This window comes from Bradyrhizobium sp. USDA 4506, from assembly GCF_054058795.1.
This window is the reverse complement of record NZ_JBSSBM010000002.1, coordinates 633,349-687,463: the sequence shown is the minus strand read 5'-3', so window position 1 is coordinate 687,463 and position 54,115 is coordinate 633,349. Positions and strand designations below refer to the sequence as shown.

Genomic DNA, 54,115 nt, shown 5'->3' with positions numbered 1-54,115 from the left:
CCGCGCTCGAATGGTACGACTTCTTCCTGTACGGCACCGCCGCCGCGCTGGTGTTCGGCGAATTGTTCTTTCCGAAGAGCGATCCGGTGGTCGGCACGCTGTTGTCGTTCCTGACCTTCGGCGTCGGCTTCGTGGTGCGGCCGTTCGGCGGCCTTTTGTTCGGCATCCTCGGCGATCGCTATGGCCGCAAGCCGGTGCTGGTCTCCACGCTCCTGATGATCGGCATCGGCACCACCGCGATCGGCTTCCTGCCGACTTATGGGCAGATCGGGATCTGGGCGCCGATCCTCCTGGTCGCGATGCGCGTCATCCAGGGCCTTGGCGCCGGCGCCGAATATGGCGGCGCGGTGATCTATCTGGTCGAGAACGCACCGCCGAAGCATCGCGGCTTCTGGGGCGGCTTCGCGCCGCTCGGCGTCTCCGTCGGCAACCTGCTTGCGGCCGGCGCCTTCGCGCTGGTGACCATGCTGCCGCGCGAGGATTTGATGAGCTGGGGCTGGCGCCTGCCCTTCCTGGCGAGCTTCCTCCTGATCGTGGTCGGCATCTTCGTCCGCATGCGCATCACCGAGACGCCGGTCTACACCGAGGCGGTGGTCGCGCGCGGCAAGGTCGAGAGCAATCCGGCGATGGAAGCGTTGCGCCGACACCCGCGCAACTTCTTCGTCGTGCTCGGCGCCCGCATGGCCGAGAACGGGCTCGGCTATTTCTTCCCGGTGTTTGGGCTGAGCTACGTGATCACCACGCTCGGCGTGCCGAAAGCCGAGGCGCTCAGCGCGCTGATGCTGGCATTCACGGTCGAACTGTTTGCGATCCTCGGCTTTGCGGCATTGTCGGACCGGATCGGGCGGCGGCCGGTCTACATGTTCGGCGCGCTGGCCGGCGTGGCGCTCGCCTTCCCGTTCTTCTGGATGGTCGGCACCAAGGAGTGGATCATGATCGCGCTCGCCTTCATCCTGGCGCGCGCCGTGGTAACGGCGGCGATGTTCGGGCCGCAGGCGGCGTATTTCGCCGAGCTGTTCCCGCCGCAACGCCGCTTCGCGGGCTTTGCCTTCGCCCGCGAGCTCGGCTCGCTGCTGTCGGGCGGCCCGGCACCGTTCGTCGCCACCGCACTGGTCGCGGCCTACGGCACCTGGTGGCCGGTCGCCTGCTACGCGATGTTCCTGTCGGCCTGCACCGTCGTTGCGATCTGGATCGGGCCCGAGACCTACCAGGAGAACATCGCCGCCGACGAAGGCGAACAGGCCGAGCTGCCCACGGCGATCCCGGCGCGGGCCTGACCGGTGGCGCAGCAACTGCGCGTCCTGCAGTCGCTCTGGGCGATGGAGCGACGGCTGGCCGATGAGGGCGAATGGCCGCTGCAAACCCAGCTCGCGATGATCCGCGATGCCGGGTTTGACGGCGCCGGCGTGCGCTTCATCGATCCTGTCTTTGCGCGCGAGGCGACGAGCTTCCTTCGCGCGCATGGCATGATCTGGCAGGCGCAATGCTACCCGAAGAGCGTCGACGACCTGAAGCCGGTGCTCGAGCTGGTCGCCCGGCTCGGCACCGATCATGTCAACCTGCAGCCGGACGTTCGGCCGCGCCGGCTCGCGGATTGCATTCCGCTGCTCGAAGGCTGGCGGCGGCTTGCCGCCGAGGCCGGCGTCGCCGTGCATGTCGAGACCCATCGCGACCGCATGACGACCGACCTGTTCTTCATGCTCGACCTGCTCGACTGCTTTCCCGATCTGCGGCTCACCGCCGATCTCTCGCATTATCTGGTCGGCCGCGAATTCGCCTGGCCGGTCGACGACGTCAACCACGCGATGATCCATCGCATCCTCGACAATGCCTGGGGCATCCATGGCCGCATCGCGAGCCGCGAGCAGGTGCAGATCTCGCTCGGCTTTCCGCAGCACCAGGGCTGGGTGTCGCTGTTCATGGGCTGGTGGGACTACGGCATCCGCTCCTGGCGGAAACGCGCCGGTCCCGACGCGACCCTGACCTTCCTGTGCGAACTCGGTCCCCCGCCCTATGCCATCACCGGGCCCGACGGCAGGGAATTGTCCGACCGATGGCAGGATGCGCTGGTCATGAAGGACATGATCCGCGCGCTGTGGGATCGTATCGCGAACGAGCCGCAGGGCCCGCTCCCGCATTGATTCAAACAGGCCGCGGCGGCATCCTGAACGCCCACAATCCGGAACGCCGCGAGGACCCGTGCGCGACCGCTGGGCTTATCCGCTTCGATGCCTCGTCGCCGTCTCGGCCGTGGCAACCTTCGCGCATACGAAGGCGGCCACGGCAGAGCTTGCCCTGAATGTCGCGACCCTGCCGCGCGTCGCGACCATCGACCCGCGCTTTCAGTCCTACAACATCGAGATGGTTGAGGTGACCGGCGGAAGGTTCTGGAAGCCTTATGCAACCGCCGCCACGCGTCGGCGTGCAGAGACAGAGCGGTTCGCAGCTCGCGCTCCGATCGACCTGCACGATGGCAGGCTTCGCAAGCTCGCCGCAGCCCTCTCACCCGTCTATCTGCGCGTCAGCGGCACCTGGGCCAACAGCACGTTCTTTGCGGATTCCGAGACGCCACCGGCTGCACCGCCGGCCGGCTTCAACGGCGTGCTGACGCGACGGCAGTGGCGGGACGTGATCGAGTTCTCGCGCGCCGTCGACGCTCCGATCGTCACGTCCTTTGCGATCAGCGCGGGCGCGCGTGACGCCGCGGGGCAATGGAGCCCCGAGCAGGCCCGGCAACTTCTCGCTTTCACGCGATCCGCAGGCGGGCGTATCGCCGCAGCCGAGTTCATGAATGAGCCCGATCTGCCGGCCATCGGCAGCGCCCCTGACCGCTACGATGCTGCGGCCTACGGCCGGGATTTTGCAGCGTTCCGCGCCTTCATGAAGGACACCGCGCCCGACGTGACGATCCTCGGCCCCGGCACGATGGGCACCGGCGCTGAGGCCCAAGCGCTTTTCGCCGCATCGGCAGCCGGCGTCGACGCGGTCTCTTATCATCATTATGGCGCGCTGTCGGCGCGATGCGGCGGTGATCGCAGGGCAAGGCATGCATTGTCGGACGAATGGCTGGCGCGAACCGGCGAGAGCCTCGCCCTCTACGAGACGCTGCGCGACCAGCTTGCGCCGGGCAAGCCGATCTGGCTGACCGAGACGGCCGAGACCGCATGCGGCGGCAATCGCCTGGCCGCAACCTTCACCGACACGTTCCGTTACCTCGATCAACTCGGACGGCTGGCCAAGGCCGGCGTCCAGGTGGTGATGCACAACACGCTTGCGGCGAGCGACTACGGGCTGCTGGACGAGCGAACTCATCTGCCGCGGCCGAACTATTGGGCTGCGCTGCTGTGGCGGCGGTTGATGGGCACCACCGTGCTCGATGCCGGTATCGCGGAGCGTCACGGCTTCCATGTCTATGCGCATTGCGCGCGCGACATGCCCGATGGAATAGCCATACTCGTCATCAACAACGACCGGCGGATGCGGCACAAGCTCACGCTCTCAGCCGCCTCGCAACGTTACACGCTCGCGAGCGAAAAGCCTGCCGACGGCAACGTTCAGCTCAATGGCGCGACGCTCTTGCTCGGGACCTCTGACAGTATCCCCGCTCTCAACAGCGTAGCGGCTGTCGCCGGAACGATCGTCTTTGCACCCAGAACGATCACGTTCCTGATCGTCGCCGACGCCGGCAACGCCAATTGCCGGTAGCGGCCCGACGTCGCCTTACGCCGCGTCGCGGCCGGCGTCGGAGGATTCCGGCGGGCGCGCCACCAGATGGCCGAGCATGATGGCAGTCATCAGCCGCTCCATCTCGAGCCGCGCGGTGACATGCGACATGGTCGGCCGGCTACCGAGTGCGAGCTGGCTGACGTCGTCGATCGCCGTCAGTCCGCGCGGGTAGAATTCGCGGAAGATCACGCGTTCGGCCAGGCCATCGACCAGACGGAAATTCAGCGTCTTGGACAATTCGCTCAAGGCTTCGCCGACCAAGCGCTTGTTGCGTGACCCGAGCGTGGAGAGGCGGTTGCGCAGCACCACCCACTCGAATGCCGGCTGATCGTGTGCGCTGCGCTGGCGCCGCGCCTCCTCCACCATCTTCGAATAGTGGCTGATGCCGGTCACCTTGAACTCGTTCGGATCGACGGTGCCGAGCACGTCGAAATCGAGGAAGCTGTCGTTGAGCGGCGTGATCAACGTGTTCGCCAGCGAATGCGTGAACGTCGTCAGATAGGTGTCATGGCCGGGACAGTCGATGACGACGAAATCGTGCGACCGGCCGAGCCGCTCGACGATCTCGGCAAGCGCGCTGCGCCCGAGCGTCTCGACCTCGCTGCTCCTGCCGCTCACCGTCTCGAAGCACATATGCGCGGGAACGCCGAGATCCAGCGAGGTTTCCCGCGCCCAATCCCGCCGGTTCTCGACGTAGTGCGTCAGCGACTTCTGCTTGTTATCGAGATCGATGGTGGCGACGCGCTGACCCGCCTTGATCAGCGCGATGGCGACGTGCATGGCAATTGTCGACTTGCCCGAGCCGCCCTTGTTATTTCCGACAACTATTACTCGTGCGTTTGTCATGGGAATCCATACCGGACGCTTGAGTGAAAGCAGGACGAAACAGAATTTAATGAATGGATCGAATCTCCCTGATTCGATGAATCTCGACAAGAGTCGCTGCTCCATTGCCGTGATCGAAATCAAGAAGCTGCGACATCATTGTCACAGCTTCTTCGAGCACGTATCGTGAACGCAACTAGTGGCTCGTCACAGTGATTTTGACGGTTTGATACCGAGCCAGCTTAGGATCGGCAAGCTCTCTGGCGGCACGAGGATTTCGATGCTTCTGGGGATATCGGCTCGACGGCGAATGAGGCCGTTACGTTCGAGCGTGACGATCATCTGATGGACTGAGGGCGGGCTAACACCGAAGTGACGCTGCATGTCGGCTTCGGCGGGGGGCCGTCCGAACATGTGCGAGTAGGTATAGATGAAAGCCAGATAATGGCCCTGCTTCTCGGTAAAGCGTGCGCCTGATTTTTGACTCATGGATCGATTCGTCCGGAGCCTCCGACAGGGAGGCGAACGATGAATGTACGGTACCGGGTTGAATTGAGCCAAGCCGAGCGAGAGGAACTGACGGCGATGCTGAGCGGCGGCAAGCATGCCGCTCGCAAACTCAAGCGGGCCCAGATTTTGCTGGCGGCCGACATCGGCAGCCGCGACGAGGAGATTGTCCGGACCGTCAGAGTAAGCGCCTCCACCGTCTATCGGACCAAACGCCGCTTGGTGGAAGGCAATCTCGATCGGGCCTTGAGTGAGGAGCCGCGTCCCGGTGCGGAGCGCAAGCTGACCGGCAAGGAGGAAGCCCTGCTGGTGGCGACCGCATGCGCCAAGCCGCCCGCTGGCCGGAGGCGCTGGACGCTGGCGCTGCTGGCCGACGTGATGGTCAAGCTCACCGATCATGACAGCCTGTCGGGCGAGACCGTGCGCCGCCGGCTGGCCGATAATGACCTCAAGCCGTGGCGCAGGGACATGTGGTGCATTCCCCATGTCGATGGCGAATACGTCGCCCGCATGGAAGATGTGCTCGATCTCTACGCTGAAGCGCCTGATCCCGAGCGGCCGCTGGTCTGCTTCGACGAAACCCCCGTCCAGCTCATCGGCGAAGTGCGCCAGCCGATCCCACCCGAGCCGGGAAAGCGCGAGCGTTACGATTACGAGTACCGCCGCAACGGCACCGTCAATCTCTTTGTCGCCCTCGATCCGCATCGGGCCTGGCGTAACGTCAAAGTCACCGAACGGCGCACCGCCGTGGATTATGCTCACTGCATGCGCGAACTCGTCGATGTCCATTACCCCAAGGCCGCCTGCATCCGTGTCGTGCAGGACAATCTGTCGATCCATGCCCCCGGCGCCCTCTACCAGGCCTTTGCCCCCGCCGAGGCCCGCCGCATCCTGCGCCGCCTCGAGTTCCACTACACCCCGAAACACGCCAGTTGGCTCAATATGGTCGAGATCGAGATCGGCGTGCTCCAAGGGCAGTGTCTCGGCCGCCGGATCGACGATCCAAAACGCCTTAGAAACGAGATCGCAGCATGGGAGCGGCAGCGAAACAAAACTCGCGCCCGTATCAACTGGATGTTCACAACGGACAAAGCTCGCACCAAACTGGGGCGCGCCTATCCAGGCATACCCAAAGAGTCAAAATCACTGTGACGAGCTACTAGCGTCCTTGAAACACAGCGGCGCGGCGCTCCACGAAGGACTTGATGCCCTCGGCCGCATCTGATGTGTTGAGCACGCGTTCGCGGATCTGCGGGATGATCGCAATTGCCGCCTGCTCGCCGGCTTCGATGAACTTGCGGCCCGCCTCCTTGGTCACCTGGATTCCAAGCGGCGCATTGCGCGCGATGATCTCCGCGAGCGCCATTGCACGTTCGACCTGCTGGCCCGCCGGCACGACTTCCTGCACGAGACCGATCCGATGCGCCTCGGCGGCGGTGAACTCGTCGCACAGCAACAGGTGATACATCGCATCGCCCCACCCGGCGCGGCTGATATAGCGGAAATGCGCGCCCGCCAGCGGCGCGATGCCGCGCTTGGCTTCCATCTGGCAGAAGCGGCTGTCGTCCGCGGCGATCACGATATCGCCGGCCAGCATCATCTCGATGCCGACGGTGAACACGATACCCTGCACCGCCGTGACGATCGGCTTTCGGCAGCGCTTCGACAATCCGAACGGGTCGACGTTGCCCTCCGGCAGCGGCTTGCGCGTCGCCGTCGGACCGAAGAATTTCGGCATGTCGAGACCCGCGGTGAAACTGCCGCCGGCGGCGCAGAGCACCCCGACCCAGAGGCCGTCGTCATTGTCGAGCAGCGTCAGCGCGTCGGAAAGCTCAGCCATCATCTCCGGACTGAAGGCATTCTTCTTCGCGGGATTGTCGATGATGATCTTGAGGATATGGTCGTGCCGCTCGTGGCGGACCCGCCCTTCGCTCGCGCTGCCGGACATCAGTTCCTCCCTGCTTTGTGACTGGATAATTTCTGGATGATGGTTGTCATCCAGATGCATGATGGTCATAATCCAGAAAGAGAGTCAAACAGGGGCCAGGCGAGATGGGCCATTCCCAGGCCGACAAGGCCAGGAGCCGTGAGCGTATTCTGAACGAGGCTGCAACGCAGATCCGCGACAAGGGCCTTGAGGCGCTCAGCATCGGCGGCCTGATGCAGCAGGTGAAGCTGACCCATGGCGGTTTCTATGGGCACTTCGCCTCGCGTTCCGACCTGATCGCCGCGGCACTGGAACAGGCGCTGAATGCAGGCGAAGGATCGGCTCACGCGGCGCGCGGTCCCGACAAGCCGGTCAACATCAACGCACTGGCGCGGAGCTATCTGAGCCGCGCCCATCGCGACTCGCCCAAGTCGGGCTGCGCGATCGGCGCGCTGATCTCGGATGTCGGCCGCGCCGATGCGCAGTGCCGCGCGGTGATGGAGCCGCACATCGAATCCTTCATCGCCAAGGTCGCCGAGACGTTCGGCGACGAAGACGACGGCAACGCGATCCTCGCGGTGAGTGCGATGGTCGGGGCGCTGGCGATCTCGCGCGTCCTCACCGACCAGAAGCGGTCCGATGCCGTCCTGCGCACCGTGCGCGACAGCATCGTCGCGATGGCGTCCGACGAATGATTTCGCCCGCGCCGCGGGCACCTTGATGGAGCAAGCCATGAACGACCGATCCGCCCTCGAGCCGACCGCCGTACAAGGAAGCGTGCTGATTGCCGGCGTCGGCGCGTCGAACGGCCTCGGCGCCGCGATTGCGCGTCGCTTTGCCGCCGGCGGCTATCCCGTCGCGATCGCCGGCCGCAACGCCGACAAGCTCGCCGCGACAGCGGCCGAGCTGGCCGCAAGCGGCGCGACGGTCACGCATGTGGTCGGCGACGCCTCCACGGCGGCCGATGTTGCGCGCTTCGTCGCGGCGGCCGAGCGGCTCGCACCGCTCGCGATGGCCGTGCACAATGCAGGCTCCAACCGGCCGGCACCGTTTCTAAAGGTCAGTGAGCAGCGCTTCGAGGAGCACTGGCGCGAACACGCGCTCGGCGGCTTCCAGCTGGCACAGGCCGCGATCCCCGCTCTGCTTGCGCGCGGCGGCGGCACGCTGGTGTTCACCGGCGCCAGCGGTTCGCTACGCGGCAAGGCCAACTACTCACCGTTCGCCGCCGCCAAGGCCGCGCTGCGCGCGCTGGCGCAGAGCGTGGCGCGGGAATTCGGGCCGCAGGGCATCCATGTCGGCCATGTCGTGGTCGATGGCGGTATCGAAGGCGACCGCCTGCTGAGCATGCGTCCGCAATTGAAGGATGAGCGCGGGCCGGACGGCATGCTCAACATCGCGGCCATCGCCGACGCCTATTGGGTGCTGCATCACCAGCATCGCAGCGCCTGGACGCTGGAGCTCGACCTGCGGCCGTGGGCGGAGCAGTTCTGAACGCGCTGCGCCGCCCTCCCGCCCGTGAATATAGGTTGCGATCGGCCGGAATCTTGTCAGCTTATGCGGCAAGGTCCGTCGAGATCGCACCCTGTCCCGGGAGAAGGCCATGTCGCAGCCCACGCCGATCCTGCACCATTTCGATCAATCGCCGTTCTCCGAGAAGATCCGCATCATCTTCGGATTCAAGAAGCTCGCCTGGAGCTCGGTGCGGATCTCGCGGATCATGCCGCGGCCCGACCTGATGCCGATGACCGGCGGCTATCGCCGCACGCCGACGATGCAGATCGGCGCCGACATCTATTGTGACACCCAGATCATCATCCGCGAGCTGGAGCGGCGCTACCCGACGCCGACGCTGTTTCCGGCAGGCAACGCCGGCATGCCCTGGGCGCTCGGCATGTGGACCGACCGGCCGTTCTTCCAGAACACGGTCAACCTCGTGTTCGGCTTCATCGGCGACAGGGTCCCGCGGGATTTCATCGAGGATCGCGAGAAGCTGCGCGGCGGCAAGTTCGACGTCGCCGCCATGACCGCGGCGCTGCCGCAGATGCGCGACCAGTTCCGCGCCAATATCGACTGGATCGAGGCGCAACTCGGCGACGGCCGGCCGTGGCTGTTCGGCGAGTTCAGCCTCGCGGACGTCAGCGCCTACATGAACGTGTGGTACGCGCGACAGAGCCTCGCCATGATGGACGAGATCATGACGTCCTTTCCGCGCGTTGCGGCATGGGAGGAGCGCGTCCGCGCCATCGGCCACGGCACGCGCACCGAGATGTCGTCGGCCGACGCGCTCGAGATCGCGGCGAAGGCGCGGCCGGAGTCGCCCGTGTTCGGCGACCCCACGGACCCGAACGGTCGCAAGCCCGGCGACGTCGTTGCCGTGATGCCGGATGACTACGGCAAGATCCCGGTGCGTGGCGAGATCGTCTCGCTGTCGGCGCAACACATCGCGATCCGCCGGTCGGATGAGCGCGTCGGCGAGGTGGTGGTGCATTTCCCGCGCGCCGGCTTCCTGGTGGTCCCGGGTTGATTGCCGCGGGCTGCTCGACATCGGGCCTGGAAACGCTGCGTTTCGCGGCGTGACCTTGCCGGCCCGCTGAATCGGCAATAGCTCCCGGTTATCTCCAACCCAAGGCTCCACAGCGCAGGCTTGCGGATCGATCCGCAGCAACCCGACCTTTCGGCCTGCGTGCGATGGGTGGCCCGTGGCGGATGCTCCGCCACGCCGACAACCGGACTGACCATGACGACCTCCGTCGAATTCGGGCTTGATACGTTTGGCGACGTCACCAACGACGCCGCCGGCACGCCGCTGCCCCATGCCCAGGTGATCCGCAACGTCGTCGACGAAGCGGTGCTGGCCGACGAGCTCGGGATCGATTTCATCGGGCTCGGCGAGCACCACCGCGCCGATTTTGCGATCTCCACGCCCGAGACCGTGCTGGCGGCAATCGCCGCACGCACCCAAAACATCCGCCTCGGCTCGGCGGTGACCGTGCTGAGCTCGGACGATCCGATCCGCGTCTTCCAGCGTTTCGCCACGGTCGACGCGGTCTCGAACGGCCGCGCCGAGGTGATCCTCGGCCGCGCCTCCTTCACCGAGTCGTTCCCGCTGTTCGGCTTCGACCTCAGGCAATACAACGAGCTATTCGAGGAGAAGCTCGATCTGTTCACCGAACTGCTCAAGCAGGAGCCGGTGACCTGGCAGGGCAAGCTGCGGCCACCGCTCAAGAGCCAGTCGGTCTATCCGCCGGTCGAGCACGGCCGGCTGAAGACCTGGATCGGCGTCGGCGGCAGTCCCGAGTCGGTGGTCCGCGCGGCGCATTACGATCTGCCGCTGATGCTTGCCATCATCGGCGGCGATCCCAAGCGTTTTGCGCCCTATGTCGACCTGCACCAGCGGGCCTGCCAGCAGTTCGGCCGCGAACCGAAGCCGATCGGCGTGCACTCGCCGGGCTATGTCGCCGAGACCGACGCCCAGGCACGCGAGGAGCTGTGGCCGGACTACAAGGTCATGCGCGACCGTATCGGCAAGGAGCGCGGCTGGCCGCCGATGGGCCGCGACGAGTTCGTGGCCGAGGCCGAGCAGGGCTCGCTCTATGTCGGCGCGCCGGAAACCGTTGCCCGCAAGATCGCGGCGACCGTCAAGGCGCTCGGCGCGGCGCGCTTCCAGCTGAAATACTCGGCGGGCCCGCTGCCGCACGACAAGCTGATGAAGAGCATCGAGCTCTATGGCAGCAAGGTGGTGCCGATGGTGCGCGAGCTGCTCGCCGCGTGATGAGCCAGAACCGGCATGACAAAGCAAAACCCCCGGCGCTTTCGCGCCGGGGGCTCTGTTAGATCGCAATCAGATCAACCGGTATTACCAGTTGCGCTGAGCGCGGAGCAGCATGGTGTAGGTGTTCTGGTCCTTCAGCTCGTAGATCGCGCCGGGCTTGCCGATCGTCGGGCTGCCGGGGAAAGCGACCGTACCAGAGAAGCCCTGGTCCAGACGGGTGTAGGTGAAGTCGGCCGAGAAGGTCAGGTTCTTCACCGGAGTCCACTGGGTCTGCGTGCCGAGCTGCGCGATGCTGTAGTCGGGGTTGCAGGACGTCAGAGCCGAACCAGCACCGAAGAAGTTGCTCAGCGAGCCGCCTACGCCGTTGCCGGCCGGACCGCAGATGTAACCCTTGGACGTGCTGTTGTAGTTAACCTGGGCCCAGGCACCGTAGATGCTGGTGTTCCAGTTCGGGTTCCAGTTATGCACGTAGGCACCGCGGAAGCCGTAGGTCGTGATCAGCTGCTGCTGACCGCCCGTCACGAAGATCGAGTCCGGCGCGATGCCGAAGCCGATGCTCTGATAGGCGCCCGGAACGTTGGTTCCGCCGAAGATGGTGTTGCCACCAGCCGAACCGGCGAGGTCCTGGATGTTATAGCGGGTTGCACCGTTGGTGTAGACACCCTGCAAGTTGATGGTGTCGCCAGGTCCGGTCGGGATGTTCTTGATCGACAAGGCCAACGAACCAGCCCAGCCCCACTTGTCGTCCGGATGACCGGTCAACTCGGTGCCGCCGTAGTAGGCCACGTGGTTGTTATGCGCGGCGAACGATGCCTGGAACAGACCCCAGGCCTGGTCGACACGCAGCATCGCGACGAGGTCCGGAGCGATCGTGCCAGCGTAGTCGCTGATGCCGAACACGTTGGTGTTGCCGGGAACGCCGAAGTTGACGGGCGCACCGAGGTTGACCACGCCAGCCTGGTAGTAAGCCGACTGATCCTGCGCCGACAGAGACAGCGACACGCCGTTGCCGAACTGCGCAGTGTAGGTGAACTGGTTCACACCAGTGATCGTGCCGCCGCCGCCGACGAGACCGTCGAAGCTGTTGCCCGGGTAGTTGGCCCACGGAGCCGAGAACTGCGAGACCGCCTTACCCATGGTGAAGCCGGCGAACTGGATGAAGGCGTAGTAGACGCCGACCGTACCAGCCGCAACCGCACCGGAGTTGGCGTTGTTCGGAGCCGAAACCGCGCCGATCGGCGAGTAAACGGTCGCACCGTTGCCCTGACCGGCATAGGTGTCCGAGGTCCAGGAGAAGGTCGCATCGAAGAAGGTGCGGACCACGCCGTATTCGGTCGCGGTGCGCGTATCGATGTTCAGGTCTTCACGAGAACGCCAGGTGTAGCCGTTGGTGAAGCGGTTGTTTGCGCCAGCGGCACCCGAGGTGTTGCCGGTGTGATCCGAGTTCGAGTTGATGACGACGTCTGCGCGCAGGTAGCCGCCCAGCTTGATGCAGGTATCGGTGCCCGGGATGTAGTAGAATCCGGGACCATACAGGGAGCAAACCTTCACGTACTCGACCGCTTTGGCCTTGACGGGAAGATCGGCCGCCTGAGCTCCGCCGACCGCGACGAGAGCCGCCGCCGAGCCGAGGATAAGGCTCTTAACCATCTTCATGTTAAACCTCCAAGTTGCTCTATCTCAGGGAAGGTTCCGGATCCGCCGGGTAAGACACCCTCAGGTTGGTTCCCTTTGTCCCTTAAAATCCCCGCTTAGTCGCTTCGCGCCTTCGGACACACCCGCATGAACGCGAGGGACTTAAGCGAACCACCTAGAACGGGACGACCTCGGGATGCCCCCCTCCGTCGTAGTTCCATATGAGACAGAAGGCCCCCGATCACGCAACAAAAGACCGCTCGGTTTGCGGCGAGTTGCGGCTGTTTTCGGGCAAATGTTGCACAAATATCACGGGCTTTTGAATTGCAACGTTTCCGCAAGCCATTGAAATACAATACGAATATTTCAGTTACCGCTATCGGGCACAAGATTGGGCAACACCGCGCGGAACGGTGTGCAAAACGCGTAGTCCTACTGAGAAAGCGAAAGCCAGAATCGGCTTCGGCAGTGCTGATTCCGGTATCCGGGCACAACATTTCGGCCCAAAACGCCGAGATTTGAACAACATAACCCGCCCTGAATACCGTCGACTCGCGCCTGGAAGGGGGCTTTCCGATGGCTCGGAGCAGGCCGAATGACGGCGGGCGGTCTGCCACGCATGTGCAGTAACGATGCTACATGTCACTGGGATGTCAGCGCGCAGAATCGGTCGATTTGTTCTCCGCAGCCCCAGCGCGCTGAAATATCTCTACTGTGCGCAGCGCACCCGCAAGGCTCGTCTCCGACGGAGCCGCGTCGCGCTCACTCGTCCAGAATGTCCAGGAGATCCTCGATCCGCTCGAAAGGCGGCTCGTGTATGTTGTCAGAATAGAACACGCGATCGCCGTCGCGCTGGAGCGAACGTGCTCTGGATTTGGGCAGCTTCCCGGGAAGGAACGTCGCCGCGACGGCCTCCGGGCCGACATCGAGCCTCACGATCCCTCTCCGCTTGCAATCGATCCTGAGCCTCGCCGCGGCGAAGAAGTCCCGACCCGCCGACGGCAGCCTGCCGAAGCGGCGCGAGGTTTCTTCCTCGAGATCCTCCAGATCGTCTTCGTTCCGGCACCTCGCGGCACGGCCATAGATTTCAAGCCGCACGGATTCCGATTGCACATAGCTCCTGGGCAGCAAATCCGCGAGCGGAAGGTTGAGATCGGGCACCCACATATCGGCGGACCGGTCGTTGGTCTTCTCCGAGGCTTGCTTGAGAAGGTGGCTGTAGAGCACCGGACCGAAAACCTGCACGTGGCCGGATTGCCGCTCCGAAAGCAGATCCCCGGCGCCTCTGAGGTCGAGATCCCGCTCGCTGATCGCAAAACCGGCGCCCGGTCTGCTGAACTCCTCCAGAACGGCCAAACGCCTCCCGGATTGTTCCGAACTGGATTCGGTCAGCATGTATGCGAAGGCGCGTGTCCCGCCGCGTCCCACCCGGCCTCTGAGCTGGTGGAGCTGTGCCAGACCGAACTTTTCCGGCCAGCAGACCACGATGGTGTTGGCCCGGGGGATGTCGAGACCGCTTTCCACGATGTTGGTCGCCAGGAGGACGTCCGCCTCGCCTTCGACGAAGCTCATCATTCGATCGTCGATTTCGTCGACGGGTAGCTTGCCATGCAGGCAGACGATGCGGAGCTCCGGGGCCATCGACTGCACGCGCGCCAGCATCGGATCCAGATCCTGGATGCGCGGACAGATCAGAAAGCTTTGCCCGTGACGTCGCTGCTCGCGCAGCAATGCTGCGGCGATGGCGGCATCCGAGAGCGGAGCGATCTTGGTCGCGACCGGAAGCCGATGAACGGGCGGGGATGCGATCACGCTCAGCTCCCTGAATCCCGCAAGGCCCGCCGCAAGTGTGCGCGGAATCGGCGTGGCACTCATCCACAGCGTATGGGCGCCCTTCGCCAGCCCTGAAAGCTTCGCCTTCTCGGCCGCGCCGAAGTGCTGCTCTTCGTCGACAATGACCAGGCTCAGCTTGGCGAACCTCACGTCCTTCGATGCGATCGCCTGCGTGCCGACCACGACCTTCATCTTGCCGCTTCGCAGGCCCTCCTTGGTCTCCTTCATCTCCGGAGCCGACGTCGCCCGCGACAGGCTTCCCACTTCGATGCCAAGCGGAGCAAACCGTTTGCGGAAGGTTGCAACGTGCTGCCTTGCCAGAACAGTCGTCGGCACGACGACGGCGACCTGCTTGCCCGACAGCGCAACGGCCGCCGCCGCGCGCAATGCCACCTCGGTCTTGCCAAACCCGACGTCGCCGCAGACGACCCGATCCATCGGATGACCGGACGCCAGATCATCGAGGACGTCGCGAATTGCCTTCGTCTGGTCGACGGTCGTGAAATACGGAAAGCGCGCGACGAACCGCTCATAGGCGGGACCGGGAGCGACCAGCTTGGGAGCGCGCCGGCGGCGCCGTTGCGCGATGTGTTTGGCAAGCGCCTTGGCGGCAGTCTGGATTTCCCGCTCCGCCTTGCCACGCCGCGTCCACCACGTACTGCCATCGGCCCTGTCCAATGCCAGCTTGCCGAGCTCCGCGGCATACGGCCAGATCAGCGCAAGATCGGCCGGCGGAACGAGGACGGCATCATCCCCCGCGAATGCCAGCCTGATCATCTCGCGCGATGATCCCTTCCCCATATCGAAGGTCTGCAAGCCATCGAGCACGGCCAGCCCGCGCTGCAGATGCACGACGACCGCGCCGCGCTCCGGCACGTCGGGATGATCGAAAGCCGAACTCCAGGCTCTGGCCATGGGCTGCAGATGATGCGCCCTGCTGCCGAGCACGTCGGTCGCCGTCACGACGACGAGCGGCTTGCGCCCTGAGCCGATGAAGCCGGTGTCGAAGTCGGCCAGCAGCGCGCCTTCGCCGCCTCGCCCCTTCGCCGCCTCGTTCCAGTCTGCGAAGCGCTCCGCCTTGATCCCGCTCATTCGCTCCATCGCGCGCAGGTCATCCTCGACCGCCGCGACAAACAGCAGCCGCGATCCGGCGCGCTCGGTGTCGGCGACAAATGCGCGAAGAGCTTTCCGCGACGAGGCGACCTTCGAGAAGTCGGGAGTGGCGGTGAAAGCTGCCTTTCGGGGCAGCGAGCTCATCCGTCTGGTCTGCCGTTTCCAGTCAGCGGGCCCCAGATACTCGCGCTCCGCCTCCCTGCGGCCGGCCGCCTCCTTGATCGTGCTCAGCCAGCTATCGGCGTGGCCCGAAACGCCGGCGTCCGCGATCCAGTGCGCGCGCTGACAATAATCCGGCAGCGCCGCCCGCTGTGCCCGCTTGCCTCCCAACGCGATCCGTTCGGACATCGGGTCGATGTGCAGTTCCTCCGCGTCGAACACGACGTCGTGCTCGTCCGGATCGACACCTGCGATTCTGCGGATCACGCCACCGGAATGCTCAATTCTGAACGGCCCCAGCGCGCCCGCGGGAAATACCTCGAACGTCATTCCGTGGAACAGAGCGCTGCCGGGATAATCCGCCTCTTCGTCGAGATCGTATCCCAGAGCTTCCAGACGATCCTTGAGTTCCTGCTCGGAATAGCCCGCCCCCACCTTCAGGCTGATGCTGAGGCGCGCCGAGCTGGCGGGCAACGGCAACCGCTCCATGATCGCCTCCGCCGTCGACACCAGGAAGACCGGCTTCTTGCTCCGGGCGAGGCGCCTCAACACCGAACTGCGCCTCCCGGCGATCTCTCGTGACGGCTCCAGCCCGTCAAAGGGCAAGGTATTCAGCCGCGGGAACACCAGCACCTCGAGCGAGGGATCGAGCGAATACAGCACGCTGCCCAGGCGCTCGGCCCTGTTCTCGCTTTCCGCAAGGAAAACGATGCCGTCCCGCCCGGACTTCTTCCATTGCTCGAGAAGATGGAGCGCCAGCATGCCGAGCGGTGAGGAAGACGAGATTCCGGAACGCGCCGATCCCTTGCTTTTCTTCTTCGCGCCAGCAGCAGCGCGGGCCTTCTTGGTATTCGCCACGTCAGATCCGTCGTTATGTCGTGATTACGATCGCCCGTTGACCTGGATCTCCGGGCGACTCGGGGCTTGTCGCCCGCCGCCATGGAAACCAAAGCGGCACAGATTTCCAGCCAGCCGGCCCAATCCGCCCGAAATGGCGGCGGGGGCCGGCCGGCAAAAATCGATTCCTCTCTTGAAATCAACGGCTTGCTTGCTGGCTGGGGCGGGAGGGATCGAACCTCCGAATGGCGGAATCAAAATCCGCTGCCTTACCGCTTGGCTACGCCCCAACGCGCCGATCGAAGGCCACGTCGGTCTATAGGGTGAGTCCCGCCATTTCAACAGGGCGGCGATCGAAAAGGCACGAAAGCCGCAGGATGATGACGGTGCTCTTATTATAAGGCGACGCCGCAGTGGCCGAAACAGACCGTGCGATGTCCGTTCGGACTGTTGAGGGGCCGCCGGTTTCATGGGATGACAATTTGCAAACGCCTCGTCGGGAGTAACGCCATGACCTACCGTGCGCCGATCAACGATATCCTGCTGTCCCTCAATCACGGTGCGGGGCTCGCTGCCGCCGTGGAGGCCGGCCACTACGGCGATTTCGACGGCGATATCACCGCTGCGGTGCTGGAAGAAGCCGGCAAGTTCGCCTCCGATGTGCTGGCGCCGCTGAATCGTGTCGGCGACGAGCACGGCATCAAGCTCGACAACGGCAAGGTGACGACCGCGCCGGGCTGGCCCGACGCCTACCAGCGCTGGACCGCCGCGGGCTGGAACGCGGTGTCGGGGCCGGAGGCGTTCGGCGGCCAGGGCCTGCCGCTCGCGGTCAACGCCGCCTGCACCGAGATCTGGAGCGCGTCGAACGTCGCCTTCGGCCTCTGCCCGCTGCTGACGCTGTCGGCAATCGAGGCGCTCGATGCCCATGGCAGCGCCGAACTGAAGAAGACCTATCTCGAGAAGTTGGTCACCGGCGAGTGGACCGGCACGATGCAGCTCACCGAGCCCAATGCCGGCTCCGACGTCGGCGCGCTGCGCACCCGCGCCGAACGCGCCCCCGACGGCACCTACCGCATCAAGGGCACCAAGATCTTCATCACCTATGGCGAGCACGACATGACCGACAACATCGTGCATTTCGTGCTTGCGCGATTGCCCGATGCCCCCTCGGGTACCAAGGGGATCTCGCTGTTCCTGGTGCCGAAATTTCTGGTCAACGCCGACGGCTCGCTCGGCGATCGCAACGACATCCATGCCTCTGGCGTCGAGCACAAGCTCGGCATGCACGCATCGCCGACCTGCACCATGACGATGGGCGATAAGGGTGGCGCGATCGGTTATCTGATCGGCGAGGAAAACCAGGGCATGCGCTGCATGTTCACGATGATGAACCAGGCCCGCCTCGGCGTCGGCCTCGAAGGCGTCGGCATTGCCGACCGCGCCTATCAGCAGGCGCTGGCCTATGCGCAGGAGCGCAGGCAAGGGAAAGCTATCGGTCGCAAGGGCGACGGGATGGATCCGATCATCGTGCATCCCGACGTCAAGCGCATGCTGATGCAGATGCGCAGCATGACGGCGGCGGCGCGCACGATCTGCTACGCCACCGCGGTCGCGCTCGACGTTTCGGTGCGCGCCAAGGACGCCAAGGTGTGCGCCGAGGCCGCGGCCCGCGGCGCGCTGCTGACCCCGATCGCCAAGGCCTTCTCCACCGACATCGGCAACGAGGTCGCCTATCTCGGCGTGCAGATCCACGGCGGCATGGGCTTCATCGAGGAGACCGGCGCCGCGCAGCACTATCGCGACGCCCGCATCACCTCGATCTACGAGGGCACCAACGGCATCCAGTCGATCGACCTCGTCACCCGCAAGCTCGGCGCCAGTGGCGGCGCCTCGGTCTGGGCGCTGCTGGACGAGCTCGCTGCCGTCATCAAGCAGGTCGAGACCTCCAACGATCCGGCGTTCGGCACCACGGGCGCCAAGCTGCGCGACGCGCACGCCGCGCTGGAGCGCACCAGCAAATGGCTGCTCGAGCGCCTCGCCTCGGCGCCGAACGAGGCACTGGCCGGCGCAACGCCCTATCTGCGGCTGTTCGCCGCAACGCTCGGTGGCTGCATGCTCGCCGGCGAGGCGCTGGCCGCCAAGGCGAACGGCGAAGCCGAGCCGCAGCGCTATGTCGCGCTGGCGCGCTTCTTCGCCGAGAACATCGCCGTGCAGGCGCCGTCGCTGGAAAAGACCGTGACCGAAAGCGCCGAGGCGGTGACCGGCGCGGATGCGGTGCTGGCGGGATAAGATACCTTCCACCGTCATTGCGAGGTGAGAGGGCCCAAAGCGCTGTGCTCGCCAAAGGCCCTCCTCGCTCGTTTGATGCACATGACGTGCCGCATCACAACTGTCGTCCCTGCGAAAGCAGGGACCCATAACCACAGCCTTCCGTTTTGAAACGAGCTGTGGCTCCAGCGTTGCAAACCAATCGGCACTTGTGGTTATGGGTCCCGGGTCGCGCTTCGCTTGCCCGGGACGGCATCGAGTTTTGCGCCTACCGCCGAATCATACGTTTCGTCAGCGATCCGCGCGAAACGCGCGAAATTCCTCCGGGCCGTCGAGCAAGTCACGCTTGCGCGCGGCCTGATCGAACTGGCTGGCGGAATGATCTGCCATTGCGTTGATGGCCGTGCCGGCCAGGTTCTGCGCACGTCGCCGTTGATCGTCGTTCCTCGACCGAATATCCCGATCCACGGCTCGCCGACGACAGATCTCATCGGAGAGACGTTCCTGGAGGCATCCGTTGCCTCGATAAGATCGCTGCGTCATCTTGCACGATCCTTCCAGCAGGATCGGTACGGGCTAGGTCTCCCGTGTGCCGCCTGCTTGCTGTGGCGATTGTGGTGATTGCCTTGGCGCCGAAGGTTTGGACGCCGGGAATTTGGGTTTCCGCGGAGGTGCCGCGATCAATCCATCCCGTATCGCTTGCTTGCGGGCAAGCTTGCGGGCTCGCCGCACGGCCTCGGATTTCTCTCGAGCCCTTTTTTCCGATGGCTTTTCGAACGATCTGCGGCGCTTCATCTCTCTAAAGACGCCCTCGCGCTGCAACCTCTTCTTTAGAACTCGAAGCGCCTGGTCGATGTTGTTGTCCCTGACAAGAACTTGCAACGGTTCACCTCTCTCGCGGTACAACGCACATTGAATGAACAAGACAAGAGCCCGCTCTATCAGTGACAGAGCGGGCCGCACTGCCATTCCAGTACATCCGTGGAACGGCAGCCGACGAACAACATCGCGGAAGCTTCAGCCGCGGTGCTACAAGCACGCGTCCTCGCTTTCATCCGACGATGTCTTTGGAAAAAGGTCCCGTGGGACCGATCTACAAGGCTCAAGGCCAGTCGATCCATCAAAGCTATGCACTTATCCCGGCTATGCAAGACGCAATCGCAGATCGTGAGAATTATATCCGACGGTTCAGCCACACCGAAATCATGGCTGAACGGCGATGGCGGCTTGACCGCGAACGCGAAAAGCGGTTCCCCAAAATCTCCATCGTTGCCGAGTAGCAAATTCGCTCCAACTAGCGCAGAGTACAGCGCTGCCGGATAACTATTGAGCGCCGGCACCTGAGAGCCTGGGCAGCTCCCGCCACAAAAGGGAGCCGAAGATGGCAACCCGCTACTATTTCGATATCCGCAACGGCGAGCAACTCTATGCCGACAAACAGGGCATCGAGCTACGCGACGAGGAAACTGCCGCGCACGAAGCGATGCAGTCATTGCTCAGCATAGCCAAGGAGAACCCGCCTTTGGACAAACACAGGCTGCTGGCGTTTGAGGTCCGGACGGACGAAGGCCCGCTGTTTCAGGTCAGTCTCAGTCTGGGCATCACAAGGTGCTAGCTGCCGCGCTGCGCAGCCCAGCTCAAGAATCCAGCCGGCAACTGCGCCAAGCGATAGCCACCTCAAGCACGGGCCCGTCGCCGTCCCGGACCTCGATGGCAATCTGATGGAAATTGTGACCGCGAAAGGAATCCCGAATTACGTCGGCCAAGGCGCGCGCAGCCTCCTCCTGAACCGCACCGAAGTTGGACATCTCCATGCCCTCTTCGTCGATCGCCAGGCCGCCGCCATCACGAAGATCGAAATAATAGCGCGTCATCGCCATGGTAATTTACCCCGGCTCTCGATTGTTCCTGCGAAGACCGAGGAATGTGGCCGGTGAGGACAGAGGCGCGCGAGCCGTCCGGGTGAGTCATGACCGCAAAAGCGAGAGAGTTCCTTGATTTCTGGATTGAAAACAGCGTCCACGCTGCCGAGCAATATGGAACGCCGGGTGCCTCGCAGGACGTTGCCGAGTTGGCGCGCCGGTGCATCGAGATAGCGGGACAGCAAGGCCTGACGGAACAGGATCTGCGTGATGCGGCCGGCGATATCACTGACTACATCAGGATCAGACTGAAGGCGGCGAACAGGAAGGAAGCCGATCGTCCCAAATGGTTCGGGCCACGGCCTGGCTTCGCGGCCTGAACTGGCGGCCGAGGCCGCGAAACAACAGGTCCGCTTCAGCAACGTATCAGCGACGGACTCGAAGACGTGCGTGATTGAGCGGCTTAACGCACGATGCGCTTGACCCGTTTGGTTCTCTTGGCAGCCACAGATGCCGTGCCAGCGGGTGCAGAGCCAGCCTGCGCGGCGGCCGCCTCGGCGTCACGCGCTTCACGGAGAGCCCGCAGACGCACCATGTTCTTGCGCACGGCGATCGCATCGCGCTCGACTTCAGCGATTGCCTGCGCACCAGCCTCGGCGGCAAGCCGCTGGCGTTGGGCCTTGGCCAGGCGCTCGGCAGAGAGTTCTTCCGGCTTCTTGGCCATGAGCGAATGAGCCCTTTGAAAAGCAGCGAGACCCGCTCAACCCATCAGAGGATCGAGCGGGCCGCGGCTGTCATCCCAGTACATCCGTGGAATAACAGATCGATTCAAGCCAGCCGAAGATCTTCGGCGCTGGTCTTGCCACGCATCTTGTCGACCTTGAGTTCGAACGACAGCTTCTGGCCCTCGGCGAGACCGCCAAGTCCGGCCCGCTCGACAGCGCTGATGTGAACGAACACGTCATTCGTGCCATCATCGGGCTGAATGAAACCGAAGCCCTTCTGGCCGTTGAACCACTTCACAGTACCTGTAGGCATTTGTCTTCTCCAAAGCGGACGCACGTGAATTCGCGCCTGGTTCCGCATCATCCTTCAACCGACGATGTTCTTTGGAAAAGGGCCGCTTTGACCATTCAACAAGGCACAACGGCAAATCGAACGCTGCAAGCATACACACTTAATCCGCTAGGGCAAGCTCGGAAGCGCCGTCGATCGGGGCGAGCGGAGCTTCACCGAGCTGCCGTTCCGATAAACCGAACCATGTTTCGCGTAAGGGCTTGCGCCGCCGCGCAACTCGGTGATCGGTGACGCGGACGCAAATCGCGATATTCAACCGCCCGAACTTTTCGCCTTGCGTGGAACTCGCTTGGCGTGCGTCTGAACACTTGCTTTTGCCGCTGCCGGTTCCGTCGGGCGCGTGATCGGAAACGTCTCCCGCATATGTGCTGCCAGCATTGCACAGTAATCGGTCGCGAAACGAGGCAACGGACGCCGCTTGTCCCATGAGATGGTGAGCGGCTCCTGCAACACGCGGCGTCCGTGCGTGAGACCGACAATCCTTAATTCGTAGCGCCAGCACTGAAGCTGGGAGGGAACGATCGCGACGCCGTGCCCCGCCTCGGCGAGCGCCAGCAAGGTGTGCGGACTGCGACTCTCGAACATGATCTTCGGTTTCAGCCCCGCCATACGGCTTGCCGCATCGAAAGCACGGCGAAATCCGAACCCGCTGTCCAGCAGCAGCAACGGAAGTTCGGCGAGGTCAGCGATCTCGATTGTGCAACGGGGACCAAGCGGCATCGACGGATGACAAGCAGCCAGTAACTGCACGGATCCAAGCGGAAGGCTGCCGAAGTGCTGTTCGTTCAGTCTGACGGCGTGCAGCAAATTTTGGCCGAGATGAACTTCGCCGCGCTCGAGCATCGCCAATATCTCGCTGCCCGTCCCCTCCCTGATCCTGATCTCGACCCTGGGATATCGCTCCGCGTACCGGTGCAGAAATTCCGACAGCACGCTTTCGATGTGTTGCGGCGAGCCGGCGATCCTTAGGACCCCGGTATCTCCTTGGCGAAGCAGCTGAGCCTGCTCCTTCAAGGAATTGACGCTGTTGAGCAGCAGACGGCAGCCCGCAATCAACTGCTCGCCTTCGCCGGTCAATAGAAGCCGCCGCCCGACGCGATCGAAGAGCTGCAAGCCGAGCTCCCGTTCGAGACCGATGATTTGCCTGGACAGAGCGGGTTGGGCGACACGCAACCGCAAAGCGGCTTTTGAGACCGTGCCGAGCTCGGCCACCGTCAAGAATGTGAGGGCCTGTTGAAGGTTCATGCCCGCTTATACCATTCGAGCATAAGGTTTGAGAAAATATATGTATTGGACGTATTTCGAAGCCTCGTGGAGAGTCCTGCCAGACTGCGGCTTACGGCATCGGCACTGGCATCGGAGGAAGCTCACATGAATTCTGGAGGCAAGATGGCTCTGGTCATGTTGAGTTGTACCGCTATCGGCGCTCTTGGCACCGAAGCACTGCATGGCGAAGCCAGGCCGCCCGCCTATCTGATCGGCCAAATCGAGGTCACCGACCCCGATGGTTATGCCAGGGAATATCTCCCGAAGGCGAAGGAGATCATCAAGGCGCATGGCGGCAAGCTGATCGCGGCTGCCGGCGCGGCGGCAACCGGTTCGCAGGTCGTTGCCGTCGATGGAGATCCACCCAAGCGCGTCGTCATCTACATGTATCCGAGCATGGAGGCGCTTTGGGCCTGGCGACACGATCCGGCCTACGTGCAGGTTCGGGCGGTCGGCGAGAAATACGCGAGGTACCACACATTTGCGGTCGAGGGCTCCGTCGCCAATTAGCCCTCATCACGCCGTCGGTCGCTGCGACCTGCAACGTGCGCCACCTAATTCCGAAACACCAGGCAGCGCCCGCCGACTGCCTCCAACCGGGCGCACAGCTGATTAGCTCGCTCACGGGTCGTCTCGGCGACCCGGAGCAGATACCAGGTGGCCGAGCCTGGCCCGGCCATGCGCGATCTCAGAACGAGCGGTGCGCGATCGCCGAGCACGGATGCAAATCGTTTCTGAAGTTGCTGGTAGTCGGCGAGTACGCGCGATTGCGACGGGCCGCCGGCCAATTGAAGTCCCCAGGGCCCCCACGCAGCTTGCTGCGCGATTGTCGCGGACTCTCTTGGGCCCGCTGGAAGCGCCCGAACGAGCATGCCGCGCACGATGTCACCACAAGCCATGGCCGCATCGGTGTGGACCCGATCCTCAAGCGAGCCTTGCGCCCATTCCTCTGCGGACTTGCCGGTGATGATCCTGACATAGGCGCGCGTTTCGCCCGGCAGGCTTCCACGTCCCGCCAACCAATCCTGAACGCGCCGTGGACCACCATTATAGGCGGCCGCCGCAAGGCCGAGATTGCCGAACTGCGCGCGCAGCTCGCGGAGCCAGCGCGCGGATTCCTGCGAGGCAGGCAATGGCTCGAACGGGTCGGCCAGACCGCGCCACCGCGCAGTACCGGGCATGAACTGGGCGATCCCCTGGGCACCGGCCGAACTGACCGAGTTGGGATCGAAATTGCTTTCCTGCCAGATCAGCCGGACGAAGAAATCCGGCGGCAAGCCGTTCTCCAATGCAGCCTCCTCTAACGCCTTGCAGTACTGCTGCGGCCCATCGAGCTTTGGACGCAAAGCTGTCGGCGCCGGCGACGGAACGGATGACGATTGCTGATCGGACGCCGACCGATCGGCCTCAGCGTTGCGCACTCCGGCGTTGCTATCCGGACGAGACGTTTCTGTTTGCGATGTTTCTGTCTGCGCCGGCTCTGCGCGTTGCGCGCCGGGCGTGACCGCTGGATCGCCGAGAGGTTGGGCGCTTGCGACGGGGACGAACAGCAGCAGGCAAGCCGAGCCGATAGCCGCTGGCAAAATCGATCGATGAACCCGCCGCGGCCCGAAAATCGACTGCATAAAGCGATCATCAAATTGGATGCACTTGCGGAATCATATCATCGGCGCCGCCCGGGCGGCCAGAAAATTTGCTGCCTAGCGGTTGGACAGGCTTCCAACGATCGACGCGCGGCGGGACAGTTCGATCCAGTTGCCATCGGGATCGAGGATCATGGAGATCCGTGCGACCTCGCCGAGCGTCACCGGCGCAAGGCCTTCCCGCACGCCCTTGGCGCGCAACTCGTCATGCACGGCGTCGATGTCGGCGACCTGCAGCGTGATGTAGCGCCAGCCGCGCGCACCCCGAACCGGATCGATGGTTGCGGCGCGATCTTCCCTGAGCAGGATCAGACTGTCGCCGAGGCGAAACGCCGGACCATCAGACCATGTCTGCTCGGTGAAGTCGAGGATGTCGCCGTAGAACCTGCGATGCGCGGCAAGGTCGCGCACCGCCATCACGACGCCGATCTGGGCGATGCCGTCATGTCCGGGCGGGACGAGGCAAACGCTGTTGCCGTCGGGGTCGGCCATGCGTTGCGGTGCGTCGACGCCGGCGCGCGCAATGATCAGCTCGCGATAGCCGCTCGGCGCCACATCCGGCAGCGGCTCGACATGATGGTTGAGCTTGATGACCGAACCTTGCGCGTCGTGCCGGTACTGTTTCTGCCCGCGGCGGATCGGCTGCACATGATCGAAGCGAAGTCCGGCCTCCTGCTGCCAGAACCGCAGCATCGGTTCGAGATCGTTGAAGGAAAGGCCGACGTCGATCACGTTCTTTGCCAGTTGCATCTGCTGCCGCCTTCGGATGAAGTGCACCACGATGGATTAGCTATGCGAGGATCAAGTCACCAACGCAAGCACCACGATCACTGTCGCAGGTCGGCCGGCCTGCCGGTGCACCTGCCTGAAACAGTCAATCCAGTGAGGACCGATATGCAAGCAGGCCTCGTTCAAACCTTTCGCGCTTTTGCGTACAATAATGCCTGGGCCAATCACCGCCTGCTCACGGCCTGCGCCGGTCTCAGCCAGGCGGAGTTCGCCGCCGCGCGGACCGGGTTCTTCCCGAGCCTGCAGGCGACGCTGAACCACATTCATGTCATCGATCTCTTCTACATTGATGCGCTCGAGGGCGGCTGGCTCGGGCCGAAAGCGTGGGCCAACGAGGTGCCCTACCCGTCAGTCGCCGCACTGAAAGACGCCCAGCGCGCGATCGATCAGCAGCTGATCATGCACTGCGATGCGCTGACGGCTGAGCGGCTCGATGATGTGGTCAAGATCAATCGCGACACGAGCGTGCAGACCGAGCGGCGCGACCGCCTCTTGATGCATCTGTTCCAGCACCAGATCCATCATCGCGGCCAGGCCCATGCGATGCTCTCGGAGACCACGGTGAAGCCGCCGCAGCTCGACGAATTCTTCGCCGCCGGCGAAGCCCCGCTCCGGGCAGCCGATTTCAGGGATCTCGGCTGGAGCGAAGCCACCGTGTGGGGCGGCTGAAGGCGAGGTTCCGCCCGCCATCGGCGATGCGGTTCCTGATCCGGAACGAGGTCTTGAAACCCGGCGCCTCCACGCTCACCTCTGGTAAAACGTGGGGAACTCTATCAATGCCATTCGCCAATCACCGGGGCCAGCGTATCCATTACACCGTCGAGGGATCCGGGCCGCTGATCGTGCTTCAGCACGGTCTCTTGCTCGACGCCGCGAGCTGGAAGCAATGCGGCGTGGTCGACGCGCTTGCCGATCGCTTTCGTGTCGTCTGCGTCGATTCGCTCGGACATGGCCTGAGCGACAAGCCCGCCGATCCGGCGCTTTATAACCAGGCGCAGCGCGCCGGCGACATCGTCGCCGTGATCGACGATCTCGGCGACGAGCGCGCCCATGTGGTGGGACACTCGATGGGCGGCTGGGTCGCGGTCGGCGTCGCCCGATTTTTCCCGGCACGGCTGGCGTCGCTGGCAATCGGCGGCTGGGACTTTCTCACCGGACTGCCGCGCGGTAATGCCGGCCCGCTGACCTACAGCGCCTTCATCACCTTTGCCCGCCGCACCGTGCCGGAGCTCGCCGAATGGGTGACGCCGGATATCGAAGGCGGAGTGCGTGCCTGCTTCAATGCGCTCGGCCAGGTCGATGGCGCAAAGGACGCGGTGCTGTCCTCGCGCGTGCCGGTGCTGCTGTGGAACGGACAGGACGACGGACCGCATGCGCCGATGCGGCGCTTCGCCGCGGAAAACGGCCTCGCTGCGATGTCGGTGCCCGGCGATCACCTCGGCGCGCTATTTCAGCACGGCGCCGCGATCGGCCGGGGTATCGGCTCGTTCGTCGGTCGCGGTTAGAGCGCTTAGGCAGAACAGCGCCCCCCGACTTCGCTGTGCTCCCTCTCCCGTTCTTCACGGGGAGAGGGTTGGGGTGAGGGGCTGTCTCCGTGTAAACGGTGATAGCTGTGTTCGCGGAGACTCCCCCTCACCCGGAACGCATCTAGCGATGCGTCATAGCTGAAGCTCTGCTTCAGCGTTCTTGGGAACGGCCGCCAACGGCGGCCTATGCCTCTCCCCGCACGCGGGGCGAGGTGAAGCGTCCCGCGCTACGCCGGCTCCGGCAACCCTGAGAGCAGCTTGTCGAGCGTGATCGGATAGTCGCGCACGCGAACGCCGGTCGCGTTGTGGACCGCATTGGCGACCGCGGCGGCGACGCCGCAGATGCCGAGCTCGGCGACGCCCTTGGCCTTCATCGGCGATGAGATCGGATCGGTCTCGTCGAGGAAGATCATCTCCTGATGCGGGATGTCGGCATGGACCGGCACCTCATAGGCAGCAAGGTCGTGATTGATGAACAGGCCGTGCCGCTTGTCGACCACGAGATCCTCCATCAGCGCCGCCCCGACACCCATGGTCATCGCGCCGATCACCTGGCTGCGCGCCGCCTTCGGGTTGAGGATGCGGCCCGCCGCGCAGACCGCAAGCATCCGCCGCACCCGGATCTCCGCCGTGTCGGCATCGACGCCGACCTCGACGAAATGCGCGCCGAAGGTCGACTGCTGGTAGGTTTTCGCGAGATCGCCGTATTCGATGGCATCCTCCGCCATGAGGTCGCCGCCGCCGGCGGCCTGCGCCAGCGGCACGCTGCGATTGCCGGAGCGGACCACGCCGTCGGCAAACACCGCCTCCGCGGAATTGAAGCCGAGCTTCTGCGCAATGGCCTCGCGCAGCTTGGTACAGGCGGCATAGACGCCGGCGGTCGAATTGTTGCCGCCCCACTGCCCGCCCGAGCCGCAGGACACCGGAAAGTCGGAATCGCCGAGCCGCACCGCGACCTTCTCGAGCGGCACGCCCATCATCTCGGCCGCAGTCTGCGCGATGATGGTGTACGAACCGGTGCCGATGTCGGTCATGTCGGTCTCGACGGTCACGATGCCGTTCTGGTCCAGACGAACGCGGGCCGCCGATTTGGTCACGAGATTGTTCCGGAACGCCGCGGCGACGCCCATCCCGACCAGCCAGCGTCCGTCGCGGACCTCGCCCGGCTTCGAGTTGCGCTTGTCCCAGCCGAACCGCGCCGCGCCATCGCTCAGGCACTGCACCAATTGCCGCTGCGAGAAGTGCCGCTCCGGATGCTCGGGGTCGACCTGGGTGTCGTTGCTGATGCGCAGCACGACCGGGTCGATGCCGAGCTTGTCGGCGAGCTCGTCGATCGCGATCTCGAGCGCCATCATGCCGGAGGCTTCTCCGGGCGCGCGCATCGCATTGCCCTCCGGCAGATCGAGCGCTGCAAGCCGCGTCGCCGTCATCCGGCTGGCGCCGGCATAAAGCAGCCGCGTCTGGCTCACCGCCATCTCGGGTTCGCCGTCCTTGACGTTGCCGGACCAGCTTTCGTGGCCGATCGCGGTGATCTTGCCGTCGCGCTCGGCGCCGATGCGGATGCGCTGGATCGTCGCCGGACGGTGCGTCGTGTTGTTGAACATCAGCGGACGTTGCAGCGCGACCTTGACCGGACGGCCGGCCGCGCGGGCGCCGAGCGCGGCGAGCAGCACCTCGGCGCGCAGGAACAGCTTGCCGCCGAAGCCGCCGCCGATATAGGGCGACACCAGACGGACATTCTCCTTGGCGATGCCGAGCGTCTTCGCCATATCCTCAGCGCCCCAGGCGATCATCTGGTTCGAGGTCCAGACCGTGAGCTTGTCGCCGTCCCAGGCCGCGATCGAAGCATGCGGCTCCATCATCGCGTGGCCCTGATCGGGCGTGGTGTAGGTGGCATCGAGTTGTACGGGCGCACCAGCGAAGGCGGCGGCGAAATCGCCGACGGCGGTATCGGCCGGGCCGCCGAATGACGGGTGCGGCGTGACGCCCTTGTCCCGCTCCGCGGCGAGATCGAACTTGCCGTCGCCCTTGACGTAGTCGATCCGGACCAGCTGCGCCGCGGCCCGCGCCTGCTCGAAGGTCCCGGCGACGACGACGGCGACGGCTTGGTGATAATGCGCGATCTCGGGCCCGCCGAGCAGCGGCGCCGCATTGCGCTCGCCCTTGCCGAGCTTGCCGGCGTTGTCCGCTGTGACGATGGCGAGCACGCCCGGTGCAGCCTTCGCCGCCTCGAGATCGATCGAACCGATCCGCCCCTTGCCGATCGCCGAACCGACCACGTAGCCATAGGCCTGGTTGGCCGCGACGTCGTGCCGCTCATAGGCGTAAGGCGCGGTGCCGGTGGTCTTCAGCGGCCCGTCGATCCGGCTGGTCGGGTGGCCGATCACCTTGAGCTGGTCGATCGGATTGAAGGTGGCGGGATGTTCAAAACGCATGATGTCAGGCCCTCTTCTTAAGCCTTGGATCTTAAGCTCTGGCCTCGCGCAGCACCGCCGCCAGCGTTCGCTCGGCGAGCGGCAGCTTGTACGCATTGTCCTTGGTCGGCTTCGCATCGGCGAACAGGCGCGCGGTGACGGCCTTGGCGCCAGCAGGCAATTCCGCCTCCGCCGCCTCGACGCGCCACGGCTTGTGCGCCACGCCGCCGAGCGCGACGCGGCCGGTGCCGTCGCGCTGCACGATCGCGGCAACCGAGACCAGCGCAAAGGCATAAGAGGCGCGGTCGCGCACCTTGCGATAGGCCTGCGCGCCGCCGACCGGTTTCGGCAGCACCACCGCGGTGATCAGCTCGCCCGGCACCAGGCTGGTTTCGATCTCGGGGCTGTCGCCGGGCAGACGATGCAGCTCGGCGATCGGGATGCTGCGCGTGGTGCCGTCGGGCCGCACCGTCTCGACGACGGCGTCGAGCGCGCGCATCGCCACCGCCATGTCGCTCGGATGGGTCGCGATGCAGGCGTCGCTCACACCGACCACCGCATGCTGGCGGCTGAAGCCGCCGATCGCGGCGCAGCCGCTGCCGGGCTTGCGCTTGTTGCAGGGCAGATTGGTGTCGTAAAAATAGGGACAGCGCGTCCGCTGCAGCAGATTGCCCGCGGTCGTCGCCTTGTTGCGCAGCTGGCCGGAGGCGCCGGCGAGCAGCGCGCGCGACAGCACGCCATAGTCCCGCCGCACGCGTATATCGGCGGCGAGATCGGTGTTGCGCACCAGCGCGCCGATCCGCAAGCCGCCGTCCGCGGTCTCCTCGATGCGGTCGAGCGCCAGGTCGTTGACGTCGATCAGATGCGCCGGCGTCTCGATCTCGAGCTTCATCAGGTCGAGCAGATTGGTGCCGCCGGCGATGAACTTGGCGTTCGCGGTGCCGGCGGCGGCTGCGGCCGCCGCGCCCGGCGAGGCGGCGCGCTCATAGCTGAATGATCTCATGCGCTCCTCCCGGCGACCTCGCTGATCGCCTCGGCGATGTTGGAATAGGCGCCGCAGCGGCAGATGTTGCCGCTCATGCGCTCGCGGAGCTCGGCATTGGTCAGTCGCAGCGGCGCATTCAGATCCGCCGTGACATGGCTCGGGATGCCGGCCTTGACCTCGGCAAGCACTGCGACCGCCGAGCAGATCTGGCCCGGCGTGCAATAGCCGCATTGATAGCCATCATGCTCGACGAATGCCGCCTGCAGCGGATGCAACCCGTCCGGCGTGCCGAGCCCCTCGATCGTCGTGATCTCGTCGCCCTGATGCATCACGGCGAGCGTCAGGCAGGAATTGATCCGCCGGCCGTCGACGATCACCGTGCAGGCGCCGCATTGGCCGTGGTCGCAGCCCTTCTTGGTGCCGGTCAGATGCAGGTGCTCGCGCAGGGCATCGAGCAGCGTGGTCCTGGTGTCGAGCTCGAGCTGGTGGGTTTCGCCGTTCACGTCAAAGGATACTCTCGTCATCACGGGCGCTCCGGTCGGGGCAGATTGGGCGGCCGCAGGCGGCGGCGCGATCGACGACGCCGCAAGCGAGGCGGCTCCAACAATCAACAGATGGCGCCGCGATAGTTCCAAACGTCCGGAGATCTGCATGCCGCTGCTCTCCTCAAGTCAGCCGAGCGCGGAACCACGACAACAACGTGTCGAGGTCTGCTCGGCCTGTCAGCAAAGGGGGAATGCTGCGAACAGCGGAATGTTTCTCGCGGGGAAGTTAAACTCGTCGCGAGCGCCACAGCCGCTCCAGGGAGGCAGCGGCGCCATCAGGCGCGGGCGGCCTCCGCGGCAGTATCGCCGTGCGCGGCCGGCCTACGACCAATGTCCCCTGCCCGGAATCGCAAGATTCCGGTTATCTGCATTGCGCCGTTCTCATGCTCGCCCACGGGGAAAAGCGGCCCGGAACACGCTGGAGCTCTTGGGGCTTGCACCGGATCATGTAGGATGGCGGCACGACCTCCACCGGCGACGATGCCGGCCGACCCTGGGACCGCTCGATGACCGCGCATGTCATAGTGACCGACGAAGCCGCCACGCGCGTGATCCGGCTGCGCAGGCCCGAAAAGAAGAACGCGATAACCCAGGAGATGTTTCGCGCGATCAGCGACGCGATCGACAAGGCGCAGAACAATCCGAAGATCCGCTGCCTGATCATCACCGGCGGCTCCGGCGTGTTCACTGCGGGCAACGACATCGAGGACCTGCTCGCGCAGGGCACCTCGACCAGTGAGACGCCGCCGGCCTCCGACCTCGTCAAGTTCCTGTATTCGCTGGCCCACAATGTGAAGCCGATCATCGCCGCCGTCGACGGCGTCGCGATGGGCATCGGCACCACCATGCTGTTTCACTGCGACTATGTGCTCGCCAGCAAGACCGCGCTGTTCTCGACGCCGTTCTCCAATTTCGGCCTAGTGCCGGAAGGCGCCTCGAGCCTGTTGATGCCGCGCATGATGGGCCACCAGCGTGCCTTCGCGATGCTGGTGATGGGCCGCACCATGTCGGCCGACGACGCCCGCGTCGCCGGCTTCGTCAATACCGTGGTGGCGCCGGGGCATGCCGAGGTGGAGGCGCACAAGGTGGCGCGCGAGATCTGCGCGCTGCCGGCCGAGGCGGTGGCGATCTCGCGGCGCCTGATCCGGCTGCCGCCAGAGGACGTCACCCGCCGCATCGAGCAGGAGAACCATCTGTTCAGCGAACGGATGCGCTCCGAGGAAGCAGTCGAGGCGTTCAAGGCATTCATGGCTCGCCCGAAGGATTGAAACGAAGCGTCGCAATATTGTAGTGGCGCGGCGCCATGATCCCGTGCTCCATGGACAGGTCATGAGACAGCCCCGCCTTTCCCCTCTCGCCGCGCTCTGCGCGTTCGGACTGGCCGCAGCAAACCCCTGCCCGGCGCAGGCCGCGGAGCCGGTGAGCCTGCGCATTCTCGCGATCAACGATTTCCACGGCTATCTGCGGCCGCCGCCGGGCGGCATCCGCATCACCGACCCCGCTGACGCGACCAGGAAGATCATGGAGGCCGCCGGCGGCGCCGAGCGGATGGCCACCGTCGTCAAGCAGCTGCGCGAGGGCCACAAGAACAACATCTTCGTTGCGGCCGGAGACCTGATCGGCGCAAGCCCGTTCCTGTCGGCGATGTTTCACGACGAGCCGACCATCGAGTCGCTCTCGCTGATGGGGCTTGCGATCTCCTCGGTCGGCAATCACGAATTCGACGAGGGCAAGGACGAGCTGCTGCGGATGCAGAATGGCGGCTGCCATCCGATCGACAAATGCCAGGGGCAGCACCCGTTCACGGGAGCCAAATTCCGCTATCTCGCCGCCTCCACGATCGAGAAGGCGACCGGCAAGCCGGTGTTTCCGCCCTACGAGATCAAGCAATTCGACGGCATTGCAGTGGCCTTCATCGGGCTGACGCTGAAGAACACCCCGAACCTGGTGTCGCCGGCCGGCGTCGCGAGCCTCGACTTTCGCGACGAGGCCGAGACCGTCAATGCGCTGATCCCCGAGCTGAAGGCGAAGGGCGTCGAGGCGATCGTGGTGCTGATCCACGAAGGCGGCTTTCCGACCGGCGACTATAATGAATGTCCAGGGATCTCCGGGCCGATCGTCGACATCGTCAAGAAGTTCGATCGCGCGGTCGACGTCGTGGTCTCCGGCCACACCCACCAGGCCTATGTCTGCGAGATCGACGGACGGCTCGTCACCTCCGGCGACAAATACGGCACCCTGGTCACCGCGATCGATCTTCAGCTCGATCCGAACAGTCATGACGTGATCAGCGCCAGGGCCGCCAACACCATCGTGCGGATCGCCGGCACCGCCAAGGATCCCGAGCAGAGCGCGCTGCTGGAATCCTACGACCGGCTGGCCGCGCCGATCGCGAGCCGCGCGGCAGGCTCGGTCACCGAAACGCTGTCGCGTACACCTGCCGAAACTGGCGAGAGCCCGCTCGGCGACATCGTCGCCGATGCACAGCTGCTTGCAACCAGCGCCGAGCCGAATGGCGGCGCGCTGATCGCCTTCACCAATCCCGGCGGCGTGCGCACCGACATCGTCAAGCGCGAGGACGGCGCGGTGACCTATGCCGATATCTTCGCAAGCCAGCCGTTCCGCAACCAGCTCGTGACGATGACGCTGACCGGCAAGCAGCTCAAGGACGCACTGGAGCAGCAATGGGCCGATCCGAAGCGGCCGCGCGCCCTCCAGGTCTCGAAGGGGTTCTCCTATGCGTGGGATGCGAGCAAGCCCGATGGCGCGCGCATCATCGCCGCACGGATGTCGCTGGACGGCAAGCCGATCGACCCGGCCGCGAGCTACCGCATCACAGTGAACAATTATCTCGCCGAGGGCGGCGACGGCTTCACGGTGTTCAAGCAAGGAACCGCGCAGCAGTTCGGCATCTACGACGTCGATGCGCTCTATGCCTACTTCAAGGCCAACAGCCCGGTGGGCCCGACGGCAGACAAGCGGATCGAGCGGATCAATTGAGCCGCAAACTCGTCTTCGTCATGGCCGGGCTAAACACTTGTCCCGGCCATCCACGTCTCTTTAGCGTTAGCGCCTTCGGACCAAAGACGTGGATGCCCGGCACAAGGCCGGGCATGACGAGTTTGGGGATCAGGCCGGCGGACTCTCAGAGACCTTGGCAAGATGTCGAAGAACGAGCACCGGAACTGCGAGATCAAACGCGGCCCTTTCCGGAACGCCGCTAACGGCCTAGATTAGGGCCTGCTCTTGCATGATCTTGGTCGGAAAACCGCTGCGCACTTTTCCGGATCATGCGTCCTCGCACGCGCATCGATTGCGCCGGGAATCTGCATGACACTGCTTCTGACGCATTCCGCCTGTCTCGACCACCTGACCCCTCCCGGACATCCCGAACGCCCCGACCGGCTGCGGGCGGTCGCCGAGGTGCTCGGCGAGGATCGCTTCAAGGCGCTGGTGCGCGATTCCGCGCCGGAAGGCGACCTCGACACCGTGCTGCTCTGTCACGGCGAGCACTATGTCGGCGAACTCCGCCACATCGCGCCGACCTCCGGCATGATCTATATCGACGGCGACACCTCGATGTCGCCGGGCACCTGGGAAGCGGTGATGCGCGGCGTCGGCGGCGCGGTGGCCGCCGCCGATGCGGTGATGGAGGGCAAGCATCAAAACGCGTTCGTCGCGGTGCGCCCGCCCGGGCACCACGCCGAGAAATCGACGCCGATGGGCTTCTGCTTCTTCGACAATGCCGCGATCGCCGCCCGCCACGCGCAGCGCAAATACGGCATCAAGCGCGCCGCAATCATCGATTTCGACGTCCATCACGGCAACGGCACGCAGGATATCTTCTGGGCCGACCCGACCGTGATGTATTGCTCGACGCACCAGATGCCGCTGTTCCCAGGCACTGGGGCCACCGGCGAGCGTGGCGAGCACGACACTGTCGTCAACGCGCCGCTGGCGCCCGGCGACGGCGGCGCCAAGTTCCGCTCCGCTTTCGAGAACCTGATCCTGCCGCAGCTGGAGAAGTTCTCCCCCGAACTTATCGTCATTTCGGCGGGCTTCGACGCGCATCACCGCGATCCCTTGGCCTCGATCAACCTGACGGGCGAGGATTTCGGCTGGGTCACGCGCAAGCTGATGGATCTCGCCGACAAGAGCGCCGGCGGCCGCGTCGTCTCCGTTCTGGAAGGCGGCTACGACCTGCAGGGCCTGAAAGAGTCGGTGGCATCTCACGTCACCGCATTGATGGACGGGTAAATCCCCGCCACAATACGCCCGCAAAAATTCGATTGATTCTGCGCCGGGGCGAGCATGGCCTGCGACAGGTCATGTTTGGACGACAAGATCAGGTTGCGATCTGATCCACGCAATCGGGAACGCAAGAATGGCCGAGAACACCCAAGCCGACGTGAAGAAGCTCTCCTTTGAACGCGCGATCGAGGAACTCGAATCGATCGTCAAGCGGCTCGAGGACGGCAAGGTCCCGCTTGAGGAATCGGTCGCGATCTATGAGCGCGGCGAGGCACTGAAGCGGCGCTGCGAGGAATTGCTGCGCCAGGCCGAAGCCCGCGTCGACAAGATCACCACCGACGCCTCGGGCCAGCCGACCGGCACCGAGCCGCTCGACGTGCAGTAGCGGCGCCGCCGCCTACCTCGATCGTGCGGCGCGATGTCCGCCACGGCGGGCAATTGTTGCTGTGCATTTCCAGCCACCCGTAAACCCCCGGGGCTACCCGCGGGGGTCGGGTACGGCTGCGAATCAGGCCGAGCCGCCCCGGCCGGCTGCCGCCAAATTAGGCGAATTGGAACCCGGCTCCCGCCCGGCTATTGAAAAGACTAGGGTTTTCAGCGCACCGCATAGGAACCCTGCGCCCCCTATCGGGTTGGCTTTGGCTGCGGCTTTGGTGTAATGCTTCCAGTTCTATGGGCATTTGAGAGTGGCGGGCAGCCCGACTTTTCGGGCGGCATGCATCTCAAATGGTTCGACAAAACTGAACCGGGACGGGTGAAGAGCGACCAAGGTGATGCATATCACGTGGTCCAATCCGGAGTGAATCTAGGCTTACAACCAGGCACCGGCCTGCCGGGGCGGCACCCAGTGTCTGGCATTCGCTGCGCGGTGTGCGCGCCATCCCATCTCGCGTCGGGCGGTTCGTTCCGACAGGCAAAAATTGGAAATTCGCTGTGACCACATTTAGTAAGACGCCGCTTCTTGACACTATTCACACGCCGGATGACCTGCGCAAGCTGAAGGTCGAGCAGGTGCAGCAGGTTGCCGACGAGCTGCGCCAGGAAACCATCGACGCGGTGTCGGTGACCGGCGGCCATTTCGGCGCCGGCCTCGGCGTGGTCGAACTGACCACCGCCATCCACTACATCTTCGACACCCCACGCGACCGCCTGATCTGGGACGTCGGCCACCAGGCCTACCCGCACAAGATCCTGACCGGACGCCGCGACCGCATCCGCACGCTGCGCACCGGCGGCGGCCTCTCCGGCTTCACCAAGCGCACCGAAAGCGACTACGATCCGTTCGGCGCCGCGCACTCCTCGACCTCGATCTCGGCCGGCCTCGGCATGGCCGTGGCGCGCGATCTCTCCGGCGGCAAGAACAACGTTATCGCCGTGATCGGTGACGGCGCGATGTCGGCGGGCATGGCCTATGAGGCGATGAACAACGCCGGCGCGATGAACTCGCGCCTGATCGTGATCCTCAACGACAACGACATGTCGATCGCGCCGCCCGTCGGCGCGATGAGCGCCTATCTGTCGCGCCTCTACTCCGGCAAGACCTACCGCTCGCTGCGCGAGGCCGCCAAGCAGATCAACAAGCGCCTGCCGAAGATCCTCGCCAACCGCGCCAACCGCGTCGAGGAATATTCCCGCGGCTTCATGATGGACGGCGGCACGCTGTTCGAGGAACTCGGCTTCTACTATGTCGGCCCGATCGACGGTCACAATCTCGACCATCTGCTGCCGGTGCTGAAGAACGTCCGCGACATGGAGACCGGCCCGATCCTGGTTCACGTCGTGACCCAGAAGGGCAAGGGCTACGGCCCGGCCGAAGCCTCCGCCGACAAGTACCACGCCGTGGTCAAGTTCGACGTCGCGACCGGCACCCAGGCCAAGGCCAAGCCGAATGCGCCGGCCTACCAGAACGTGTTCGGCCAGAGCCTCGTCAAGGAAGCCGAGAAGGACGACAAGATCGTCGCCATCACCGCGGCGATGCCGTCAGGCACCGGCGTCGATATTTTCAACAAGGCGTTCCCGGACCGCACCTTCGACGTCGGCATTGCCGAACAGCACGCGGTGACCTTCGCTGCCGGCCTCGCCACCGAAGGCTACAAGCCGTTCTGCGCGATCTACTCGACCTTCCTGCAGCGCGGCTATGACCAGGTGGTCCATGACGTCGCGATCCAGAGCCTTCCGGTTCGCTTCGCGATCGACCGCGCCGGCCTGGTCGGCGCCGACGGCGCGACGCACGCGGGTTCGTTCGACAATGCGTATCTCGGCTGTCTGCCGAACATGGTGATCATGGCCGCCGCGGACGAGGCGGAACTTGTCCACATGGTGGCGACGCAGGTTGCGATCAACGATCGTCCGAGCGCGCTGCGCTATCCGCGCGGCGAAGGCCGCGGCATCGAGATGCCGGAAGTCGGCGTTGCCCTCGAGGTCGGCAAGGGCCGCATCATCCGTGAGGGCAAGAAGGTCGCGCTGCTGTCGTTCGGCACCCGTCTCGCCGAGTGCGAGAAGGCGGCCGACGAGCTCGCCGCGCACGGCCTTTCCGCCACGATCGCCGACGCGCGCTTCATGAAGCCGCTCGACGAAGAGATGATCATGAAGCTCGCCCGCGACCATGAGATCCTGATCACGATCGAGGAAGGCTCGATCGGCGGCTTCGGCTCGCATGTCATGCAGTTCCTGTCGGACAACGCCATGCTCGACAGCGGCATGCTCAAGTTCCGCTCGATGATCCTGCCCGACGTGTTCCTCGACCACGACACGCCGGCGGCGATGTATGCTCGCGCCGGTCTCGACGCCAAGAGCATCGTTGCCAAGGTGTTCGAAACCCTCGGCAAGGACTACAAGGCCGAGACCGTCAAGCTCGCCTGATCGTGACGGGCGGCGCTCACTGGAGCATTTTCGGTTCTGATTGAATCAGAACCGAAGCTCCAGGTTCTCGCTCGAAAACGCACCAGCCCCGGCAAGTCCATGAAGATCTATCTGGCAGGTCCTGACGTGTTCCTGCCGGATGCCGTGGAGATCGGCCGCCGCAAGGCGGAGGTTTGCGCCTATCACGGGCTGACCGGGCTGTATCCGCTCGACAACAGCATCGATCCCACCGCCGCCGGCGTCTCGCTCACCATCTTCAAGAGCAACGAGGCGATGATGGAGTCTGCCGACGCCATCATCGCCAACTTGACGCCGTTTCGCGGCCCCAGTGCCGACGCAGGCACGGTTTACGAACTCGCCTACATGGCGGGACGCGGCAAACTGTGCCTCGCCTATTCCAACGATCCCACGTCCTACGCCAATCGCGTGGCGCGGCTCAGCCAGGTCGTGCCGGCATCCGACGGACGCCTGATCGACGCGGAGGGGCTGACGGTGGAAGAGTTTGGATTGCCGGACAATCTGATGATGATGCACGCGCTCGACCTGCACGGCAGCCCGCTGGTGACCCCGCGCGAGCCGTCGGCCGACCTATGGCACGACCTCACCTCCTTCGAGGCCTGCGTGCGGCTCGCTGCCGCGCAGCGCCGGCAGGCGGCGAAGTGACCAGAGCGGGCGACAACGACGCATCTTCCGGCAAGCGCATCGACGTGCTGCTGGTGGAACGCGGCCTGTTCGAAAGCCGGGCCCGGGCGCGCGCCGCCATCGACGCCGGCCGCGTCACCGCCGACGGTAAGCAGATCGCGAAGGCGTCCGAGATCGTCGCACCGGGCGCGGCACTCTCGGCCGAGCCGGCGCATCCCTATGTCTCGCGCGGCGGCGTCAAGCTCGCCGGCGCGCTCGAGCACTATCCGATCGACGTCGAGGGCCATGTCTGCCTCGATGTCGGCGCCTCGACCGGCGGCTTCACCGAAGTGCTGCTTGCCAACGGCGCAAGCCTCGTGTTCGCCATCGATGTCGGCCACGGCCAGCTGCATCCCTCGCTGCAGGGGCATCCGAAGATCGTCTCCATGGAGGCGACCGACATCAGGAGTTTCGAGGGCAAGCGCCTGCCGGCGCGGCCCGACATCGTGGTGATCGACGTCAGCTTCATTTCGCTGAAGCTGGTGCTGCCGGTGGCGCTGTCGCTGGCGGCCGCCCCGATGCATCTTTTGGCACTGATCAAGCCGCAGTTCGAGGCGGCGCGCAAACACTCCAAGCGCGGCATCATCCGCAACGCGATGGTGCACCAGGAGATCTGCGACGACATCGCCGCCTTTGCCGCCTCGCAGGGCTGCACCGACATCCAGGTGTTCCCGTCCTCGATCCCGGGCGGCGACGGCAATATCGAATTCTTCCTCGGCGCGCGCCGTGGCTGAGCTTCTCACCATCGACCATGTCGGCCACCGCGGCGACGGCGTCGCGATCGAGGGATCGCAATCGATCTTTGTGCCCTATGCGCTGGCCGGCGAAACGGTCGAGGTCGACGACGTCCCGGGCAACCATCCCGATCGGCGGCGGCTGCTGCGGGTCGCGCAGGAAAGCCCCGAGCGCATCGCGCCGTTCTGTCCGCATTTCGGCGTGTGCGGCGGCTGCGCGATCCAGCACTGGAACGATGCGCCCTACCATGCCTGGAAGCGCAACATCGTGGTCGAGACGCTGGCGCAGGCGAAGATTGCGGCGGACGTCACAGCCCTGATCGATGCCCATGGCGCGGGCCGTCGCCGCATCACGCTGCACGGGCGCATGGGCCCCCATGAGGTCCTCAAGGTCGGCTACGCCGCGGCAGGTTCACACGACATCATCCCGGTCGATCGCTGCCCGATCCTCGATCCTGCGCTCGACGGTGCGCTTGAGGCGGCCTGGGCCACCGCCGAGCCGCTGACCGCGATCGGCAAGCCGCTCGACATCCAGGTCACCGCAACCGTCAACGGCCTCGACATCGACGTGCGCGGCTCCGGCGCGCTGCCGACCAGCCTGATCACCACTCTGTCGCGCGTCGCGCAGAAGCACCGGCTGGCGCGGCTAACACGCCACGGCGAGCTGGTGCTGCAGCGCGGCTCCCCCGAGATCGCGATCGGAAAGGCGAAGGTCGTGCTGCCGCCCGGCTCATTCCTGCAGGCGACCGTCAAGGGCGAGGAGATGCTGGCCGCGCTGGTTCGCGAGCATTGCGGACGCGCCAAGCATATCGCCGACCTGTTTTGCGGCGTCGGTCCGTTCGCGCTGCGCCTCGCGGAGAAGGCGCGGATCGCGGCATTCGACAGCGACACGGGTGCGATCACCGCGCTGCAGAAGGCCGCGCAATCGACGCCGGGGCTGAAGCCGCTCAAGGCCGAGGCGCGCGACCTGTTCCGCCGCCCCTTGATGCCGCAGGAGTTGCGCGACTACGACGCCGTCGTGTTCGATCCGCCGCGGCAGGGCGCGCAGGCGCAGGTCACCCAGCTGGCGGCGAGCAAGGTGCCGGTGATCGTCGCTGTGTCCTGCAACGCCGCGACGTTTGCGCGCGACGCGAAAATCCTGATCGACGGCGGCTACAAGATCGCAGCCGTCACACCGGTCGATCAGTTCCGCCACACGGCGCATGTCGAGCTGGTGGCGCGGTTCGCGCGCTGACAGGACGGAGCGGCTATCGCTGAGCGCGGGCAGTCTCGCTATAGTCTGCGCTCCATGTCCGACGATCCGCTGCTCGCACGCATCATCCCCGTTATCGCCGCCGTATCGGGCGTCGCCGCCATCGTACTCGGCGGCTCGCGGGCGCGCGGCACGGCGCATGAAGCCTCCGACACCGATATCGGCCTCTACTATCGGGATGGCGCCGCGCCGGATATCGATCGGCTGCGCGAAGCTGTAACGGGTCTGGTCGACGATCCTGCTGCTGCGCATGTCACGCCGGTCGGCGAATGGGGATCGTGGATCGTCGGCGGCGCCTGGCTCACGATCGGCGGCCGCAAGGTCGACCTGCTCTACCGCAGCATCGATCAGGTCTCCGCTGTCATCGATGCTTGCCGGAACGGCGAGATCGGCATGCACTACCAGCCAGGCCATCCGCACGGCTTCTGCTCGGCGATCTGGATGGGCGAGGTCGCGCTGTGCCGTGCGCTGCACGATCCCGACGGCCTCGTCGCGGCGCTGAAGGCAAGGACCGCGCCCTACCCGCCGGCCCTGCGCGATGCGCTGATCCGGCGCTTTCAATGGGAAATCCTGTTCAGCATCGAGAATGCCGAGCTTGCTCTGCCGCGCGGCGACAGCACGCATATCGCGGGCTGCGCCTATCGCGCGCTAACCTGCATCGCACAGGTGCTGTTTGCGCTGCACGGGCAATATCTGATCAACGAAAAAGGCGCGCTGGCGCAGGCCGCGAATTTTCCGGTGACGGTTCGCGGCCTCGCTGGCCGCGCCGCGGAGGTCTGGCGGCAGATCGGCGCGACCGAGCATGCCGCCGCGTTGCAAACGTTGCGTTTACTGGAAAACGAGCTTGAGAAGCTGTTGCTCAATACCTAGCCGTATTGCAAAATGCGCTACGCGACTATAGATTATTCGCGATGGAGTAGTCTCCGATGCCCCGGACCGTCCGACACAAAGATCACCCGCTTTCGATGCGGCTGCCCGACGCCGACATCGCCATCATCGACAGGGCGGCAACGCTGCGCGGCCGCTCGCGAACGGATTTCGTCCGCGAGGCGGCCGTGCGCGCCGCCGAGGATGTCTTGATGGAAACGGTCCCGATCCGCATGAGCTCCGCAGGTTTCAAGGCCTTCATGACGGCGATGGCCGGACCTGCCAAACCCGTATCGGAGATGCAGGAGCTGCTTCGGCGTGCCGCACCGTGGGAGAAGTCCGGTTCGAAGAAGAGGAGCTGAGGCTTGGCCATTTCGGGGCCCGAGCCACTGACGTCGGCGCACGATGTAGCGTCATTCTCTTGTGGCAAGTCGTCGCTCGACCGCTGGCTGAAGACGCGGGCGCTCTCAAATCAGGAGAAAGGCTTCACCGCGGTTCTGGTCGTCCACGAAGGCAATCGCGTGGTTGGCTACTACGGCCTCGCGCCGACCGCGATTGTACCGACGAGCCTGCCGCGTTCGATCCGAACCGGTCAACCGCCCGATCCCGTACCCTGCCTGCTGTTGGGGCAACTTGCGACGGACCTGAACTGGATTGGCAGGGGAGTCGGCACCGGCCTGCTCAAACACGCGCTGCAACGCTGCGTTACCGCCGCTGGATTGATTGGCGGCCGAGCATTGATCGTGAATGCCGTGGATGCTGAGGCGGCGACTTTTTGGCAACGACGTGGATTCATACCGTCCAAAGATGATCCGCTGATCCTGTTCCGATCGATCGCAGATATCGCGGCCTCGTTGTAACCGCCGCTACCGCCCCCAGCGGTCCTGCCAGATTTTCTCGCCGATCAGGCAATTGACCCGCGGCTCCTTCTCGGCGGTCCGCATGATCGGGCGCTCGGGGGTGCGGCCGGCGACTTCGAGCAGCAGCTTGGTGCGGATCGCCTCCTTGAACTTCTCACGATCCTTGATCGTCACCACGAAGGAGCCCGGTCCGCCGATCACGCAGTCCTCGTAGTAATAGTCGAGATTCTCGATATCCATCGTCGAGTAGGACGGTTCCTTCACCATGATCGGCAGACCGTTGATGACGATGCCCTTGTCGAGCGCCGCGTCGCGCGCGGGCGTGATCGGCGTGCCGTTGTTGTTGGGCCCGTCGCCGGAAATATCGATCACGCGGCGCAGGCCGCGATGCGGATTCTCGTCGAACATCGGGATCGCGAAATAGATCGCGCCGGAGATCGAGGTCCGCGAGGCGCGGCGCACCGGTGTCTTCATGATCTCGGCGGCGACCGCATCGGCGGATTCAGGGCCGTCGATCACCCGCCAGGGGATGATGATCTTCTGATCGTTGGAGGCGGCCCATTCGAAATAGGTGATCGAGATCTTGCCGTTCGGACCGGCCTTCAGCGCCTGCAGGAAATCCTTGGAGACGATCGCCTGCGCATAGCCCTCGCGCTGGATCGCGAGCTCGTCCATGTCCATCGAATAGGAAACGTCGACAGCGATGATCAACTCGATGTCGACGCTCGGTGTGGATTCCTTTTCAGCCAGGCGATGGCCGGGCTGGGTTCCCGGGCCGGGCGCGGCAACACCGGCCACATCGCCGCTGGCCAACATGCCCGCGACAAGCACCGCTCCGATCGAGACATACCAGCGCATTGCGGCCCTCCCGTCGTATGAGTGTCATCGTGACACGCAATTCAGGCGGCGAAAAGCGCAGATATCAGCTGTCCTTCACATTCAGGTTAGACGTCCACGTTCAAGTCAGACTTGGCTTGCCTCGAATGCGGCAACGCGCGCCGTGCCGTTGCCGCAATGACGCCGTGCAAATCGAACGGTTCCAAGGCGCGCCTGAAGACGGTATTCTTACGGACAATCGCGAGGGAGTGCGATGCCGGATACCGTCGTCAAGCCGAAAACCAGGACGAAGACCAAGGTCGAGCGGCCACGCCTGCACAAGGTGATCCTGGTCAACGACGACTACACGCCGCGCGAATTCGTCGTCACCGTGCTGAAGGGTGAATTCCGCATGACCGACGACCAAGCCTACAAGGTGATGCTGACTGCGCACCAGCGCGGCGTCTGCGTCGTCGCTGTCTTCACCAGAGACGTCGCCGAGACCAAGGCGACGCGGGCCACTGACGCCGGCCGCGCCAAGGGCTATCCGCTGCTGTTCACCACCGAGCCCGAGGAATAGCGCGCCAGCGCCAGATTGCCACAGGCCTTGCCGCCAATTTTAGCGATCGCGGCGACCGGTGCTTTAGGGATCGCATGGCATGAACGCGGCATGTCCGTGGCGCTGCGCCAACAACTGTCCTTGCGGACGACCCGCCCGGAGACCTCGTTCGGGCCATTTCGTCCGTTGCCCGCCCTGCCCTGGCTCATCATGGCGGCGGCGCTGCGGATCGTCGGCTACGGCAATCTCGGCCTGATCGTGCCCGCGCTGGCGCTGGCCAACGCTTGCGTGCTGCTCGCCTTCTTCGCGACGGCACGGGACTCGATCCAGGCTTCCGGAGGCCGATCATCGCTCGGCGAATTGACGCTGGCCGAGCAGATCAGACTGTCGCTGTCGATCCTGTGGCGGATCGTGCTCGTGATGAGCGTGGCGTCACTCGGCACCGCCGCGATCGGCTTCTCGTCGTTTGCACCGTATCTGTTGTCGGGCCTCGACGGCATGGCCTTCGATCAGGTCACCCTTCTCGGCCGGTTCTGGAGTGCGGCGATCGCGGCGCTGGTGCTGCTGATCATCGTCAATGCGGAAGGCAATGGCGGTCGCGTCGCACTGTTTGCCGCCGTCAAGGACCTTGGCCGGCACGCGCTCTGGCTTGGCGCGGCGGTGCTCGTGCTGGGCGCGATCAACGTTGCGCTGGGCTACGGGCAGGCGCTTGTGCGCACCGCGATCTGGCACTTCTGGCACATCTCGATGGTGGGCCAGCCGCTCAAGAACCTGATCTACGTCGTCTTCATCTTCGGCTTCGCGATGCTGCGGCTGTGGATCACGCTGTCGATCCTGACCTTCGGCCTGAAGCAGTCTTACGCCCGCGGCGGCTAAGGCGCGATGAGATTAGGTTGAATCGTCATCGCGCCTTAGCTCTTTGTTTGAGCATGATCTTTTCGGAAAACCGCTTCGCACTTTTCCGGATCATGCTTTAGCTCGCAGCAGCGACCGGCGCCTCATCGAATAAGCCATAGACCCGTTCGGCCTTGGCAAATCCCGCGATCGGAAACTCGCCGAGATCGCTCCAGCCGCCGTCGCTGATGCCGGCGAAGCGCTCGGAGGCCACCACGGTGCGGCCGAGACGGCCGGCGATCTTCTCCAGCCGCGCGGCGAGATTGACCGCCGGACCGATGCAGGTGAAGTCGAGCCGGTTGCCGCCGCCGATATTGCCGTAGAGCACGCGCCCGAGATGCAGCGCGAGGCCGAAGCGGAAGCGTTCGACGGCATCGCCATTGGCGAATTGCAGCGCCTCGACGCCGGCGCGGGACGCGCGCGCAGCTTCCAGCACCCGTGAGCAGACCTGCACCTCGTCGCCGAGATATTCGTCGACCGGGAACACCGCGAGCAGGCCGTCGCCCATGAATTTGAGCACTTCGCCGCCATGGTCGCGGATCGCGGTGACCTGACAATCGAAGTAGAGGTTGAGGATCTCCACCACAGTCTGGGCCGGCAAGCGGTCCGAAAGCGCGGTGAAGCCGCGCAAGTCCGACAGCCAGATCGCGGCATCCATTGTATCGGCATGGCCGCGCCGGATCTGGCCGCCCATGATGCGCTCGCCGGCACGGTTGCCGACATAGGTGTCGAGCAAGAGCGAGGCGGTGCGGCGCAGGGTGATGATCTCGATATAGCGCGCCAATGGCACGGTGATCGACCGGATCGCATCGAGCTGCTCCTCGGTGAAGCCACCCGGCTGCCTGGTGGTCCAGCTCGAGGCATTGACGAAGCCGTCGGTATAGACCAGCGGCACGGCGATGTAGTCGGTGACGCCTTCGGCCTGCAGGTCCACGACGATCGGAAACCGGGCGCTTGCGGGATCGTCGAGCCGCGCGCGTACTTCAACACCCTGCCTGAACACGGTCGACAGTGGGCTGACGGCAAATTCCGGGGAGTCCAGGATGTTGTGATCGACGGTGCCGGTTTCGACCTCGGCGCCGGGCTTCCAGAAGAAATGGCGGCCATAGATCTCCGGATGCAGCGTGCGCACGAAGACGCCGATGCGCCACAGCGGCAGGCCGGCCCGCACCAGGCGCTCGCAGCATTCCGCCATCATCTGCGGCGGGGTCGGCGCCGACCGCGCGCCGCCGATCATCCATTCGATGATGTCCCGAAGCTCCGACGCGTTCATGGCATTCCCCCAGGGCGGTCTGGTGACCGCCACTATATAAGGGATCAGCGCCCGGTCTGCCCGCGGTCGCGCAGAAAATGATCGGCCAGCACGCAGGCCATCATGGCCTCGCCGACCGGCACCGCCCGGATGCCGACGCAGGGGTCGTGGCGGCCCTTGGTCAGGATGTCGGTATCCGCGCCCTTGCGGTCCACGGTCCGGCGCGTGGGTCAGGATCGAGGAGGTCGGCTTGACCGCAAAGCGCACCACCACCGGCTGCCCGGTCGAGATGCCGCCGAGGACGCCGCCGGCATGGTTGGACAGGAAACGCGTTCCGTTGTTGCCGGTCCGCATCTCGTCGGCGTTCTCCTCGCCCGACAATTCGGCGGCGCCGAAGCCGGCGCCGATCTCGACGCCCTTGACCGCGTTGATGCTCATCATCGCCGCCGCCAGGTCGCTGTCGAGCTTGGCGTAGATCGGCGCGCCGAGCCCGGCCGGCACGCCCTCGGCGACGACCTCGATGACGGCGCCGATCGAGGAGCCGCTCTTCCTGATGCCGTCGAGATAGCTTTCGAAGAACGCCGCCTTGTCCTTGTCGGGACAGAAGAACGGATTGTTCGCGATCTCGTCCCAGTCCCACTTCTCGCGGTCGATCTTGTGCGGCCCCATCTGCACCAGCGCGCCGCGCACCTTCACCTCGGGCAGCACCTTGCGCGCGATCGCACCGGCAGCGACGCGGGTCGCGGTCTCGCGCGCGGAGGAGCGTCCGCCGCCGCGATAGTCGCGCAGGCCGTATTTCGCTTCATAGGTGAAGTCGGCGTGGCCGGGGCGGAACTTGTCCTTGATCTCGGAATAATCCTTCGAGCGCTGGTCGGTGTTCTCGATCAGCAGCGCGATCGGCGTGCCGGTCGTCACCTGCGCGCCGGTTTCCGGATGCGCCATCACGCCGGACAGGATCTTGACCGCATCCGGCTCCTGGCGCTGGGTGGTGAAGCGCGACTGGCCCGGGCGGCGGCGGTCGAGGTCGTGCTGGATCTCCTCCACGGTCAGGGGGATCAGCGGCGGGCAGCCGTCGACGACGCAGCCGATCGCGACCCCATGGCTCTCGCCGAAGGTCGTGACGCGGAACATATGGCCGAAAGTATTGAAGGACATGGCGTGTCGTAACGCGCAGAGGCAGCGGGGTCAAACAGCCAGGCTGTCATTCCGGGGCGATGCGGAGCATCGAACCCGGAATCTCGAGATTCCCCGGGGCTCAATTGCGCCCCTGAGGTTCGCTTCGCGCCCCCGGAATGACAGTGCGAGTTAACTATGCTTCCGCAGGCCCGCCGCGCCGAACACATAAACCGCCCCCTGCTCGATATAGAGCTCGGCGGCCGAGGCCGGCGTCTCGAAGCCGAGCGCCACCATCAGCGCCCGCGCCGTACCGCCATGGGCAACCGCGACTGTGTCTGCCGTCACCGAGCGATACCAGTCGGTCATCCGCACCTGGACGTCGACATAGCTCTCGCCGCCCTCCGGCGACACCGTCCACTTCTCGGCCAGGCGGCGGGCATACAGCACGGGGTCCGCAGCCTGCGCCTGCGCCAGCGTCGAGCCTTCCCACGTCCCGTAGCCGATCTCGCGCAACCGCGCGTCGAGGGCGTAGTCGCCCGGCGGCAGGCCAAGCTCGGCACGCACCAGCTCCATGGTCGCCCGCGCCCGGATCAGCGGGCTTGCGACGAACGGCAGCGTCGTCTTGTCACGGCCGTCGCGCGCGAGGAGATCGCCGAGGATGCGCCCGGCATGCGCCGCCTGGGCGCGGCCGCGCTCGTTGAGGGCGATGTCCTGCACGCCCTGGAGCCGGCCTTCGGCGTTCCACGCGGTCTCGCCGTGGCGGATGTAATAGATCGTCGGTACCGGCATTCCCGTAACGGCTGGTCCCTGCTGCGCGAGAGGTCGGCCGCCTCAAGGCTTCCACGCTTCGAATTTTTTCGGCTCGGAGGTACACCAGCACTTCGGCCGGCGACAAGCCCAAATCGGCCGCAGCTTGGGCGGTATGCGCGCAGATCGGCGCAGACGGAATAGCCACGCCGCCAGGGTGTTATGTTGAACAAGGCGACTATCGCCGAGACCATCGAAGACTGGGATGCATGACCGCGTTTCGTCAAAGTGTCGAAGCCATGATACCGGCGCTGCGTCGCTATGCGCGCGCGCTGGCGCGTGACACGGATATCGCCGACGATCTGGTGCAGGACACGCTGGTGCGGGCGCTGCGCTCGGAGCGGCTGTTTCTCGGCGGCGACGTCAGGAGCTGGCTCTACACGATCCTGACCAATCTGAACAAGAACCGCCGGCGTTCGCTGGCGCGGCGGCCGGCCTTCGTGCCGCTGCTCGACAACAACGCCGACGCCAGCGGCACCGAGGCCGAGGGACGCGACATCGAGCGCGCACTGTCGACGCTGGTCGAGGAACAACGCTCGGTGCTGCTGCTCGTCATGCTGGAGGGCATGAGCTACCGCGAGGTCGCCGATATCCAGGGCGTGCCGATCGGCACGGTGATGTCCCGCCTCGCCCGCGCCCGCGCCCATGTCCGGGCCTCGATCGAGGGCCAGCGCCCGGCGCTCCGGCGGGTGAAATGATAATGTGCGCCATGGCCGGCGTTATGCATGAACGATTTTCGAACAAGATTTGGCAGAGACCACTGATATGACCGACCCGAACATTCCCGTCACCGAAGACGAGCTGCACGCTTACGTCGACAATGAGCTGCCGGCCGAACGCCGCGGCGATGTCGAGGTGTGGCTTGACACGCATCCCGACGACGCGGCGCGGGTGCAGTCATGGCGTGCGATGGCCGAGACTCTGCATTCACGCTACGACACCGTGCTGGACGAGGCGGTGCCGAAACGGCTCGAGCTCGAGCGGCTGGTGCGCCAGCCGCGCCGCTGGGTCTATGGCGCGGTGGCGGCGACGGTCATGGCCTTCGTCGCCGGCGGCGGCGCCGGCTGGATCGCGCGCGGAGCGGCGGCGACGCCGTCGGCCTTCCAGAGCTTCACGGTCGATGCACTCGATGCGCATCGGCTCTACGTGGTCGAGGTCCGGCATCCCGTCGAGGTGCCCGGCAGCGAGCGCGACCACCTGCAGCAATGGCTGACCAAGCGCTGCGGCTGGGACGTCCGCGCGCCGGAGCTGACCGGGCTGAAGCTGGTCGGCGGCCGCCTGCTGCCCGGACCGAGCGGCCCGGCGTCGTTCCTGATGTATGAGAGCACGTCAGGTGAGCGCTTCACGGTCTACACCGCCAAGGTGAAGACCGAGGCGACCCAGATGCGCTATGCCGTGCAGGGCAGCGACGGCGCACTGTTCTGGGCCGATCGAGGCGTCGCCTATGTCGTCAGCGGCGGCACCGATCGCACGCGCCTGACCGAGGTCGCGCAGGCCGTCTACGATCAGATGGAGAAGAGCGGCGGGTGATCTTCCGTAATTTTACGGAAGATCAGGTCGTCAAAATTGCGTCATTTCGAGTAAGTGAATCCAGCCTCACTCAGCGTCCCAATTCCGACATCGAAAACTTCGATTCGCGTCATCGACGCGTCTCATTATCGCACCGGATGCTCACGCGAAGATGATCCGCGCCCGATCCGCCGATCGGCGCACGCGGCCTCGATTGGGGTTTTGTGTACCGCGCTGGTCCCCCTCTCGAGGCCGCACTCCTTTCCGCCGTCCAATCTGCACGCCGCAGATGGGACTTCCGGCGGCCGATCATCTTTTGACGCGCTCACGACACCCGCGTCTACCCCGATAGACTCCGGGGTAGTTGCAGTTTCGCGTCTTCGCGTCTTTGGGGCGCGCTCTCGGCGGTCAGCCGAGATCGCTGCGCGGATTATAGGGGTTACGATCCCGCCACGTCTGCATCAATGCCTCAAGCTCGGCATCGTTCCCGTCGGGAAGGATGATGCGGGTTGTGACATAGAGGTCGCCGGTCGCGCCGGCCTTCGACAGCCCCTTGCCCTTGAGGCGGAAAGTACGGCCGCTCGAGGTGTTTTTGGGGATCGACAGTTCGACCGCGCTGCCAAGCGTCGGCACGCGGACCTTGCCGCCCAGCACCGCCTCGTAGAGGGTGATGGGCAGGTCGATCCGGAGATCGTTGCCGTCGACCTTGAAGAACGGGTGCGGTGCGATCGAGACCGTGATCAGGAGATCGCCGGGCGGATGGCCTTGCGCGGTCTCGCCCTGCCCCTTCAGCCGGATCTGCTGACCCGCAGCGACCCCGGGCGGAATCTTGACGTTGAGCTCGCGGCCGGTCGGCAGGCGCACGCGCTTGTCGCCGCCCCTGACCGATTCCTCCAGCGACACCGTCATGGCGACCGACAGATCAAGGTCGACGCCGACCCCGCCGCCGTCAAACTCGAACGGACTGGCCCGGCCCGCGCGGCCGCCACCGCCGCGAGCGGCATTGCCGAACATGCTGTTGAGGATGTCCTCGAAGCTGCCGCCGCCCATGCCGCCGCCGGGCCCGGAGCGGAAACTGTACTCAAAGCCACCCGAACCGGCACGGCCGCCGGCACCGCCGCCGCCAGGGAAGCCCTGGAAGCGCGGCTTGCCTTCGGCATCGATCTCGCCGCGGTCGAACTGCTTGCGCTTGTCCTCGTCGCCGACGATCTCGTTGGCCGTGTTGATCTCCGCAAAGCGGGCCGCCGCCTTCGGGTCGTTCTTGTTGTTATCAGGGTGATGCTTCTTGGCGAGCTTGCGATAGGCGCTCTTGATCGTCGCAGCGCTGGCGCTCCGCTGCACCCCCAAGACCTCATAGGGGTCGCGCATCCGTCACGTCTCCTTCACGGGAAAAATCAGTCCTGGCCGGGAACCCGTCCGGGCCCACTTTGCCTTCATGTGGGGGCTCAGTGGCATTTTTGCAACTTAGCCCGGCTTCGCCGGAATTCTCAGGATTTTCTCCAGGGCTTCAGGCTATGGATTTCCCACCGCCCTTGTCCAGCCTTGCATGCGGCCCCCTGCAGCCAGCTCTCGGTGGCTCCATTGACGTAGCTGGCAAGGAAATCCCGGCACGTCTTGCCGTCCTCGCCCGAATAGGCCTGGGCCAGCGGCGTCACCGAGCCGCGCGCGCCGGTTTCAGGATTTTCCCAGGGCTGGCTGGAATCCTTGTCGCCCTTGGTCAGCACGTCGGAGGCGGCATTGCGGGCGAAGGCGAGGTCGCTGTCGGTCGGCATCACCGCATTGACCTGGGTCGGGCTGATCGAGCCCGTCACATCCTTGTCGTCCAGCTTGGCGAAGGCGTCGCTGCGCGACAGGCTGCAGCCGCTTGCGCCGACGCCGATCAGGATCAATGTCACCACCGCGCCTGCGGGGTGGATCGCCGATAGGCCAACGCGCCCCCATGCCCTATATAGGGCTAGTAACGCGCTTTCAGACGCGGGCGGATGCAAATCGGGACTCCTGACATGACCGACACGACCTCCATCAAACACCCGACACCGTTAACATCGGGTGATTTCACCGCGGCGGAGGAGCCGTTCGCCCTGTTCGCCGAATGGTTTGCGGAGGCGGTCAAGTCCGAGCCGAACGATCCGAACGCGATGGCGCTTGCGACCGTCGATCCCGACGGCCTGCCCGACGTGCGGATGGTGTTGATGAAGGGCTTCGATGCCGACGGCTTCGTGTTCTACAGCCACATTGCGAGCGCCAAGGGCCGCGAATTGGCCGCAAATCCTAAGGCCGCTTTACTCTTCCATTGGAAATCGCTGCGCCGCCAGGTGCGCATCCGAGGGCCGGTCACGCCGGTGACCGATGCCGAGGCCGACGCCTATTTCGCCACAAGGCCGAAGCAGGCGCAGATCGGCGCCTGGGCCAGCAAGCAGTCGCAGCCGCTGGAGAGCCGCTTCGCCTTCGAGCAGGCAATCGCCAAGACCGGTGCGAAATACGTCCTCGGCGAGGTGCCGCGGCCGCCGGGCTGGAGCGGCTGGCGGATCACGCCGCAGCGCTTCGAGTTCTGGCACGACCGCCCGTACCGCCTGCACGACCGCATCGAATTCCGCCGCGACGGCGCCGGCAGCGCCTGGTCGAAGGTGCGGCTCTATCCCTGAAAGCTGCGACCGTCATGGCCGGGCGAAAGCGCGAAGCGCATCTTCGTGTAAGATGACCCGGCCATCGACGTCTTGATCCCAAGTCATCCCAAGTCGTTCGAAGGCGTGGATGCCCGGCACGCCGCCGCGCATGACGAAAACGAAAGAAACCGTCGATGCCCCATCCATCCAATGCACCGCGGCGCACGCTGCTCCTGACCGGCGCAAGCCGCGGCATCGGCCATGCCACCGCGATCCGGTTCTCGTCCGCCGGCTGGCGCGTCATCACCCTGTCGCGGCACGCGTTTCCCGAGGTCTGCCCGTGGGGTGCCGGGCCGGAAGACCACATCGAGGTCGACCTCGGCAGCCATGACGACACCGTGCGCGCGATCTCCGAGATCCGCAGGCGGCTCGAGAACGATGAACTGCACGCGCTGGTCAACAACGCCGCGATCTCGCCGAAGGCTGCGGGCGGCGGCCGGCTCGGCACCATGGACACCGACATCGAGACCTGGACCCACGTTTTCCACGTCAACTTCTTCGCACCGATCATGATCGCGCGCGGGCTGATCGAGGAGTTGAAACACGCCAAGGGCGCGGTGGTGAACGTCACCTCGATCGCCGGCTCGCGCGTGCATCCGTTTGCCGGCGCGGCCTATGCGACGTCGAAGGCCGCGCTCGCGGCGCTGACGCGCGAGATGGCATCGGACTTCGGCCGCGTCGGCGTCCGCGTCAACGCGATCGCGCCGGGCGAGATCGATACCTCGATCCTGTCGCCGGGCACCGAGAAGATCGTCGACCAGCAGATCCCGATGCACCGCCTCGGCACGCCGGACGAGGTCGCCAAGATCATCTACGTTCTCTGTACGGAGACCAGCTCTTACGTGAACGGTGCGGAGATCCACATCAACGGTGGTCAGCACGTCTGAGCTTGGGAAGAGCCGTATTTCGGGGAAGGAAGTTTTGAGGCGATCCCGGCCGCCGCCGCGGCCGTCATTGGGATTGCTTCACTTGCAGGCGTAACAAACACAAACGAGGCTTCTGCCTCCGAGGCTTCGGCCTCTAGTCTGCGTAAAACCGACGCGACTTCTTCTTCTCGGGCTGCCGCAGCGCGACGTCGTTCAGCGCGCTGGAGCATTCGTCTTCGTCCTCGCCATCCAGCAACGCAGCGCCACAGTAACGGCAAAGTCTCGGCGAGATCGCCTGCACCTTGCCTGCTGCGCGGTCCTGTTGATAGCGCGCAAAGTCGATGACGTTACGCCGTGGCGTTATGATCTTCTCAACCATTGCTGTCCTCCGGCTTCGAGGCGGGCGTTATCGCAGACAAGTTTCGCCCAAACGTTCAGCGCAACGCTCAAATTTTAGCAGAGGAAATAAGGCAGGAAGCGCGTCCCAAAACGCGACGCGTGGAACCGGTTTACAGCCACTTCTTCCACTTGAAGATCCAGTACGGCACGACAGCCGCGATCAGCATCAGCACCAGTGCATACGGATAGCCGTGCGCCCACTCGAGTTCCGGCATGATCTTGAAATTCATGCCGTAGATCGAGGCAATCAGCGTCGGCGGCATCAGCACTACCGCCATCACCGAGAACAGTTTGATGATGTTGTTCTGTTCCAGATTGACCACGCCGAGCATGGCGTCGAGCACGAAGGTGATCTTGTTGGAGAGATAGGAGGCGTGGTCGGTCAGTGAGGCCACGTCACGCTGCATGGTCTTGAGCTGCTCGCGCATGTCCTTGGACCATTTCACGCCCTCGACCACCGCGGAGAGGAAGGTGACGAGGCGGCCGATCGAGACCAGGCTTTCGCGAACCTTCGAGGTCAGGTCGCCCTTACGGCCGATCGCGATCAGAATCTGCGAATATTGCTTGGCGTGGCCGTGGCGCTCGCTCTCCGGCTCGAAGATGTCGTGGGACACCTGGTCGATATCGGCCCCGCAGCGCTCCAGAATGTCGGCGCAACGGTCGATCACCGCGTCCAGCAGTTCCATCAGCACCTGCTCGCCGGTGATGCTGGGGGAACAGGCGCGCGCCAGCTTGTTCTCGACCAGCGCGAACGGCTTCGGCAGGTCGTAGCGCACCGTCACCAGCCGATGACCGGTGAGGATGAAGGTCACCGCCGTGGTGCGCGGCATGTCGGTGTCGGACTGGCACATCAGCGTCGCGGTCATGTAGCGCGCGCTGTTCTCGATATAGAGCCGGCTGGAGATCTCGATCTCCTGCATGTCTTCCCGGGTCGGCACCGCGATCCCCGCGAGCTTCTCGACCGCCCGGTCCTCCTCCACGGTCGGATTCACCAGATCGACCCAGACCGCTCCCT

At 64.9% G+C, this 54,115-nt stretch carries 56 protein-coding genes, 1 tRNA gene and 1 pseudogene (2 of these 58 running past the window's edge); 33 read left to right on the top strand and 25 right to left on the bottom strand.

Annotated elements, in window-relative coordinates; all coding sequences use genetic code 11:
* The 3 genes in view from ACVIHF_RS05640 to ACVIHF_RS05630 are tightly spaced (at most 58 nt apart) and all read left to right on the top strand, a layout consistent with a single transcriptional unit that may run on beyond the window.
* Nucleotides 1-1,277, top strand: partial view of an MFS transporter gene (locus tag ACVIHF_RS05640; RefSeq protein WP_076824407.1) — the 3' portion only. Its footprint begins 70 nt before the window's first position; the window shows 1,277 of its 1,347 coding nt (coding positions 71-1,347); its start codon lies off the left edge, out of view; it ends in the stop codon at nucleotides 1,275-1,277.
* A 3-nt stretch (nucleotides 1,278-1,280) separates the two neighbouring features.
* Complete coding sequence (locus ACVIHF_RS05635) at nucleotides 1,281-2,141, top strand: sugar phosphate isomerase/epimerase family protein (protein ID WP_253603072.1); 861 nt, start codon at nucleotides 1,281-1,283, stop codon at nucleotides 2,139-2,141.
* Nucleotides 2,142-2,199: 58 nt separating this feature from the next.
* Nucleotides 2,200-3,705, top strand: a complete 1,506-nt coding sequence (locus tag ACVIHF_RS05630) for a hypothetical protein (RefSeq protein WP_253603074.1) — start codon at nucleotides 2,200-2,202, stop codon at nucleotides 3,703-3,705.
* Between the two features lie 15 nt (nucleotides 3,706-3,720).
* Here the strand turns inward: ACVIHF_RS05630 and ACVIHF_RS05625 are convergent, their stop codons facing one another.
* A complete protein-coding gene (locus tag ACVIHF_RS05625) occupies nucleotides 3,721-4,506 on the bottom strand; it encodes a division plane positioning ATPase MipZ (protein WP_253603076.1) in 786 nt (261 codons plus the stop codon).
* Between ACVIHF_RS05625 and ACVIHF_RS05620 the strand changes: the two genes are divergently transcribed.
* A complete protein-coding gene (locus ACVIHF_RS05620; RefSeq protein WP_253603078.1) occupies nucleotides 4,505-4,741 on the top strand; it encodes a hypothetical protein in 237 nt (78 codons plus the stop codon). The two genes, ACVIHF_RS05625 and ACVIHF_RS05620, sit on opposite strands and share 2 nt — an antisense overlap.
* A 17-nt stretch (nucleotides 4,742-4,758) precedes the next feature.
* Here the strand turns inward: ACVIHF_RS05620 and ACVIHF_RS05615 are convergent, their stop codons facing one another.
* Complete coding sequence (locus ACVIHF_RS05615; RefSeq protein WP_310885818.1) at nucleotides 4,759-5,040, bottom strand: LexA family protein; 282 nt, start codon at nucleotides 5,038-5,040, stop codon at nucleotides 4,759-4,761.
* Between the two features lie 39 nt (nucleotides 5,041-5,079).
* Between ACVIHF_RS05615 and ACVIHF_RS05610 the strand changes: the two genes are divergently transcribed.
* Nucleotides 5,080-6,210, top strand: coding sequence for an IS630 family transposase (locus ACVIHF_RS05610; RefSeq protein WP_076829362.1), 1,131 nt, complete (start codon nucleotides 5,080-5,082; stop codon nucleotides 6,208-6,210).
* A 7-nt stretch (nucleotides 6,211-6,217) separates the two neighbouring features.
* On the opposite strand, the gene ACVIHF_RS05605 is transcribed toward ACVIHF_RS05610, so the two are convergent.
* Nucleotides 6,218-7,006: a crotonase/enoyl-CoA hydratase family protein gene (locus tag ACVIHF_RS05605; protein ID WP_076824401.1), complete on the bottom strand. Its 789-nt coding sequence runs from the start codon at nucleotides 7,004-7,006 to the stop codon at nucleotides 6,218-6,220.
* Between the two features lie 104 nt (nucleotides 7,007-7,110).
* Between ACVIHF_RS05605 and ACVIHF_RS05600 the strand changes: the two genes are divergently transcribed.
* The 4 genes from ACVIHF_RS05600 (at nucleotide 7,111) to ACVIHF_RS05585 (ending at nucleotide 10,757) form a co-directional block, all read left to right on the top strand.
* Nucleotides 7,111-7,680 carry a TetR/AcrR family transcriptional regulator gene (locus ACVIHF_RS05600; RefSeq protein ID WP_253603080.1) on the top strand — a complete coding sequence of 190 codons (570 nt, stop codon included), beginning with the start codon at nucleotides 7,111-7,113 and terminating at the stop codon, nucleotides 7,678-7,680.
* 37 nt (nucleotides 7,681-7,717) lie between these two features.
* Nucleotides 7,718-8,476, top strand: a complete 759-nt coding sequence (locus ACVIHF_RS05595) for an SDR family NAD(P)-dependent oxidoreductase (RefSeq protein ID WP_225643526.1) — start codon at nucleotides 7,718-7,720, stop codon at nucleotides 8,474-8,476.
* 109 nt (nucleotides 8,477-8,585) lie between these two features.
* Nucleotides 8,586-9,509 carry a glutathione S-transferase family protein gene (locus tag ACVIHF_RS05590; RefSeq protein ID WP_253603082.1) on the top strand — a complete coding sequence of 308 codons (924 nt, stop codon included), beginning with the start codon at nucleotides 8,586-8,588 and terminating at the stop codon, nucleotides 9,507-9,509.
* Nucleotides 9,510-9,722: 213 nt separating this feature from the next.
* Nucleotides 9,723-10,757 carry an LLM class flavin-dependent oxidoreductase gene (locus ACVIHF_RS05585; protein WP_456791853.1) on the top strand — a complete coding sequence of 345 codons (1,035 nt, stop codon included), beginning with the start codon at nucleotides 9,723-9,725 and terminating at the stop codon, nucleotides 10,755-10,757.
* Between the two features lie 84 nt (nucleotides 10,758-10,841).
* On the opposite strand, the gene ACVIHF_RS05580 is transcribed toward ACVIHF_RS05585, so the two are convergent.
* The 3 genes from ACVIHF_RS05580 to ACVIHF_RS05570 all read right to left on the bottom strand — a co-directional run bounded on the left by ACVIHF_RS05580 (nucleotide 10,842) and on the right by ACVIHF_RS05570 (nucleotide 16,624).
* Entirely contained in the window at nucleotides 10,842-12,413 is a 1,572-nt protein-coding gene (locus ACVIHF_RS05580) for a porin (RefSeq protein ID WP_253603086.1), read from the bottom strand.
* 741 nt (nucleotides 12,414-13,154) lie between these two features.
* A complete protein-coding gene (locus ACVIHF_RS05575) occupies nucleotides 13,155-16,259 on the bottom strand; it encodes a DEAD/DEAH box helicase (protein WP_253609755.1) in 3,105 nt (1,034 codons plus the stop codon).
* 290 nt (nucleotides 16,260-16,549) lie between these two features.
* Nucleotides 16,550-16,624, bottom strand: a tRNA-Gln gene (locus tag ACVIHF_RS05570).
* Between the two features lie 220 nt (nucleotides 16,625-16,844).
* Here ACVIHF_RS05570 and ACVIHF_RS05565 point away from each other — a divergent pair.
* Complete coding sequence (locus tag ACVIHF_RS05565) at nucleotides 16,845-18,623, top strand: acyl-CoA dehydrogenase (protein WP_253603088.1); 1,779 nt, start codon at nucleotides 16,845-16,847, stop codon at nucleotides 18,621-18,623.
* Nucleotides 18,624-18,893: 270 nt separating this feature from the next.
* Here ACVIHF_RS05565 and ACVIHF_RS05560 read toward each other — a convergent pair whose 3' ends face one another.
* Together ACVIHF_RS05560 and rpsU are read right to left on the bottom strand one after the other, a co-directional pair.
* The gene (locus ACVIHF_RS05560; RefSeq protein ID WP_253603090.1) at nucleotides 18,894-19,145 is read right to left on the bottom strand and encodes a hypothetical protein; all 252 of its coding nucleotides are present in this window, start codon (nucleotides 19,143-19,145) and stop codon (nucleotides 18,894-18,896) included.
* 33 nt (nucleotides 19,146-19,178) lie between these two features.
* The gene (rpsU, locus tag ACVIHF_RS05555; protein WP_075968627.1) at nucleotides 19,179-19,484 is read right to left on the bottom strand and encodes a 30S ribosomal protein S21; all 306 of its coding nucleotides are present in this window, start codon (nucleotides 19,482-19,484) and stop codon (nucleotides 19,179-19,181) included.
* A 200-nt stretch (nucleotides 19,485-19,684) separates the two neighbouring features.
* On the opposite strand from rpsU, the gene ACVIHF_RS05550 reads away from it, so the two are divergent.
* Complete coding sequence (locus tag ACVIHF_RS05550) at nucleotides 19,685-19,882, top strand: hypothetical protein (RefSeq protein WP_253603092.1); 198 nt, start codon at nucleotides 19,685-19,687, stop codon at nucleotides 19,880-19,882.
* A 101-nt stretch (nucleotides 19,883-19,983) separates the two neighbouring features.
* Nucleotides 19,984-20,217: a DUF6894 family protein gene (locus tag ACVIHF_RS05545; RefSeq protein WP_253603093.1), complete on the top strand. Its 234-nt coding sequence runs from the start codon at nucleotides 19,984-19,986 to the stop codon at nucleotides 20,215-20,217.
* A 22-nt stretch (nucleotides 20,218-20,239) separates the two neighbouring features.
* Here ACVIHF_RS05545 and ACVIHF_RS05540 read toward each other — a convergent pair whose 3' ends face one another.
* Entirely contained in the window at nucleotides 20,240-20,482 is a 243-nt protein-coding gene (locus ACVIHF_RS05540) for a DUF6894 family protein (protein WP_253603095.1), read from the bottom strand.
* 89 nt (nucleotides 20,483-20,571) lie between these two features.
* Here ACVIHF_RS05540 and ACVIHF_RS05535 point away from each other — a divergent pair, with 89 nt between their 5' ends.
* A complete protein-coding gene (locus tag ACVIHF_RS05535; protein ID WP_253603096.1) occupies nucleotides 20,572-20,844 on the top strand; it encodes a RidA family protein in 273 nt (90 codons plus the stop codon).
* A gap of 83 nt (nucleotides 20,845-20,927) precedes the next feature.
* Here the strand turns inward: ACVIHF_RS05535 and ACVIHF_RS05530 are convergent, their stop codons facing one another.
* The 3 genes from ACVIHF_RS05530 to ACVIHF_RS05520 form a co-directional block, all read right to left on the bottom strand.
* Nucleotides 20,928-21,188, bottom strand: a complete 261-nt coding sequence (locus tag ACVIHF_RS05530; protein WP_057015228.1) for a hypothetical protein — start codon at nucleotides 21,186-21,188, stop codon at nucleotides 20,928-20,930.
* Between the two features lie 104 nt (nucleotides 21,189-21,292).
* A complete protein-coding gene (locus tag ACVIHF_RS05525; RefSeq protein ID WP_028339489.1) occupies nucleotides 21,293-21,502 on the bottom strand; it encodes a cold-shock protein in 210 nt (69 codons plus the stop codon).
* Between the two features lie 291 nt (nucleotides 21,503-21,793).
* Entirely contained in the window at nucleotides 21,794-22,786 is a 993-nt protein-coding gene (locus ACVIHF_RS05520) for a LysR family transcriptional regulator (protein ID WP_253603098.1), read from the bottom strand.
* A 144-nt stretch (nucleotides 22,787-22,930) separates the two neighbouring features.
* Here ACVIHF_RS05520 and ACVIHF_RS05515 point away from each other — a divergent pair, with 144 nt between their 5' ends.
* Nucleotides 22,931-23,317, top strand: coding sequence for a DUF1330 domain-containing protein (locus ACVIHF_RS05515; protein ID WP_225161630.1), 387 nt, complete (start codon nucleotides 22,931-22,933; stop codon nucleotides 23,315-23,317).
* A 44-nt stretch (nucleotides 23,318-23,361) separates the two neighbouring features.
* Here ACVIHF_RS05515 and ACVIHF_RS05510 read toward each other — a convergent pair whose 3' ends face one another.
* Entirely contained in the window at nucleotides 23,362-24,432 is a 1,071-nt protein-coding gene (locus tag ACVIHF_RS05510) for a lytic transglycosylase domain-containing protein (protein WP_253603100.1), read from the bottom strand.
* A 75-nt stretch (nucleotides 24,433-24,507) separates the two neighbouring features.
* A complete protein-coding gene (locus tag ACVIHF_RS05505) occupies nucleotides 24,508-25,143 on the bottom strand; it encodes a VOC family protein (protein ID WP_456791852.1) in 636 nt (211 codons plus the stop codon).
* Between the two features lie 201 nt (nucleotides 25,144-25,344).
* Between ACVIHF_RS05505 and ACVIHF_RS05500 the strand changes: the two genes are divergently transcribed.
* Complete coding sequence (locus tag ACVIHF_RS05500; RefSeq protein WP_253603104.1) at nucleotides 25,345-25,908, top strand: DinB family protein; 564 nt, start codon at nucleotides 25,345-25,347, stop codon at nucleotides 25,906-25,908.
* 107 nt (nucleotides 25,909-26,015) lie between these two features.
* Nucleotides 26,016-26,744 carry an alpha/beta fold hydrolase gene (locus tag ACVIHF_RS05495; RefSeq protein ID WP_253603106.1) on the top strand — a complete coding sequence of 243 codons (729 nt, stop codon included), beginning with the start codon at nucleotides 26,016-26,018 and terminating at the stop codon, nucleotides 26,742-26,744.
* Between the two features lie 248 nt (nucleotides 26,745-26,992).
* Here ACVIHF_RS05495 and paoC read toward each other — a convergent pair whose 3' ends face one another.
* Genes paoC through paoA form a run of 3 tightly spaced genes read right to left on the bottom strand, consistent with a single transcriptional unit; the run spans nucleotide 26,993 to nucleotide 30,817 of the window.
* Nucleotides 26,993-29,200, bottom strand: coding sequence for an aldehyde oxidoreductase molybdenum-binding subunit PaoC (gene paoC, locus ACVIHF_RS05490; RefSeq protein ID WP_456791851.1), 2,208 nt, complete (start codon nucleotides 29,198-29,200; stop codon nucleotides 26,993-26,995).
* Nucleotides 29,201-29,231: 31 nt separating this feature from the next.
* Nucleotides 29,232-30,182: an FAD binding domain-containing protein gene (locus ACVIHF_RS05485; RefSeq protein WP_253603109.1), complete on the bottom strand. Its 951-nt coding sequence runs from the start codon at nucleotides 30,180-30,182 to the stop codon at nucleotides 29,232-29,234.
* Entirely contained in the window at nucleotides 30,179-30,817 is a 639-nt protein-coding gene (gene paoA / locus ACVIHF_RS05480; RefSeq protein WP_229191168.1) for an aldehyde dehydrogenase iron-sulfur subunit PaoA, read from the bottom strand. The genes ACVIHF_RS05485 and paoA overlap by 4 nt, the downstream gene beginning before the upstream one ends.
* A 398-nt stretch (nucleotides 30,818-31,215) precedes the next feature.
* Between paoA and ACVIHF_RS05475 the strand changes: the two genes are divergently transcribed.
* From ACVIHF_RS05475 to ACVIHF_RS05425, 11 genes are all read left to right on the top strand, one after another.
* The gene (locus ACVIHF_RS05475) at nucleotides 31,216-31,977 is read left to right on the top strand and encodes a crotonase/enoyl-CoA hydratase family protein (protein WP_092083615.1); all 762 of its coding nucleotides are present in this window, start codon (nucleotides 31,216-31,218) and stop codon (nucleotides 31,975-31,977) included.
* 61 nt (nucleotides 31,978-32,038) lie between these two features.
* Nucleotides 32,039-33,709 carry a bifunctional metallophosphatase/5'-nucleotidase gene (locus ACVIHF_RS05470; RefSeq protein ID WP_253603111.1) on the top strand — a complete coding sequence of 557 codons (1,671 nt, stop codon included), beginning with the start codon at nucleotides 32,039-32,041 and terminating at the stop codon, nucleotides 33,707-33,709.
* A 330-nt stretch (nucleotides 33,710-34,039) separates the two neighbouring features.
* A complete protein-coding gene (locus ACVIHF_RS05465; RefSeq protein ID WP_253603113.1) occupies nucleotides 34,040-34,966 on the top strand; it encodes a histone deacetylase family protein in 927 nt (308 codons plus the stop codon).
* Between the two features lie 127 nt (nucleotides 34,967-35,093).
* The gene (locus ACVIHF_RS05460) at nucleotides 35,094-35,345 is read left to right on the top strand and encodes an exodeoxyribonuclease VII small subunit (RefSeq protein WP_028334494.1); all 252 of its coding nucleotides are present in this window, start codon (nucleotides 35,094-35,096) and stop codon (nucleotides 35,343-35,345) included.
* A gap of 548 nt (nucleotides 35,346-35,893) precedes the next feature.
* On the top strand, nucleotides 35,894-37,822 hold the full coding sequence (gene dxs, locus ACVIHF_RS05455; RefSeq protein ID WP_050387827.1) for a 1-deoxy-D-xylulose-5-phosphate synthase: 1,929 nt from the start codon (nucleotides 35,894-35,896) through the stop codon (nucleotides 37,820-37,822).
* A 99-nt stretch (nucleotides 37,823-37,921) separates the two neighbouring features.
* Nucleotides 37,922-38,485 carry a nucleoside 2-deoxyribosyltransferase gene (locus ACVIHF_RS05450; protein ID WP_456791850.1) on the top strand — a complete coding sequence of 188 codons (564 nt, stop codon included), beginning with the start codon at nucleotides 37,922-37,924 and terminating at the stop codon, nucleotides 38,483-38,485.
* Nucleotides 38,482-39,237 carry a TlyA family RNA methyltransferase gene (locus ACVIHF_RS05445; protein WP_253603115.1) on the top strand — a complete coding sequence of 252 codons (756 nt, stop codon included), beginning with the start codon at nucleotides 38,482-38,484 and terminating at the stop codon, nucleotides 39,235-39,237. The genes ACVIHF_RS05450 and ACVIHF_RS05445 overlap by 4 nt, the downstream gene beginning before the upstream one ends.
* Nucleotides 39,230-40,471, top strand: a complete 1,242-nt coding sequence (locus tag ACVIHF_RS05440; RefSeq protein ID WP_253603117.1) for a class I SAM-dependent RNA methyltransferase — start codon at nucleotides 39,230-39,232, stop codon at nucleotides 40,469-40,471. Before ACVIHF_RS05445 ends, ACVIHF_RS05440 begins: the two co-directional genes overlap by 8 nt.
* Before the next feature lie 54 nt (nucleotides 40,472-40,525).
* Nucleotides 40,526-41,359 carry a nucleotidyltransferase domain-containing protein gene (locus ACVIHF_RS05435; protein ID WP_456791849.1) on the top strand — a complete coding sequence of 278 codons (834 nt, stop codon included), beginning with the start codon at nucleotides 40,526-40,528 and terminating at the stop codon, nucleotides 41,357-41,359.
* A 95-nt stretch (nucleotides 41,360-41,454) separates the two neighbouring features.
* On the top strand, nucleotides 41,455-41,718 hold the full coding sequence (locus ACVIHF_RS05430) for a type II toxin -antitoxin system TacA 1-like antitoxin (protein ID WP_253603121.1): 264 nt from the start codon (nucleotides 41,455-41,457) through the stop codon (nucleotides 41,716-41,718).
* 3 nt (nucleotides 41,719-41,721) lie between these two features.
* On the top strand, nucleotides 41,722-42,216 hold the full coding sequence (locus ACVIHF_RS05425; protein ID WP_225645581.1) for a GNAT family N-acetyltransferase: 495 nt from the start codon (nucleotides 41,722-41,724) through the stop codon (nucleotides 42,214-42,216).
* Nucleotides 42,217-42,222: 6 nt separating this feature from the next.
* On the opposite strand, the gene ACVIHF_RS05420 is transcribed toward ACVIHF_RS05425, so the two are convergent.
* Complete coding sequence (locus ACVIHF_RS05420) at nucleotides 42,223-43,074, bottom strand: DUF1194 domain-containing protein (protein ID WP_028339506.1); 852 nt, start codon at nucleotides 43,072-43,074, stop codon at nucleotides 42,223-42,225.
* Nucleotides 43,075-43,306: 232 nt separating this feature from the next.
* Between ACVIHF_RS05420 and clpS the strand changes: the two genes are divergently transcribed.
* Both clpS and ACVIHF_RS05410 read left to right on the top strand, forming a co-directional pair.
* On the top strand, nucleotides 43,307-43,612 hold the full coding sequence (gene clpS / locus ACVIHF_RS05415; RefSeq protein ID WP_021076758.1) for an ATP-dependent Clp protease adapter ClpS: 306 nt from the start codon (nucleotides 43,307-43,309) through the stop codon (nucleotides 43,610-43,612).
* Between the two features lie 90 nt (nucleotides 43,613-43,702).
* Nucleotides 43,703-44,467 (top strand): hypothetical protein, encoded by a 765-nt coding sequence (locus ACVIHF_RS05410; protein ID WP_253603123.1) that lies wholly within the window; start codon nucleotides 43,703-43,705, stop codon nucleotides 44,465-44,467.
* 97 nt (nucleotides 44,468-44,564) lie between these two features.
* Here the strand turns inward: ACVIHF_RS05410 and ACVIHF_RS05405 are convergent, their stop codons facing one another.
* The 3 genes and pseudogenes from ACVIHF_RS05405 to ACVIHF_RS05395 form a co-directional block, all read right to left on the bottom strand.
* Nucleotides 44,565-45,758, bottom strand: a complete 1,194-nt coding sequence (locus ACVIHF_RS05405; protein ID WP_253603125.1) for an adenylate/guanylate cyclase domain-containing protein — start codon at nucleotides 45,756-45,758, stop codon at nucleotides 44,565-44,567.
* Between the two features lie 44 nt (nucleotides 45,759-45,802).
* Nucleotides 45,803-46,892: pseudogene (gene aroC / locus ACVIHF_RS05400) on the bottom strand (chorismate synthase).
* Between the two features lie 150 nt (nucleotides 46,893-47,042).
* On the bottom strand, nucleotides 47,043-47,642 hold the full coding sequence (locus ACVIHF_RS05395) for a histidine phosphatase family protein (protein ID WP_253603129.1): 600 nt from the start codon (nucleotides 47,640-47,642) through the stop codon (nucleotides 47,043-47,045).
* A gap of 227 nt (nucleotides 47,643-47,869) precedes the next feature.
* Here ACVIHF_RS05395 and ACVIHF_RS05390 point away from each other — a divergent pair, with 227 nt between their 5' ends.
* Both ACVIHF_RS05390 and ACVIHF_RS05385 read left to right on the top strand, forming a co-directional pair.
* The gene (locus ACVIHF_RS05390) at nucleotides 47,870-48,358 is read left to right on the top strand and encodes a sigma-70 family RNA polymerase sigma factor (RefSeq protein WP_016844579.1); all 489 of its coding nucleotides are present in this window, start codon (nucleotides 47,870-47,872) and stop codon (nucleotides 48,356-48,358) included.
* A 67-nt stretch (nucleotides 48,359-48,425) separates the two neighbouring features.
* Complete coding sequence (locus tag ACVIHF_RS05385; RefSeq protein WP_253603131.1) at nucleotides 48,426-49,190, top strand: anti-sigma factor family protein; 765 nt, start codon at nucleotides 48,426-48,428, stop codon at nucleotides 49,188-49,190.
* Between the two features lie 387 nt (nucleotides 49,191-49,577).
* Here ACVIHF_RS05385 and ACVIHF_RS05380 read toward each other — a convergent pair whose 3' ends face one another.
* Together ACVIHF_RS05380 and ACVIHF_RS05375 are read right to left on the bottom strand one after the other, a co-directional pair.
* Entirely contained in the window at nucleotides 49,578-50,537 is a 960-nt protein-coding gene (locus ACVIHF_RS05380) for a DnaJ C-terminal domain-containing protein (RefSeq protein WP_253603133.1), read from the bottom strand.
* Between the two features lie 119 nt (nucleotides 50,538-50,656).
* The gene (locus ACVIHF_RS05375) at nucleotides 50,657-51,067 is read right to left on the bottom strand and encodes an RT0821/Lpp0805 family surface protein (RefSeq protein ID WP_018270356.1); all 411 of its coding nucleotides are present in this window, start codon (nucleotides 51,065-51,067) and stop codon (nucleotides 50,657-50,659) included.
* A gap of 105 nt (nucleotides 51,068-51,172) precedes the next feature.
* On the opposite strand from ACVIHF_RS05375, the gene pdxH reads away from it, so the two are divergent.
* Entirely contained in the window at nucleotides 51,173-51,814 is a 642-nt protein-coding gene (pdxH, locus tag ACVIHF_RS05370) for a pyridoxamine 5'-phosphate oxidase (RefSeq protein WP_253603135.1), read from the top strand.
* A 155-nt stretch (nucleotides 51,815-51,969) separates the two neighbouring features.
* Nucleotides 51,970-52,722, top strand: a complete 753-nt coding sequence (locus tag ACVIHF_RS05365; RefSeq protein WP_018270354.1) for an SDR family NAD(P)-dependent oxidoreductase — start codon at nucleotides 51,970-51,972, stop codon at nucleotides 52,720-52,722.
* A gap of 133 nt (nucleotides 52,723-52,855) precedes the next feature.
* On the opposite strand, the gene ACVIHF_RS05360 is transcribed toward ACVIHF_RS05365, so the two are convergent.
* On the bottom strand, nucleotides 52,856-53,080 hold the full coding sequence (locus ACVIHF_RS05360; protein WP_028334509.1) for a hypothetical protein: 225 nt from the start codon (nucleotides 53,078-53,080) through the stop codon (nucleotides 52,856-52,858).
* Between the two features lie 130 nt (nucleotides 53,081-53,210).
* Nucleotides 53,211-54,115: the 3' portion of a magnesium transporter CorA family protein gene (locus ACVIHF_RS05355; protein WP_092083830.1), read on the bottom strand. 73 nt of this gene lie beyond the right edge of the window; the window shows 905 of its 978 coding nt (coding positions 74-978); the start codon falls outside the window, past its right edge; its stop codon occupies nucleotides 53,211-53,213.

Excerpts from the sequence above, each read along its gene's own strand:
- ACVIHF_RS05470 (WP_253603111.1), top strand. The coding sequence starts at position 32,039 with ATGAGACAGCCCCGCCTTTCCCCTCTCGCCGCGCTCTGCGCGTTCGGA.
- ACVIHF_RS05600 (WP_253603080.1), top strand. The coding sequence starts at position 7,111 with ATGGGCCATTCCCAGGCCGACAAGGCCAGGAGCCGTGAGCGTATTCTG.
- ACVIHF_RS05435 (WP_456791849.1), top strand. The coding sequence starts at position 40,526 with ATGTCCGACGATCCGCTGCTCGCACGCATCATCCCCGTTATCGCCGCC.
- ACVIHF_RS05525 (WP_028339489.1), bottom strand. The coding sequence starts at position 21,502 with ATGCCTACAGGTACTGTGAAGTGGTTCAACGGCCAGAAGGGCTTCGGT.
- ACVIHF_RS05515 (WP_225161630.1), top strand. The coding sequence starts at position 22,931 with ATGGCTCTGGTCATGTTGAGTTGTACCGCTATCGGCGCTCTTGGCACC.
- ACVIHF_RS05535 (WP_253603096.1), top strand. The coding sequence starts at position 20,572 with ATGACCGCAAAAGCGAGAGAGTTCCTTGATTTCTGGATTGAAAACAGC.
- ACVIHF_RS05610 (WP_076829362.1), top strand. The coding sequence starts at position 5,080 with ATGAATGTACGGTACCGGGTTGAATTGAGCCAAGCCGAGCGAGAGGAA.
- ACVIHF_RS05580 (WP_253603086.1), bottom strand. The coding sequence starts at position 12,413 with ATGAAGATGGTTAAGAGCCTTATCCTCGGCTCGGCGGCGGCTCTCGTC.
- ACVIHF_RS05545 (WP_253603093.1), top strand. The coding sequence starts at position 19,984 with ATGGCAACCCGCTACTATTTCGATATCCGCAACGGCGAGCAACTCTAT.
- ACVIHF_RS05385 (WP_253603131.1), top strand. The coding sequence starts at position 48,426 with ATGACCGACCCGAACATTCCCGTCACCGAAGACGAGCTGCACGCTTAC.
- ACVIHF_RS05615 (WP_310885818.1), bottom strand. The coding sequence starts at position 5,040 with ATGAGTCAAAAATCAGGCGCACGCTTTACCGAGAAGCAGGGCCATTAT.
- ACVIHF_RS05360 (WP_028334509.1), bottom strand. The coding sequence starts at position 53,080 with ATGGTTGAGAAGATCATAACGCCACGGCGTAACGTCATCGACTTTGCG.
- ACVIHF_RS05510 (WP_253603100.1), bottom strand. The coding sequence starts at position 24,432 with ATGCAGTCGATTTTCGGGCCGCGGCGGGTTCATCGATCGATTTTGCCA.
- ACVIHF_RS05450 (WP_456791850.1), top strand. The coding sequence starts at position 37,922 with ATGAAGATCTATCTGGCAGGTCCTGACGTGTTCCTGCCGGATGCCGTG.
- ACVIHF_RS05420 (WP_028339506.1), bottom strand. The coding sequence starts at position 43,074 with ATGCGCTGGTATGTCTCGATCGGAGCGGTGCTTGTCGCGGGCATGTTG.
- ACVIHF_RS05625 (WP_253603076.1), bottom strand. The coding sequence starts at position 4,506 with ATGCACGTCGCCATCGCGCTGATCAAGGCGGGTCAGCGCGTCGCCACC.
- paoA (WP_229191168.1), bottom strand. The coding sequence starts at position 30,817 with ATGCAGATCTCCGGACGTTTGGAACTATCGCGGCGCCATCTGTTGATT.
- ACVIHF_RS05405 (WP_253603125.1), bottom strand. The coding sequence starts at position 45,758 with ATGAACGCGTCGGAGCTTCGGGACATCATCGAATGGATGATCGGCGGC.
- ACVIHF_RS05530 (WP_057015228.1), bottom strand. The coding sequence starts at position 21,188 with ATGGCCAAGAAGCCGGAAGAACTCTCTGCCGAGCGCCTGGCCAAGGCC.
- ACVIHF_RS05395 (WP_253603129.1), bottom strand. The coding sequence starts at position 47,642 with ATGCCGGTACCGACGATCTATTACATCCGCCACGGCGAGACCGCGTGG.
- ACVIHF_RS05390 (WP_016844579.1), top strand. The coding sequence starts at position 47,870 with ATGACCGCGTTTCGTCAAAGTGTCGAAGCCATGATACCGGCGCTGCGT.
- ACVIHF_RS05520 (WP_253603098.1), bottom strand. The coding sequence starts at position 22,786 with ATGAACCTTCAACAGGCCCTCACATTCTTGACGGTGGCCGAGCTCGGC.
- ACVIHF_RS05585 (WP_456791853.1), top strand. The coding sequence starts at position 9,723 with ATGACGACCTCCGTCGAATTCGGGCTTGATACGTTTGGCGACGTCACC.
- ACVIHF_RS05595 (WP_225643526.1), top strand. The coding sequence starts at position 7,718 with ATGAACGACCGATCCGCCCTCGAGCCGACCGCCGTACAAGGAAGCGTG.
- ACVIHF_RS05560 (WP_253603090.1), bottom strand. The coding sequence starts at position 19,145 with ATGACGCAGCGATCTTATCGAGGCAACGGATGCCTCCAGGAACGTCTC.
- ACVIHF_RS05505 (WP_456791852.1), bottom strand. The coding sequence starts at position 25,143 with ATGCTGCGGTTCTGGCAGCAGGAGGCCGGACTTCGCTTCGATCATGTG.
- ACVIHF_RS05620 (WP_253603078.1), top strand. The coding sequence starts at position 4,505 with ATGGCAATTGTCGACTTGCCCGAGCCGCCCTTGTTATTTCCGACAACT.
- ACVIHF_RS05430 (WP_253603121.1), top strand. The coding sequence starts at position 41,455 with ATGCGGCTGCCCGACGCCGACATCGCCATCATCGACAGGGCGGCAACG.
- ACVIHF_RS05575 (WP_253609755.1), bottom strand. The coding sequence starts at position 16,259 with ATGCTGGCGCTCCATCTTCTCGAGCAATGGAAGAAGTCCGGGCGGGAC.
- ACVIHF_RS05495 (WP_253603106.1), top strand. The coding sequence starts at position 26,016 with ATGCCATTCGCCAATCACCGGGGCCAGCGTATCCATTACACCGTCGAG.
- ACVIHF_RS05605 (WP_076824401.1), bottom strand. The coding sequence starts at position 7,006 with ATGTCCGGCAGCGCGAGCGAAGGGCGGGTCCGCCACGAGCGGCACGAC.
- ACVIHF_RS05380 (WP_253603133.1), bottom strand. The coding sequence starts at position 50,537 with ATGCGCGACCCCTATGAGGTCTTGGGGGTGCAGCGGAGCGCCAGCGCT.
- ACVIHF_RS05590 (WP_253603082.1), top strand. The coding sequence starts at position 8,586 with ATGTCGCAGCCCACGCCGATCCTGCACCATTTCGATCAATCGCCGTTC.
- ACVIHF_RS05485 (WP_253603109.1), bottom strand. The coding sequence starts at position 30,182 with ATGAGATCATTCAGCTATGAGCGCGCCGCCTCGCCGGGCGCGGCGGCC.
- ACVIHF_RS05465 (WP_253603113.1), top strand. The coding sequence starts at position 34,040 with ATGACACTGCTTCTGACGCATTCCGCCTGTCTCGACCACCTGACCCCT.
- ACVIHF_RS05500 (WP_253603104.1), top strand. The coding sequence starts at position 25,345 with ATGCAAGCAGGCCTCGTTCAAACCTTTCGCGCTTTTGCGTACAATAAT.
- ACVIHF_RS05460 (WP_028334494.1), top strand. The coding sequence starts at position 35,094 with ATGGCCGAGAACACCCAAGCCGACGTGAAGAAGCTCTCCTTTGAACGC.
- pdxH (WP_253603135.1), top strand. The coding sequence starts at position 51,173 with ATGACCGACACGACCTCCATCAAACACCCGACACCGTTAACATCGGGT.
- ACVIHF_RS05540 (WP_253603095.1), bottom strand. The coding sequence starts at position 20,482 with ATGGCGATGACGCGCTATTATTTCGATCTTCGTGATGGCGGCGGCCTG.
- clpS (WP_021076758.1), top strand. The coding sequence starts at position 43,307 with ATGCCGGATACCGTCGTCAAGCCGAAAACCAGGACGAAGACCAAGGTC.
- ACVIHF_RS05565 (WP_253603088.1), top strand. The coding sequence starts at position 16,845 with ATGACCTACCGTGCGCCGATCAACGATATCCTGCTGTCCCTCAATCAC.
- ACVIHF_RS05475 (WP_092083615.1), top strand. The coding sequence starts at position 31,216 with ATGACCGCGCATGTCATAGTGACCGACGAAGCCGCCACGCGCGTGATC.
- ACVIHF_RS05365 (WP_018270354.1), top strand. The coding sequence starts at position 51,970 with ATGCCCCATCCATCCAATGCACCGCGGCGCACGCTGCTCCTGACCGGC.
- paoC (WP_456791851.1), bottom strand. The coding sequence starts at position 29,200 with ATGCGTTTTGAACATCCCGCCACCTTCAATCCGATCGACCAGCTCAAG.
- ACVIHF_RS05410 (WP_253603123.1), top strand. The coding sequence starts at position 43,703 with ATGTCCGTGGCGCTGCGCCAACAACTGTCCTTGCGGACGACCCGCCCG.